This is a genomic window from Streptomyces sp. GQ60, from assembly GCF_059758875.1.
Genome location: NZ_JCAXEG010000031.1, coordinates 1 through 47,252 on the forward strand (window position 1 = coordinate 1; position 47,252 = coordinate 47,252).

At 73.9% G+C, this 47,252-nt stretch carries 38 protein-coding genes; 19 read left to right on the forward strand and 19 right to left on the reverse strand.

What is annotated here, in order from left to right:
• The first annotated feature begins 450 nt into the window (after positions 1 to 450).
• Complete coding sequence (locus tag AC6CKD_RS36205; protein WP_498333426.1) at positions 451 to 900, forward strand: PTS sugar transporter subunit IIA; 450 nt, start codon at positions 451 to 453, stop codon at positions 898 to 900.
• 74 nt (positions 901 to 974) lie between these two features.
• Complete coding sequence (gene ptsP / locus AC6CKD_RS36210) at positions 975 to 2,645, forward strand: phosphoenolpyruvate--protein phosphotransferase (protein WP_498333428.1); 1,671 nt, start codon at positions 975 to 977, stop codon at positions 2,643 to 2,645.
• Between the two features lie 103 nt (positions 2,646 to 2,748).
• Here the strand turns inward: ptsP and AC6CKD_RS36215 are convergent, their stop codons facing one another.
• Positions 2,749 to 3,663 (reverse strand): DUF8829 domain-containing protein, encoded by a 915-nt coding sequence (locus AC6CKD_RS36215; protein ID WP_498333430.1) that lies wholly within the window; start codon positions 3,661 to 3,663, stop codon positions 2,749 to 2,751.
• A 70-nt stretch (positions 3,664 to 3,733) separates the two neighbouring features.
• Positions 3,734 to 5,713, reverse strand: a complete 1,980-nt coding sequence (locus tag AC6CKD_RS36220; protein ID WP_498333432.1) for an acetoacetate--CoA ligase — start codon at positions 5,711 to 5,713, stop codon at positions 3,734 to 3,736.
• A gap of 248 nt (positions 5,714 to 5,961) precedes the next feature.
• Between AC6CKD_RS36220 and AC6CKD_RS36225 the strand changes: the two genes are divergently transcribed.
• Positions 5,962 to 8,442 (forward strand): glycoside hydrolase family 31 protein, encoded by a 2,481-nt coding sequence (locus tag AC6CKD_RS36225; protein ID WP_498333434.1) that lies wholly within the window; start codon positions 5,962 to 5,964, stop codon positions 8,440 to 8,442.
• Between the two features lie 34 nt (positions 8,443 to 8,476).
• On the opposite strand, the gene AC6CKD_RS36230 is transcribed toward AC6CKD_RS36225, so the two are convergent.
• A complete protein-coding gene (locus AC6CKD_RS36230) occupies positions 8,477 to 8,995 on the reverse strand; it encodes an NUDIX domain-containing protein (protein WP_498333436.1) in 519 nt (172 codons plus the stop codon).
• Between the two features lie 95 nt (positions 8,996 to 9,090).
• Here AC6CKD_RS36230 and AC6CKD_RS36235 point away from each other — a divergent pair, with 95 nt between their 5' ends.
• From AC6CKD_RS36235 to AC6CKD_RS36250, 4 genes are read left to right on the forward strand one after another with little or no spacing between them, the layout of a single operon-like run.
• Positions 9,091 to 9,990: a M15 family metallopeptidase gene (locus AC6CKD_RS36235; protein WP_498333486.1), complete on the forward strand. Its 900-nt coding sequence runs from the start codon at positions 9,091 to 9,093 to the stop codon at positions 9,988 to 9,990.
• Positions 9,991 to 10,003: 13 nt separating this feature from the next.
• Entirely contained in the window at positions 10,004 to 10,384 is a 381-nt protein-coding gene (locus tag AC6CKD_RS36240) for an Mpo1-like protein (protein WP_498333437.1), read from the forward strand.
• Positions 10,385 to 10,428: 44 nt separating this feature from the next.
• Positions 10,429 to 10,890: a Zn-ribbon domain-containing OB-fold protein gene (locus tag AC6CKD_RS36245; protein ID WP_498333439.1), complete on the forward strand. Its 462-nt coding sequence runs from the start codon at positions 10,429 to 10,431 to the stop codon at positions 10,888 to 10,890.
• Entirely contained in the window at positions 10,887 to 12,086 is a 1,200-nt protein-coding gene (locus AC6CKD_RS36250; protein ID WP_498333441.1) for a lipid-transfer protein, read from the forward strand. Before AC6CKD_RS36245 ends, AC6CKD_RS36250 begins: the two co-directional genes overlap by 4 nt.
• A 247-nt stretch (positions 12,087 to 12,333) precedes the next feature.
• Here the strand turns inward: AC6CKD_RS36250 and AC6CKD_RS36255 are convergent, their stop codons facing one another.
• The 4 genes from AC6CKD_RS36255 to AC6CKD_RS36270 are packed head-to-tail and all read right to left on the reverse strand — an operon-like array spanning position 12,334 to position 16,849.
• Positions 12,334 to 12,960 carry a GTP-binding protein gene (locus AC6CKD_RS36255; protein ID WP_498333443.1) on the reverse strand — a complete coding sequence of 209 codons (627 nt, stop codon included), beginning with the start codon at positions 12,958 to 12,960 and terminating at the stop codon, positions 12,334 to 12,336.
• Complete coding sequence (locus AC6CKD_RS36260) at positions 12,941 to 13,375, reverse strand: DUF742 domain-containing protein (RefSeq protein WP_498333444.1); 435 nt, start codon at positions 13,373 to 13,375, stop codon at positions 12,941 to 12,943. Before AC6CKD_RS36260 ends, AC6CKD_RS36255 begins: the two co-directional genes overlap by 20 nt.
• Before the next feature lie 10 nt (positions 13,376 to 13,385).
• Positions 13,386 to 13,823, reverse strand: coding sequence for a roadblock/LC7 domain-containing protein (locus AC6CKD_RS36265; protein ID WP_243341589.1), 438 nt, complete (start codon positions 13,821 to 13,823; stop codon positions 13,386 to 13,388).
• Entirely contained in the window at positions 13,820 to 16,849 is a 3,030-nt protein-coding gene (locus AC6CKD_RS36270) for a sensor histidine kinase (RefSeq protein ID WP_498333488.1), read from the reverse strand. The genes AC6CKD_RS36265 and AC6CKD_RS36270 overlap by 4 nt, the downstream gene beginning before the upstream one ends.
• 395 nt (positions 16,850 to 17,244) lie before the next feature.
• Between AC6CKD_RS36270 and AC6CKD_RS36275 the strand changes: the two genes are divergently transcribed.
• The gene (locus tag AC6CKD_RS36275; RefSeq protein WP_498333446.1) at positions 17,245 to 17,703 is read left to right on the forward strand and encodes a hypothetical protein; all 459 of its coding nucleotides are present in this window, start codon (positions 17,245 to 17,247) and stop codon (positions 17,701 to 17,703) included.
• 46 nt (positions 17,704 to 17,749) lie between these two features.
• On the opposite strand, the gene AC6CKD_RS36280 is transcribed toward AC6CKD_RS36275, so the two are convergent.
• From AC6CKD_RS36280 to AC6CKD_RS36290, 3 genes are all read right to left on the reverse strand, one after another.
• Positions 17,750 to 22,462 (reverse strand): hypothetical protein, encoded by a 4,713-nt coding sequence (locus AC6CKD_RS36280; protein ID WP_498333448.1) that lies wholly within the window; start codon positions 22,460 to 22,462, stop codon positions 17,750 to 17,752.
• Between the two features lie 92 nt (positions 22,463 to 22,554).
• Positions 22,555 to 23,505, reverse strand: a complete 951-nt coding sequence (locus AC6CKD_RS36285; protein WP_498333449.1) for a hypothetical protein — start codon at positions 23,503 to 23,505, stop codon at positions 22,555 to 22,557.
• Between the two features lie 580 nt (positions 23,506 to 24,085).
• Entirely contained in the window at positions 24,086 to 25,591 is a 1,506-nt protein-coding gene (locus AC6CKD_RS36290; protein WP_498333451.1) for a hypothetical protein, read from the reverse strand.
• A gap of 108 nt (positions 25,592 to 25,699) precedes the next feature.
• Between AC6CKD_RS36290 and AC6CKD_RS36295 the strand changes: the two genes are divergently transcribed.
• Genes AC6CKD_RS36295 through AC6CKD_RS36305 form a run of 3 tightly spaced genes read left to right on the forward strand, consistent with a single transcriptional unit; the run spans position 25,700 to position 27,983 of the window.
• On the forward strand, positions 25,700 to 26,500 hold the full coding sequence (locus tag AC6CKD_RS36295) for a LamB/YcsF family protein (RefSeq protein ID WP_498333453.1): 801 nt from the start codon (positions 25,700 to 25,702) through the stop codon (positions 26,498 to 26,500).
• Complete coding sequence (locus tag AC6CKD_RS36300) at positions 26,497 to 27,123, forward strand: 5-oxoprolinase subunit B family protein (protein ID WP_498333455.1); 627 nt, start codon at positions 26,497 to 26,499, stop codon at positions 27,121 to 27,123. Before AC6CKD_RS36295 ends, AC6CKD_RS36300 begins: the two co-directional genes overlap by 4 nt.
• Positions 27,120 to 27,983, forward strand: coding sequence for a 5-oxoprolinase subunit C family protein (locus tag AC6CKD_RS36305; RefSeq protein WP_498333457.1), 864 nt, complete (start codon positions 27,120 to 27,122; stop codon positions 27,981 to 27,983). The genes AC6CKD_RS36300 and AC6CKD_RS36305 overlap by 4 nt, the downstream gene beginning before the upstream one ends.
• 529 nt (positions 27,984 to 28,512) lie before the next feature.
• Here AC6CKD_RS36305 and AC6CKD_RS36310 read toward each other — a convergent pair.
• Together AC6CKD_RS36310 and AC6CKD_RS36315 are read right to left on the reverse strand one after the other, a co-directional pair.
• Positions 28,513 to 29,919 (reverse strand): HEAT repeat domain-containing protein, encoded by a 1,407-nt coding sequence (locus AC6CKD_RS36310; protein ID WP_498333458.1) that lies wholly within the window; start codon positions 29,917 to 29,919, stop codon positions 28,513 to 28,515.
• Between the two features lie 342 nt (positions 29,920 to 30,261).
• Positions 30,262 to 30,696, reverse strand: coding sequence for an ankyrin repeat domain-containing protein (locus AC6CKD_RS36315; protein WP_498333460.1), 435 nt, complete (start codon positions 30,694 to 30,696; stop codon positions 30,262 to 30,264).
• A gap of 280 nt (positions 30,697 to 30,976) precedes the next feature.
• Here AC6CKD_RS36315 and AC6CKD_RS36320 point away from each other — a divergent pair, with 280 nt between their 5' ends.
• Positions 30,977 to 31,171 (forward strand): hypothetical protein, encoded by a 195-nt coding sequence (locus AC6CKD_RS36320; protein WP_030031218.1) that lies wholly within the window; start codon positions 30,977 to 30,979, stop codon positions 31,169 to 31,171.
• Positions 31,172 to 31,221: 50 nt separating this feature from the next.
• Complete coding sequence (locus AC6CKD_RS36325; protein ID WP_498333462.1) at positions 31,222 to 32,859, forward strand: P-loop NTPase family protein; 1,638 nt, start codon at positions 31,222 to 31,224, stop codon at positions 32,857 to 32,859.
• 48 nt (positions 32,860 to 32,907) lie between these two features.
• On the opposite strand, the gene AC6CKD_RS36330 is transcribed toward AC6CKD_RS36325, so the two are convergent.
• Entirely contained in the window at positions 32,908 to 34,410 is a 1,503-nt protein-coding gene (locus AC6CKD_RS36330) for an SCO1417 family PLP biosynthesis transcription factor (protein ID WP_498333464.1), read from the reverse strand.
• 195 nt (positions 34,411 to 34,605) lie between these two features.
• On the opposite strand from AC6CKD_RS36330, the gene AC6CKD_RS36335 reads away from it, so the two are divergent.
• From AC6CKD_RS36335 to AC6CKD_RS36345, 3 genes are all read left to right on the forward strand, one after another.
• Positions 34,606 to 35,376, forward strand: coding sequence for a glycerophosphodiester phosphodiesterase family protein (locus tag AC6CKD_RS36335; protein ID WP_498333465.1), 771 nt, complete (start codon positions 34,606 to 34,608; stop codon positions 35,374 to 35,376).
• A gap of 66 nt (positions 35,377 to 35,442) precedes the next feature.
• Positions 35,443 to 36,825, forward strand: a complete 1,383-nt coding sequence (locus AC6CKD_RS36340) for an MFS transporter (RefSeq protein ID WP_498333467.1) — start codon at positions 35,443 to 35,445, stop codon at positions 36,823 to 36,825.
• A gap of 320 nt (positions 36,826 to 37,145) precedes the next feature.
• Complete coding sequence (locus AC6CKD_RS36345; protein WP_007262928.1) at positions 37,146 to 37,520, forward strand: RNA polymerase-binding protein RbpA; 375 nt, start codon at positions 37,146 to 37,148, stop codon at positions 37,518 to 37,520.
• 135 nt (positions 37,521 to 37,655) lie between these two features.
• Here the strand turns inward: AC6CKD_RS36345 and fxsA are convergent, their stop codons facing one another.
• From fxsA to AC6CKD_RS36365, 4 genes are all read right to left on the reverse strand, one after another.
• Complete coding sequence (fxsA, locus tag AC6CKD_RS36350; protein ID WP_498333470.1) at positions 37,656 to 38,249, reverse strand: FxsA family membrane protein; 594 nt, start codon at positions 38,247 to 38,249, stop codon at positions 37,656 to 37,658.
• A 126-nt stretch (positions 38,250 to 38,375) separates the two neighbouring features.
• A complete protein-coding gene (locus AC6CKD_RS36355) occupies positions 38,376 to 39,170 on the reverse strand; it encodes a polyprenol monophosphomannose synthase (protein ID WP_498333472.1) in 795 nt (264 codons plus the stop codon).
• A gap of 336 nt (positions 39,171 to 39,506) precedes the next feature.
• Positions 39,507 to 41,156, reverse strand: a complete 1,650-nt coding sequence (locus tag AC6CKD_RS36360; protein ID WP_498333474.1) for an amidohydrolase — start codon at positions 41,154 to 41,156, stop codon at positions 39,507 to 39,509.
• A 205-nt stretch (positions 41,157 to 41,361) separates the two neighbouring features.
• A complete protein-coding gene (locus AC6CKD_RS36365; protein ID WP_498333490.1) occupies positions 41,362 to 41,802 on the reverse strand; it encodes an Lrp/AsnC family transcriptional regulator in 441 nt (146 codons plus the stop codon).
• Between the two features lie 218 nt (positions 41,803 to 42,020).
• On the opposite strand from AC6CKD_RS36365, the gene AC6CKD_RS36370 reads away from it, so the two are divergent.
• Positions 42,021 to 42,467: a hypothetical protein gene (locus AC6CKD_RS36370; protein WP_498333476.1), complete on the forward strand. Its 447-nt coding sequence runs from the start codon at positions 42,021 to 42,023 to the stop codon at positions 42,465 to 42,467.
• Between the two features lie 27 nt (positions 42,468 to 42,494).
• On the opposite strand, the gene AC6CKD_RS36375 is transcribed toward AC6CKD_RS36370, so the two are convergent.
• Together AC6CKD_RS36375 and AC6CKD_RS36380 are read right to left on the reverse strand one after the other, a co-directional pair.
• Positions 42,495 to 43,598 carry a phosphotransferase family protein gene (locus AC6CKD_RS36375; RefSeq protein WP_498333478.1) on the reverse strand — a complete coding sequence of 368 codons (1,104 nt, stop codon included), beginning with the start codon at positions 43,596 to 43,598 and terminating at the stop codon, positions 42,495 to 42,497.
• Between the two features lie 167 nt (positions 43,599 to 43,765).
• Entirely contained in the window at positions 43,766 to 44,899 is a 1,134-nt protein-coding gene (locus AC6CKD_RS36380; protein WP_498333480.1) for an Rv3169 family protein, read from the reverse strand.
• Between the two features lie 947 nt (positions 44,900 to 45,846).
• Here AC6CKD_RS36380 and AC6CKD_RS36385 point away from each other — a divergent pair.
• Together AC6CKD_RS36385 and AC6CKD_RS36390 are read left to right on the forward strand one after the other, a co-directional pair.
• Positions 45,847 to 46,266: a DUF6153 family protein gene (locus AC6CKD_RS36385; protein ID WP_498333482.1), complete on the forward strand. Its 420-nt coding sequence runs from the start codon at positions 45,847 to 45,849 to the stop codon at positions 46,264 to 46,266.
• A 127-nt stretch (positions 46,267 to 46,393) separates the two neighbouring features.
• The gene (locus AC6CKD_RS36390; protein ID WP_498333484.1) at positions 46,394 to 47,041 is read left to right on the forward strand and encodes a DUF305 domain-containing protein; all 648 of its coding nucleotides are present in this window, start codon (positions 46,394 to 46,396) and stop codon (positions 47,039 to 47,041) included.
• Positions 47,042 to 47,252 lie beyond the last annotated feature (211 nt).

A 47,252-nucleotide genomic window follows, 5' to 3' on the forward strand; every position in this document is an offset into this window, starting at 1 on the left:
AGACTCTATCAGAGTCTGTCTCGCTTGTTTTCCGCCTTCCAGTTCTTCGCTTTCGCGTTTCCCTTTCCGGCGAGTCCGACTCTACCAGTCATTTTCTTTCCCTCTGACCACTCTCCGTTTTGCCGAATAGGCATGCGGAAACACGTCGAGATCAAGATCGGAACAGGAGAGAGGAGGAGTCCCGTCCATCGGCCGTTCGCGAAATGTTCACGCGGGGCTTCCTGGCGGGAGTCACGACAGTACAGGCCTGCCCGGCCCCAAGCAAATCGATTCAGGCGTATGGTCTAGTCCACCGGTCTAGTCCACTAGTCTCCGTGCCGAAGGACCAGTCCAGATCGGGACCAACACCGGGCGAACCCGAACATCTTGTGACTTATCCTTCTGGAGAGTACGCCGTTCGCGACAGGTAGTGACGGCGACACGAAGAAGCCCCACCCCTGGGAGGCCCCCATGACCAGCGTGACGTCCCCACTTGCCGGGACCGCCATCGGACTCGCGGCAGTGCCCGATCCGGTGTTCTCCGGCGCGATGGTGGGACCGGGCACCGCCATTGATCCTGTGCGCGAGCCTTCGGAGGCGGTGTCCCCCGTAGACGGTGTAGTCGTCTCCCTGCACCCGCACGCGTACGTCGTCGTCGACAGTGAAGGCCACGGTGTGCTCACGCACCTGGGGATCGACACCGTCCAGCTCAACGGCGAGGGCTTCGAGCTGCTCGTCAACAAGGGCGACACCGTGACCCGCGGCCAGACCGTCATCCGCTGGAACCCGGCTGCGGTCGAGGCCGCCGGCAAGTCCCCCATCTGCCCGGTCGTGGCGCTGGAAGCGACTGCCGAATCCCTCACCGACGTCGTCGAGGCCGGAGACATGAAGGCCGGAGACGTTCTCTTCGGCTGGCAGTGACGCATCCGCCTGCTCGGGCGAACCGGACATCCAACGCGGCGGGTGGACCCGCCGCTCAATCGGAGACAGGTGAAATGGAGACAACGCTGCGAGGCGTCGGCGTGAGCCACGGTGTGGCGATCGGCGAGGTTCGGCACATGGGCACGGCGGTTCTCGAACCGCCGGCGAGGCAGATCACCGCGGACGAGGCGGAGCGCGAGCAGGGGCGCGCCCGTCAGGCCGTGGACGCTGTTTCCGCCGACCTGATCGCCCGGGGCCAGCTGGCCGGTGGCGAGGCCCAGCACGTGCTCGAGGCCCAGGCGATGATCGCCACGGACCCCGAGCTCATGGCGGACGTCGACCGGCGCATCGCCGTCGGCAGCACCGCCGAGCGCGGTGTGTACGACGCGTTCGCCGCCTACCGTGACCTGCTCGCCGGTGCCGGTGAGTACATGGCCGGGCGCGTGGCCGACCTGGACGACGTGCGCAACCGCATCGTCGCGCGCCTGCTCGGCGTGCCGATGCCGGGTGTGCCCGACAGCGACGAGCCGTACGTGCTGATCGCGCGGGACCTGGCTCCCGCAGACACCGCTCTGCTCGACCCGGCGCTGGTCCTCGGTTTCGTGACCGAGGAAGGCGGCCCGACCAGCCACAGCGCGATCCTCGCGCGGGCGCTGGGCGTGCCGGCCATCGTGGCGCTGCCGGGTGCCGGTGAGATCGCCGAAGGTACGGTCATCGCCGTCGACGGCAGCACCGGCGACCTGTTCGTGGAGCCGAGCGCGGCGAAGCGGGCCGAGCTGGAGGCCGCGGCCGCCGAGCGGAAGGCCGCTCTCTCCGCTTCTTCCGGTCCGGGCGCCACGTCCGACGGGCACAAGGTGCCGCTTCTGGCCAACATCGGCGGTCCGGCGGACGTGCCGGCCGCCGTCGAGGCCGGGGCGGAGGGTGTGGGCCTGTTCCGCACCGAGTTCCTCTTCCTGGACGACAGCAAGCACGCGCCGACCGAGGAGAAGCAGGTCGAGTCGTACCGCAAGGTCCTCGAAGCCTTCCCCGAGGGTCGTGTCGTCGTGCGCGTTCTGGATGCCGGCGCCGACAAGCCGCTGGACTTCCTGACCCCGGCCGACGAGCCGAACCCGGCTCTGGGTGTCCGTGGTCTGCGTTCGCTGCTCGACCACCCGGACGTGCTCCGCACGCAGCTCACCGCGCTGGCCAAGGCCGCCACGGGACTGCCGGTCTACCTCGAGGTCATGGCTCCGATGGTGGCCGACCGCATCGACGCCAAGGCGTTCGCGGACGCCTGTCGCGAGGCCGGCCTGCAGGCGAAGTTCGGTGCGATGGTGGAGATCCCCTCCGCCGCGCTGCGGGCGCGCTCGATCCTCCAGGAGGTCGAGTTCCTCTCACTGGGCACCAATGACCTGGCCCAGTACGCCTTCGCCGCAGACCGTCAGGTCGGCGCCGTTTCGCGGCTGCAGGACCCGTGGCAGCCCGCGCTGCTCGACCTGATCGCCATGTCGGCCGAGGCCGCCAGGGCCGAGGGCAAGAGCTGCGGCGTCTGTGGCGAGGCTGCCTCCGACCCGCTGCTGGCCTGTGTGCTCACGGGTCTGGGAGTCACCTCTCTTTCGATGGGTGCCGCTTCCATTCCTTACGTGCGGGCGACGCTCGCCAAGTACACCCTCGCGCAGTGCGAGCGTGCGGCTGCCGCCGCGCGTGCCACGGACAGTGCCGAAGAGGCCCGTGTGGCCGCCCAGGCCGTGCTGTCGGGCGAGTAGGACGGGAAAACACCGCGTTTGCCGGTGTGTCGCGACGTTCGAGGGGCCTTCGCCGGTGGCGGGGGCCCCTCGGCCGTTGACGGGCGGGCTGCGCCCGCCCGTCTCAGTGGTGCGGGCCCGGTTCGTCCACCTCGTAGCCCGGGCAGTATTCGACGCCGGGCTCGGGGCCCACGGGCTCCCCGGTGTCGGCGTCGGTGCAGTAGGCGTTGAAGACGGCCGCCGCCGAGAGGGGTACCAGCCGGCCGCGGTCCAGGCGCCAGCCGTGGACGCGGTCCCGGTCCCCGTCGGTGGTGCTGCGCAGGACCAGTCCCCCGGGTCCGCCGAGGGCCAGGCCGGCGGCGAGGACGGTCACGAAGTCCAGGCCGTCGCGGCTGTCCACCCGGCGCCGGCCGCCGGGGCCGGTGTCGGCGTGGAGTACCGCGACGAGCTGTTCTTCCTGCGCCGGGACGCTGCACACCAGGTGGTGGTGGCCCGGGCCGGCCCGGTCCACCAGGCGTCGCAGCGCCTCGGCGGCGCGCTCGAAGGAGGCGGTGCCGATGTCTTCCCCGCAGTCGGCGCAGCGGCCCACTTCGGCCAGGAGCAAGCTCGCGTACTCCCAGGTGGCCTGCCGGACGGCAGCGTCCACGAGGAGCGGGACCAGTTCGTCGATGGGCTGGCCTGCGTACGGGAGGCTGCCGGTGGCGCCGCCCAGTTCGGCGGTGAAGCGGGTGCGGGCCCCGGGGGTGTCCGGATCGAGTCCCCGGTCCGCGCAGAACTCGGCGTACTCCTCGGGGTCGAAGAGGGCGACGGTCGTGTGGATCCCCCGGGCCGCGAGGGAGCGGAGCAGGCGCTCCACGTGGTCCAGGTAGTCGCGGTGGTCGTCGAAGGTGAAGCTGCGGTACCCGCGCATGGCCGCGAAGTCCCCGGCGTCGGCCAGGAGGCCGACGGTGCTGGGGACTTCGCGGCGCAGGGTGCGGCGCCTGCCGGCACGGGCCGGACGTCCCGTGGTGGCGGACCCGGTGTCGTTCGAGCGTGGCATGGTTCCCCCTGAGTGAAGCGATCGCTTGCTCACTCAGAGTAATCATCGCCACTGACAGTGGCCATTCGCGTCAGCCGCGGGTGCGGGCGAGCTCCTCGTAGAAGTGCAGGAGGTCGAGGTTGTCGACCGAGCCGGGGTTGACCGCCTTGGCCAGGGGAGCGCCCTGGAGCAGGCGTTTGACCGGGACCTCGATGCGCTTTCCGGTGAGGGTGTGGGGGATGCCCGGGACCTCGATGATCTCGTCGGGGACGTGCCGCGGCGAGAGCTCTTCGCGGATGGCCACCTTGATCCGGGAGCGGAGGGCGTCGTCGAGGACGGCGCCGGGCGCGAGGTGGACGAAGAGCGGCATCCAGTACCCGCCGTTCGGCTCCTCCAGGCCGATGACCAGGGATTCCTTGATCTCGGGAAGACGCTCGACGGCCTCGTAGATATCGGCCGAGCCCATCCTGACGCCCTGGCGGTTCAGGGTGGAGTCGGAGCGGCCGTGGATGACGACCGAGCCGTGGTCGGTGATCGTGATCCAGTCTCCGTGGCGCCAGACGCCGGGGAACATCTCGAAGTAGCTGTCGCGGTAGCGGCTGCCGTCGGGGTCGTTCCAGAAGCGGATGGGCATGGACGGCATGGGGTTGGTGACGACGAGCTCGCCGACCTCGCCGGTGACGGGCTTGCCGGAGGGGTCCCAGGCCTGGAGGTCCGTGCCCAGGCAGGCGGCCTGGAGTTCGCCGATGTGGACCGGGAGGGTGGGGACGGCGCCGGCGAAGCAGCTGCAGACGTCGGTGCCGCCGCTGACGGAGGCGATCCAGAGGTCCTCGGCCACCTCGTCGTGGAGCCAGCGGAAGCCGTCGGGCGGCAGCGGGGACCCGGTGGTGGCCACGCACTTCACCGCGGAGAGGTCGAAGTCGCGGGAGGGGTGGACTTCCGCCTTGCGGCACGCCATCACGTAGGCGGCGGAGGTCCCGTAGAGGGTGGCGCCGGTCCGCTCCGCGATGCGCCATTGGGCACCTGTGTCGGGGAAGCCCGGGCTGCCGTCGTAGAGCACGACGGTGGTTCCGGTGAGGAGGCCGGAGACGAGGAAGTTCCACATCATCCAGCCGGTGGAGGTGTACCAGAAGAAGCGGTCCTCGGGGCCCAGGTCGCAGTGGAGGCCGAGCTGCTTGAGGTGTTCCAGGAGGATGCCGCCCTGCGACTGGACGATGGCCTTGGGCAGGCCGGTGGTGCCGGAGGAGTAGAGGACCCAGAGCGGGTGGTCGAAGGGGACCGGCTCGAAGACCGGCTCCGTCCCGCCCGAGGTGAGGGCCGACCACTCGAGGGCGCCCGCGGGGGCCGGCGTACCGAGGAGCGGGATGTGCACGACGGCGCGCAGCGAGGGGAGCTCGGCGCGCAGTTCGGCGACGGTGTCGCGGCGGTCGTGCTCCTTGCCGCCGTAGCGGTAGCCGTCGACGGTGAAAAGGACCACCGGCTCCACCTGCTGGAAGCGGTCCAGGACGCTGCGGGCGCCGAAATCGGGGGCGCACGAGGTCCAGACGGCGCCGACGGCGGCGGTGGCGAGGAGTGCGGTGACGGCCTCGGGGATGTTGGGGAGGTAGCCGCTGACCCGGTCTCCGGGGCGCACGCCCAGGGCGCGCAGTTCGGCGGCGAGCGCGCCGACCTGGCGGCGGAGCTCGGCCCAGGTGACGGGGGTGGGCTCGTGGGTCTCGTCCACGTGGAGCAGGGCCGCGTCGGCCGCGCGGGCCGGGTCCTCGGCGGCGCGCAGGGCGTGCTCGGCGTAGTTGAGGGTGGCGCCCCGGAACCAGGCCGCGCCCGGCATGGACCGGTCGGCGAGGACGGCCTCGTACGGGGTGGTGAAGCGTACGTCGAACCACTCGGCGACGGCCTGCCAGAAGGTGTCCAGCTCGTCGACGGACCAGCTGTGCAGGGCCGGGTAGCCGCCGTCCGCGGGGGCGCCGTGGTGTTCGGCGGCCCAGGCCTGGAAGGCGGTGATCCGGGCCGCGGCGATCCGGTCGGGGCCCGGGGACCAGAGGGGCTCGGAGGGGGTGGCTGCTGCGGTCATGCGTCGGCTCCCGGTCACGTCTGCGGTTCGCGCTTCGTGGGCGTGTCGTGGTGTGCGGTGTGGTCTGGCGTCTGTGTTCGTACGGTGCCATCGCGCGCGGGGTGTGCGCACGGGGGCTCACAGGGACGATGCCATGTGATCGACATCCGCACCAGAGCCGTCATCGGCGGTCGGTCGTGATCCTTTTGCGGGTGAACGGCAGTTGAACGGCGCCTTCTGGGCCGGGCGCCGGTGGCAGGGTGGGCGCCATGGACGGTCGTGGGCTGGTGCGTGCGGTGATGGACCTCGGCGGCGAGCGGGGGCGGCGCGCCTGGCGCTCGGCCTGGCGCAACCGGCGCGTGGACGCGGTGGGGCTCGCACCCCGGGGTGCGGAGCGGGCGCGGGTGCCGGGTCTGCTGACCGGTACGGAGCCCCTGCCGGGCGGCGGGGTGCTCCGGTTCACCCGTTCGGAGCTGCTGGTCCGGGTCACCGTGGGCGGGGCGGTGTTCTGGGGCTGGGACGGGGCCGCGCCGACGCCCTCGTACGCGGTGGTGGGCAGCGGGCCGGAGCCCGATCCGCGCGCCGTGCTGGAGCCGGACACCGACGGCGGCTGGCGGGTGGTGTCCGAGCGCGTGACGCTGGCGGTGTCCCGGCACGGGGCGGTGGAGGTCCGGACACCCGGCGGGACGGTGCTGCGGCGGGATCTGCCGCCGCGCTGGTGGGAGCCGGTGCGGGGGCGCTCCGCTGGGGCTGAGGGAGATGCGGCCGGGCCGGGAGGCCGTGGTGCGGCCGGCGGGGGCGGTGGGGACGGGACGGCCGGTGGGGCGTACGGGGCCGCGAGTACGGGTCGCATCGGGGCAGCAGGCGGAGGCGGGGCTGCGCGGTGGCTGCTGCGGAGTGAGGTGGCGGCGGACGCGCGGGTGTTCGGGTTGGGCGGGCGTGCGGTGGGGCCGCGGTTGCGGGACGGGAGCTACCGGCTGTGGAACACCGATCCCGAGGGCGGGTTCGGGTCCGGGTCCGGTGCCGAAGCCCTGTACATCACGATGCCGGTGCAATTGGTGGTCGCGGACGCGGGCACCCACCTGGTCTTCCACGACAACTCCTGGGACGGCCGGGTGGTGTTGCGGGAGGGCGAGGAGGGAGCGGGCTCGGGAGCGGACCGGCCCGGCTCCTGCGAACTGCGCATGGAGGGCGGGGCCTTGCGGTGCTGGGTGCTGGTGGGGCCGCCCGGGCGGGTGCTGCAGGGCTGGTCGGGGCTGACGGGCGGGGCGGCCGTGCCGCCCGAGTGGGCGCTCGGGTACCAGCACGCGCGGTGGGGGTTCGGGAGCGCGGCGGAGGTGCGGCGGATCGTGGCGGGGTACGCCGAGCACGGGCTGCCCCTGTCGGCCGTCCATCTGGACATCGACCACCACGACGGCCACCGGGTCTTCACCGTGGACCGCGAGCGGTTCCCCGATCTGCCGGGGCTGGCGCGGGAGTTGGCGGACAGCGGCGTCCGGCTGGTCTCCATCGTCGACCCGGCGGTGAAGGCCGGCGATCCGGTGCACGTCTCGGGTCTCGCGGTCGGCGCGCACGGGGCCTTCGTACGGGACGCGGCGGGGCGGGAGGTCCGGGGCGAGGTGTGGCCGGGCGAGTGCGCCTACCCGGACTTCACCGATCCGGCGGTGCGGCGGTGGTGGGGCGGGCTGTACGAGGAGCGGCTCGCGCAGGGCTTCGCCGGGGTCTGGCACGACATGAACGAGCCGGTCTCCTTCGCCGCGTTCGGGGACCGGACGCTCCCCCGTTCGGCGCGGCACGCGCTGGACGGCGCCGGTGGGGACCACCGGGAGGCGCACAACGTGTACGCCCTCGGGATGGCGCGCGCGGGCTGGGAGGGCCTCGTACGGCTGCGGCCGGCCGAGCGGCCTTTCCTGTTCTCCCGGTCGGGGTGGGCGGGGATGCAGCGGTACGGGGGCACGTGGTCCGGCGACGTGGCGAGCAGCTGGGACGGTCTGCGGGCCTCGCTGGCGCTGGTCCTCGGCCTGGGGCTGTGCGGGGTGCCGTACTCAGGGCCGGACATCGGCGGCTTCTGGGGTTCGCCCTCGCCGGAGTTGTACCTGCGGTGGCTGCAACTGGGTTCGTACCTGCCGCTGTTCCGTACCCACTCGGCGATACGGGCGGGACGGCGGGAGCCGTGGGAGTTCGGGGAGGAGACCACCCGGGCCGCACGGGCCGTCCTTGCCGAACGGGAGCGGCTGCGCCCGTACTTCGTGACGCTGGCCCACCTGGCGCGGCGGACGGGGGCCCCGTACGTGCGGCCGGTGTGGTGGGGGGCGCCGGAGGACCGGGGGCTGCGGGACTGCGAGGACGCGTTCCTGCTGGGTGACGCCCTGCTGGTGGCTCCGGTGCTGGAGTGCGGGTCGGACCGGCGGGCGGTGCGGTTGCCGCGCGGGCGGTGGTACGACACGGCGACGGGCCGGGCGTACGAGGGACCGGCCCAGATCCTGCTGGACGCCCCGGCGGACCGGATCCCGGTGCTGGCGCGGGCCGGCTCGCTGCTGCCGGTGCGGGCGGCCGACGGGTCGGTGGGCCTGGAGGCGTGGGCCCCGGCGCGGGGCCGCACGGGTGGCGGGGTGGTCATCCGGGACCCGGGGCCGGGCTTCGAGCCGGCCAAGGTGGAACGGTACGTGGTGCGGTGGGACGGGGACGCGGTGGTGGTGGAGGACGAGGCCGGGGAGCGGGTGGACGGGGTGGTGCTGCGGGGGCTTTGAGGTGGAGGGGCGGGAGTGGCCGGGAGCGGCCGCCTCAAACCGGGTGCGCGTACCTGCCCTCGAACCACGCCCCGGCGGCCTTCGTGTGGAGCGGGAACGCCAGCCGCTCCGGGCCGCGCAGGACGTGCCAGCCGGTGGTTTCGTCCGTCGGGGCCGATGCCGGGAGGGAGTCGGCGGGGCGGACGGGCAGGAGGCCGAAAACGAGCAGGTGGCCGGCCGGGGAGCTGAGGGTGTCGGCGAGGGCGACCTCGGAGGCCGGGGCGTGGATCCCGGTCTCCTCGCGGAGTTCGCGGACGACCGACTCGCGCCAGTCCTCTCCGAAGTCCATGAAGCCGCCGGGCAGGGCGATGCCGCCGAGGGCGGGCTCGATGGTGCGGGTGATGACCACCAGACCAGTGCCGAGCTCGTCTTCGACGGGGAGCAGGGCGACGGCGACCGGGAGGGGGTTGCGGTAGGCGAGCGCGCCGCAGGCGGGGCAGGTACGGGGCCAGTCGGCCGTATCGAACAGGGCTCCACAGGCGGAGCAGTGCGAGTCCTTCAGGTGCGCCGGCATGCGGCGATGGTAAGCCAAGGGGTATGCGGATGGCGGTCGTTGCGGGGTGGATGGGTGCGCTGGGAGTACTGGCGGCAGTGGTCACGCCCTGGGCGGTGGCTGCGCCCGGGGCGGCGGGCAGTGCCGGAGCGGTGGCTGCGGCCGGGGCGGCGGCGGCGCCCGCGGCTGCGGCCGCGCCCGTAACGGGCGGGCCCAGGGCGGGATTCGGGGCCGGGGCGGGTCGGCCCAAGGCTGGACTCGGGCCCGGCGCGGGCGGGGCCAGGGCAGGATTCGGGGCCGGGGCGGGCCGACCCAGGGCAGGATTCGGGTCCGGGGCGGGCGGGGCCCGGGCTGCGGGCGGGTACTCGGTCGACGCTGCGGGGCGGGGGACGCGGGGCGGTGGGTTCGTCGTGGTGGGCGAGGTGGATGCGAGTATCGGGCAGGAGATGCGGTACGCCACGTCGCGGAACTTCACCGGGGCGGTCGTGGACGGTTACGACGAGCCCGTCTGTCTGCTCGCCCGGCCCGCCGCCGAGGCGCTGCGGCGGGCGCAGCGCGAGGTGCTGCGCAGGGGGTACTCGCTGCTGGTGTACGACTGTTACCGGCCGCAGCGGGCCGTCGACCGGTTCGTGCGCTGGGCCCGGGACGGCTCCGATCAGCGGACCAAGGCGGAGTTCTATCCGGAGGTGGCCAAGGACCGGCTGATCCCGGAGGGGTACATCGCCGAGAGGTCCGGGCACAGTCGCGGCAGCACCGTCGACGTGACCTTGACGGAGTTCGGCCGGGGGCCCCTCGCCATGGGGACGCCGTTCGACTACTTCGATCCGCTCGCGCACACGGATAGCCCTCGGGTGACGGGCGCGGCCCGTGAGAACCGGGATCTCCTCAGGCGGGTGCTCGGGCGGCAGGGGTTCGTGAACCTGCCCCAGGAGTGGTGGCATTTCACGTACGCACCGGAGGCGTTTCCCGACACGTACTTCGACTTTCCCGTCTCTGTCGCCTCCGTTCACCGCTGAGTACCGTGCCCGCATGACATTCAGTTCGTACGAGGAGTTCTGGCCCTACTACGTCGCCATGCATTCCCGCGCCGCCACCCGCTGGATCCACCTCACCGGCACCCTCACCGGTCTCGCCGTGACCGTGTACGGGCTGGCGCGCGGCCGGAAGCGCTATCTCGCCGCGCTCCCCGTGATCGGGTACGGGACGGCGTGGCCGGCGCACTTCCTGATCGAGCGGAACAACCCCGCCAGCTTCGGCAATCCCGGATGGTCGCTGCGCGGGGACGCGCAGATGATCCGGATGATGCTGGCCGGGCGGGACGCGGAGCTCGGCGAGATCGCGCGGAAGTGGCTCGCGGAGAACCCGTGCGAGGAGTGCGTTCCCGGGGGTGCGCTCCCGCTCGTTCCCTGACAGACTTCTGACGATCCGTCAGATACCTGTTTTCGGGAGGGGCCTTGGAACGCACACGTACGCCCGTGGTCAGCGGATGGTTCACCGGGGACGATGCGGACGGCGGGTTCCGCCTGCTCGGCACCCGGTGCTCCGCCTGCGCCGCCGTGTTCTTCCCGCGCGAGGACGCGTACTGCCGCAATCCGCGCTGCCCGGGTGGCGGCGAGCTCGCCGAGACACCGCTGTCCCCGCGCGGCCGGGTCTGGTCCTACACAGACGGGCGGTACCGGCCGCCCTCGCCGTACGTGTCCGACCCGGACGCGCCCTGGACCCCGTACACGCTGGTCGCCGTGGAGCTGGAGGCCGAGGGGATGGTCGTGCTCGGGCAGGCGGCGCCCGGGGTGGGCGTCGGGGATCTGGCGGTCGGGATGGAGGTCGAGGTGGTCGGCGGGGTGCTGAACGAGGACGCCGACGGCACCGTCTGGACCACGTGGAACGTCCGGCCCGTGGGGGTGGTGGCCGGATGAGCGCCTCCGCCGCCGACGTCGCCGTCCTCGGGGCCGGCATGCACCCGTGGGGCAAGTGGGGCCGCAGCTTCGTCGAGTACGGGCGGGCCGCCGCCCGGGCCGCGCTCGCCGACGCCGGGCTGGACTGGACCGACGTCCAGTCGATCGTCGGGGCCGACACCGTGCGGTCGGGCTACCCCGGCTACGTGGCCGGAGCCACCTTCGCGCAGGCGCTGGGCTGGCAGGGCGCACGCGTCACCAGCGTGTACGCGGCCTGCGCGTCCGGCGCCCAGGCGATCGGCGCGGCCCGGGCGCAGATCCTGGCGGGGCTGGCCGACGTGGTGCTGGTGGTCGGGGCGGACGCCGCCCCCAAGGGGTTCTTCGCGCCGGCGGGCGGGGACCGGCCCGACGACCCCGACTGGTTGCGCTTCCGGGTCCTGGGGGCCACGAACCCGGCGTACTTCGCGCTGTACGCCCGGCGCCGCATGGCCCTCTACGAGGACACCGGTGAGGACTTCGCGCAGGTCAAGGTGAAGAACGCGGCGGCCGGGCTGCTGAACCCGAACGCCCGCTACCGCAAGGCCGTGACGGCCGAGGAGGTGGCCGCCTCGGCGATCGTCGCCGATCCGCTGCGGCTGCTCGACATCTGCGCCACCTCCGACGGGGGCGCGGCGCTCGTGCTGAGCAGCATGGACTTCGCCCGCTCGCGGGGTGTCGCGGACCCGGTGCGGATCCGGGCCGTGTCCACGGTGACGCCCACGTACCCCCGTACCGTCCTGGACCTGCCGGACATCGCCACCGACTCGACCACCGCGGCCGTACCGGCGCCCGGTTCCTTCCGGGCCTCGATCGCGCGGGCCGCGTACGAGGAGGCGGGGCTCGGGCCGGACGACCTCTCGCTCGCCGAGGTCTACGACCTGTCCACCGCGCTGGAGCTGGAGTGGTACGAGGACATCGGTCTGTGCGGGGAGGGCGAGGGGGCCAAGCTCGTACGGGAGGGCGCGACGGCGCTCGGCGGGCGGATCCCCGTCAACACCAGTGGCGGACTGGCGTCGTTCGGGGAGGCGGTGCCGGCACAGGCCATCGCTCAGGTGTGCGAGCTGACGTGGCAGCTGCGAGGGACGGCCGGGGAGCGGCAGGTGCCGGGGGCGCGGGCCGGAATCACCGCGAACCAGGGGCTGTTCGGGCACGGTTCGGCGGTCGTCGCCGTGCGGTGAGCGGTCTCGGGGACCGCTTAGGCGGCCGGTGGGCCGCTGAACAGCGGCTGCTGTCCGCATGCTTGACGGCCCCCAATGGCGGGTTCACACTCTCTCCACGGTCCCGCGCCGCGACCGGGCCCCCGGATCCCCCCATGAGAGCTGCGGCCCGTACCCCAGTCGGCGGGGGTACGGGCCGCCTCCATGTCGCGGCCCGGGGCCGGGGGCGTGTCCTGCGGATCGGGCCCCGGCCATCAGGTCCCGGCCGTCAGGCCCCCGCCGTCAGGCTCCTGCGGCGGGCCCTGGCCAGGGTCATCGCGTGCTCCACGACCCCCACCAGGACGTCCTTCACCGACTCCCGGTCCCGTGCGTCGCAGAGCAGCACCGGCACCTCGGGGGCGAGGTCCAGGGCTTCCCGTACGGCCGCCACGGGGTGCTGGTCTGCTCCGTCGAAGCAGTTCACGGCGACCACGAAGGGGATCTCGCGCCGTTCGAAGTAGTCGATGGCGGCGAAGCAGTCGGACAGCCGCCGGGTGTCCGCGAGGACGACGGCGCCGAGCGAGCCCTGGGCGAGCTCGTCCCACAGGAACCAGAAGCGGTCCTGTCCGGGGGTGCCGAACAGGTACAGCACCAGGTCCTCGCGCAGGGTGATGCGCCCGAAGTCCATGGCGACCGTGGTGGTGCTCTTGCCCTCCACTCCCCCGGTGTCGTCGATGTCGCGGCCCGGCTCGGAGAGGCGTTCCTCCGTCCGGAGCGGTCTGATCTCGCTCACCGCACTGACCAGGGTGGTCTTGCCCACCCCGAAACCGCCCGCGACCAGGATCTTCAGGGTCAGCGGCTCGACCGGCGTCACGGCATGCATGGCGCCGGCGCGGCTAGAGCGCCCGAAGGCCATCGATCACCTCACGCAGAATGGATTCGTCGGGGAGTTCGGCCGGGGGGACCGGCCGGGTCACGTGCACCAGTTCGTCGTCGACGAGATCGCCGATGAGGACGCGTACGACCCCGACCGCGAGGTCGAGTTCGGCCGCGAGTTCCGCGACGGACTGGGGGCGCAGCCGGCACAGCCCGAGGATGTGGGCGTGTTCCGGGGACGGGGCGGTGTCCCCGGCCGGGTCGTCGGCCGAGGATTCCGCGACCACCAGCGCGATCAGGTCGAGGCGGTGTTGTCCGGCGTGGCTGGTCCGGCCGCGGGTCATCGCGTACGGACGCACCACCGGACCGGCGTCGTCGTCGAACCACTGGTCGGGTGCGGCGCCGGAAGCCGTGCCGGGGGTGGGGGCGGGGTGGTCCTGGCCTGGATCGCTCATGCCGTCCGACTCACCCTCCGGCTGGCAGCCCGGTGCGCGGGGCGGTCGCCAGGTGGTCACCGACCCGCTTGACCATCAGGGTCATCTCGTACGCGACCTGGCCGACGTCGGAGTCGGCGTCGGCGAGCACCGCCAGGCAGCTGCCGTCGCCGGCCGCCATGACGAAGAGGAACGCCTCGTCGAGCTCGACCACGGTCTGGCGGACCCTGCCGGAGTCGAAGTGGCGGCCCACGCCCTTGGCGAGGCTGTGGAATCCGGAGGCCACGGCGGCCAGGTGCTCGCTGTCCTCGCGGGTGAGGTCCTTGGAGCTGCCGGTGGGCAGGCCGTCGCCGGAGAGGACCACCGCCTTGCGGATGCTGGCGACCCGGTCGACGAGCTCGTCGAGGAGCCAGTTGAGCGGGCCGGAGCCGCGGCCCCTGGTGTCGTTGCCGGACTGCGGTGCGGTCATCGACCGTCCCCTTCGTTCTCGCATCCGGGACCGGTGGCGGCAGGGGTGCCGGCCTCGGTCGGGGACTGGTGTGGTGCGTTCTGCTGCGCTTGCCGTGCCTGCTGTACCTGGTGCGCCTGCTGCCGCGCGTGCTCGTCGCGGCCCGCGGTCCAGCCGCGCTGGAGCGAGGACATGCGGCGGCGTACGTCCTCCGCGTCGCGGTCGGCCGCCGGGCCGGCGGCGGCTCCGGCGGGTGCCGGGGCCGGGGTGTCCTTGAGCTGGGGCGCCAGGCTGGCCTGGCGGATCCGGCGGGGCAGGGTCGGTCCGGAGGGCGCCGCCGCGGGGTTCGCCGGGCCGTTGGGGGTCTGCCCCTCCTGCACGGGGTCCGGGACCGCCGAGACGGGGCGGGGCTCCACGCGGCGGCCGTGCTCGGCCACCAGGGTCGGGGTCGGCCGGCGGCGCGGGAGGGGGACGGCTCCGGGCGAGCGGGCACCGTCGGGGCGGGCGGAGTCCGCGCGCGCCGGCTCCAGGCGGACCGGGCCGGTGGGCGGCAGGGGCTCCCGCTCGCGGTGGTCGCGGTCCCGGCGGTCGCGGCTGCGGTCGCGGTCCCGGTCGTGGATGCGGTCGCGGTCGCGGTCGCGGAAGCCGTCCCGGCCCGCGTCGCGGTCGGTGAGCCGGGCGGCGCCGCGCTCGGCGGGGGCGTCGGTGGGCCGGTCGCCCTTCCAGAGGCCCGCCCGGTCGCCGGAGCCGTCCGCGGCGCGCTCGCCCATGCGGTCCGCGATGCGGTCGCCCTTGCGGGGACCGCCGCGGTCGGTGTGCCGGTCCGGGTGCGGGCGGGAGGCCGGGCGCAGGCCGAGCAGGGAGTTGCGTGAGATGCCGTTCGGCGGGGTCTCGTCGTCGAGGGTGGCCATGGCGGGCCTGCCCTTGGCTCCGGAGACCCCGGTGAGCCCGGTGGCGCCGGCGGAGCCCGCGATGCCGGTGGGCGTGCCCTCCGGGACCGGGCCGGGCTCGTCCAGCCCCAGCATGCCGATCGGGGCTTCCAGCTCGACGGGGCCGCGCAGTTCGGCGCCGGCCGGGAGGCGGCGGTCGGCGCCGCTGCCCTCGGCGACGGCCTTCGGACGGGCGGGGCCGACCGGGCCGCCGACCGCCTTGCCGCCGGCCAGCCGGATGCCGGCGCCGTTGGTCTCGGGAGCCTCCGTCAGCAGGGCCACCGGGAGGAAGACCACCGCGGTGGTGCCTCCGTAGGGGCTGATCTGGAGGCGGACCTTGACCTCGTGGCGGTGCGCGAGCCGGCTGACCACGAACAGGCCGAGCCGGTCGGTGTCGGAGAGTTCGAACTCGGAGGTCTCGGTGAGGCGGAGGTTCGCGTCGAACAGCGCCTCGGGGGTCATGCCGAGGCCGCGGTCGTGGATCTCCAGGGTGAAGCCGTTGGCCACGCGCTCGCCCAGGACCTGGACCGCCGTGTGCGGCGGCGAGAAGACGGTGGCGTTCTCCAGGAGTTCGGCGATGAGGTGGGTGACGTCGGCCACCGCCGGGCCGGCGATGCCCAGGCGCGGCAGCCGCCGCACCTCGATGCGCTCGTAGTCCTCCACCTCGGCCACGGCGGCCCGTACGACGTCCATCAGCTGGATGGGCTTGCGCCACTGGCGGGAGGGCGCGGCGCCGGAGAGGATCACCAGGCCCTCGGCGTGGCGGCGCATGCGGGTGGTCATGTGGTCGAGTCGGAAGAGGTCGGCGAGCTCCTCGGTGTCCTCGGTGCGCCGCTCCATGGTGTCGAGCAGGGTGAGCTGGCGGTGCAGCAGCACCTGGTTGCGGCGGGCCAGGTTGACGAACACTTCGGAAACGCCGCGACGGAGCTCCGCCTGCTTGACGGCGGCCTCGATGGCCGCGCGCTGGAGGGAGTTGAGGGCCTGGCCGACCTGGCCGACCTCGTCCTTCTCGTACTCCAGGCGGGGGGCCTCGGTCTCCACGTCCACGAGCTCGCCCGCGGCGAGGCGGCGCATCACTCCGGGGAGGCGGATGCCCGAGACCTCGTGGGCCTCCTTGCGGAGCCGGGAGAGGTCGCGGATCAGCTCGCGGCCGATGCGTACGGACAGGACGAGGGAGACGATGAGGGCGATGAACCCGAGCACCCCGGCGAGGGCGGCCTGGACCAGGACGTCCATGGCGACGGGCTCGACGCGCTTCTGGTAGCGGTCGCCCGCGCCGGTGCCCATGACGGCGAGGTCTTCGAGCACCTTGCCGGCGGCACCGTCCCACTGGGCGGCGGTCACGTTGCGCGGGCTGTGGGTCGGTCCCTGGACGAGGAATCGTTCCTCTGCCTCGCGCAGGGCGCGGCTCTCCGGGTTGTTCCAGTACTGCTCGAACTGCTCCCGGTCGGCGGCCGGGAGGATCGCGAGGTTGAACTCGTAGAGCAGCTTGCGGTTGGCCACGAAGTCGGAGACGTGCCGGATGTCCGCCTGGCTGACGTTACGGGCGGCGAGGGCCCCGGCGACGAGGGCGTCCTCGCGCGAGAGCGTCTCGCGTGCGCGGGTGACGCCGACGAGGGCGCGGCCCTGCTTGTCCATCTCCACGTCCTGGAGCGCGTGGAGGTTCATCAGGAAGTCGTAGCAGGGGTCCACGAGCCTGCTGTAGAGCTCCAGCGCCTGGTTGGTGTCGAGGGAGCCCCCGTCCACCGCGTCGCGCAGCGATCCGATGCTGCGGAAGGCTTCGAGGATGGAGCTCAGGTGCCGGGCGCTGGCCGGGGTGAGCTCGTCGACGACCTCCGGGTCCTTGGCGTCGGCGGAGATCTTCTCGACCGCCTCGTCCGTGGCCGTGCGGCGCTCGGCCAGCTCGGCGGTGGCGTTGGAGGCGCGCGGGTCGCCGATGACCACGAGGGTCTGGCGGCGCTCCTTCTGGATGACGCGGACGACGTCCTCGACGGGGTAGCCGACCTTGTCGATGACGTAGGCGACACCGAGCAGTTGGACGGCCTGACGGCCCGTGATCACTGTTGCGAAGCCCCAGAGGGCGGTCAGGGAGACGAGCGGCACAAGGAGCAACGCCACGATCTTCCGGCGGATGGACTTCCCGCGAAAGCGCATGGCCTCCCCAGCCTCCCCAGCTCAACCCCGTTACCGGGGGTTGGTGTTCCGTCATTTAAACGGCGTGAGCCTACTACTGCCACGGCGAACCTTCGAAGACCTGTCCGGACGTTTTCGGCCTGAGGCCTGGACGAAGATCACGAGTTGTCCGATAGTTCCCGTGAAGTGCGGCCCGATATGCGGCAGATGACACTTGGTGGGGCCTCGGTTCCCGTAGCGGAATGGATGGCTGGAATTATTCGTTCCGCGATACTTCGGGGCGCCGCGGGAGTCCGGCATCCGGGAATCTCTCGGCCTCCCCGTGCGTCTAGCTGTTCGGGGCGGGCATGAGCGGCCGTGTGGAGGGGAGGGAGCGGACCATGGCGAAGAGGTACGAGGACGACGGTGCGGAGCCCGGGACGGCGCGGGGGCAGGTCCTGTGGGTGGACCAGCCGACGGGGCGGCGGCGCATGCCGGACCCGGTGCGGAGGTCCGCGGTGCGGGCGGTGCTGATCGTCGCCGTGACGCTGACGGACGCGACGATCGCCTTCTTCCTTACGGTCACCGGCTCGTGGCTGGCGCTTCCGCTGTCGCTGTGCGCGATAGCGGGGACGGTCGTGGCCACGTGGGGCGTGCTCGACGTGCTGATCACCCGGCAGACGTGGAACCAGCGCTACGGGGTGCTCTCGGAGCCCAGCAGTACGGCGCGGGACCGGCGGCGCGAGCGCCGCAGGGCGCGCCGGGAGGCCCGCTCGGCGCCTCCGCTGCCGCCCCGCACACCCGTGCGCGGGGAGGCGACCGGCATCTGGCCGCCGCCGACGGGCACCGGGCGGGGCTGAAGCCGGCCCGTGCCGTGGTGGGCGAGCGGCCCGTCAAGAGGCGAGGTCAGCTCCGGCGGTACATGCGGGTCGCCGTGATCTCGCCGTGGATCGTCTCCCCGTCCGTGAACTGCTGGGGCAGGCCCGGACGCAGGTGTTCCTCGACGCTGATGTACTTGAGCCCCGCGCGCAGGTCGGCATCATTGCGCAGCCGGATGACCAGCGGGAACTCGGCCAGGGCCGTGGTGTCGAACAGGCCCGTGGTGTACAGGAGCTGGACGCCGAGCGCGTCCGAGACGGCCCGCTGGAGTTCCAGCAGGTACGTGGCGTTCGCGCGCCCGATCGGGTTGTCGAGGAAGAGCGTGCCCGCGTGCCGGTGCTTGTCGCGGCCCCGGTCGTTGCTGCGGAGCGCCGCCATCGTGCAGTACAGCGCGATGGCCGCGGTGAGCAGCTGGCCGCCGGAGAACACGTCGCCCATCTGGCCGACCGGGACCCGCTCGGCGCGCAGCACCGCGTCCGGCTTGAGGATCTCCACCGCGATGCCCTTGGGTTCCAGTGCCGCCTGGACCCCGTGCAGGAGCAGCGACATGCCGTCGCGGCGGCCCTCGCCGAAGGAGGCGGTGCTGTTCTTCTTCACGGCGGCGCGGGTCGCCGCGTCGATGACCTCGCCGAGCCGCTCGGTGAGGGTGGCCTGGTCGGGCTCCTCGAAGCGGATGCGCAGGAACTCCTGCCCCGACCACTCCCCCAGGCCCTCGGGGAGCTGGGAGAGCCGCTGGGCGGAGCGCAGGGTGGCCAGGGCCGACTCCACGAGGCCGCGCAGCCGGTCCACGATGCTGTCGCGGTTGCGCTCCAGCTGCGCCAGCTCGTCGGTGAGGACGCGCAGCCGGGGGGCGAAGGCCACGGCCCAGGCCGCGGCGTGCTCGGGCAGGGCGGAGGCGGGCAGTTCGCGGATCTGCTGGCGCGCGGGGGTCCGTACCTGCTCGTAGCGGTTGGCGTTGGCGTGCCGGACCAGGATGTCGCTCGCCTCGCGGACGGCGGCCTCGGCGGCCGACAGGTCGGCGGCGCAGGCCCGTAGCGAGCGTCGGGCCTCGGTGGCCGACTGGCGGGCCTCCTCCAGGCTGCCGGGGTGGGCCACCGGCTCCTGCTCGTCCTCCTGGTGGGTGTGGTCGCGCAGGAGGTCCCGGAGCATGGCCGCGGTCTCGTCGAAGCCGCCCGCGCCCTCCTCGGCGGTGCGGTGGGCGCGCAACAGGTCGGCGTGGGCCGCGCGGGCGGACTCCACGGCGGCGGTGTGGGCGGCGAGTTGGGCGCTGGCGGTGCGGAGCCTGGCCTGGGCTTCCTCGACGTTGTCGGGGATCAGCTCCTCGGGCAGCTCGGTGTGCGCCTCGCCCTCGGCGGGGGCGTGCCGTTCGGCCTCGCCGCGCAGCCGGCCGAGCTGCTCGCTCGCGGCGGAGGCGCGGGTCTCCAGCATCTGTACGAGGGCCTCGGCGCGGGCGGCCGCGGCCTGCCGCGAGGGGCCGTCGGCTCCGTCGGTGCCTTCGAGGAGCTGGGCCGCGCGGGTGCGGACCTTGTTGGTGAGACGGTCGAGTTCGGCGAGGGCCACGCTCTCGTCGCTCTCCGCCCGGGCCTGCTCGGAGCGCAGGTCGGCGCCGACGCCGACCTTCTCGTAGAGCTGGGAGGCGGCGCGGTAGGCCTCGCGCAGTGCCGGGAGCGGCGCCTTGGCCGTACCGTCCCCCTCCGGCAGCGGATCGGGTGCCCCGGCGATCTCGGCGCGCTCGGCGCGTAGGGCGCGGGCGGTGCGGCGCGCGTCGTCGGCGGCGCGCTGGGCGGCGCGGCGGTCCTCGTCGGCGGCGCGGGCCCGGTCGAGGCAGACCTCGGCGCGGGCCTCGGACTCGGCGGCGTCGTCGGCGAGTTCGCGCAGCTTGGTCTGCCAGCCGGCGCGCTCGCGCAGCCGGTAGGCGAGGCCCGCGAGGGCGTCCGCGACGCGGCGGGCGCGCTGGGCGGCGTCCTGGCGCTCGTCGCGGACCCGGGCGGCGTCGGCGGCGGCCTCGTCGGCCTCGGCGCGTACGGTACGGGCCTCCGCGAGTTCGGCGTCCGTCTCCTCGGCGAAGGCGCGGGCGGCGGCGGCCTGCTCCGCGAGCTCGGCGAGGCGGCCGGGCGGACAGCCGGTGCGCCAGGAGAGCAGCCGGGCGGCGAGCTCCCGGTCGCCGGACAGGCGGGCGGCGAGCTCGCGGATCTCGGTGTCGCGCGCGGTGGCGCGGGCGCGCAGCGCCTGGCGCTCCTCGTCGGCGGCGTGCTCGTCGTGCATGGCCGGGTTCGGCGGAACGATGAAAATGCCGGAGCTGCCGGACCCCGTGGCGTCGTCGGCCGGGGGAACCGGCGCCAGCAGGGCCGCGGCGGTGCCGACGGCGACGGTGGAGCGGGGCAGCAGGGCGGCGCCGGAGAGGACCTCGCGGGCCCGGGAGTGGGTGTCGGGGTCGGTGATGACCACGCCGTCGACGAGTTCGGGGCGGGCGGCGAGGACGGCCGCGTGGTCGGCCGGGTCCACGGACTGGGCGAGGTAGCGCCAGCCGGGGAGGGCCGGGATGCCGTGTTCGCCGAGGAACTCGACGGTGGCGAGGACGTCGGGGCCGGGCGGCAGCAGACCGCCGTCGCCGAGGGCGCCGAGGATGCGGGAGTCGTCGGCGGCGGCGGTGCGCAGGTCGAAGAGCTGGCGTTCGGCGGTCGCGACCCCGCGGGTCAGCAGGTCGCGCAGGTCGTCGGCGTTCCGGTCGAGGTCCTCGACGGTGAGCCAGCCGGCGGGGGCGGAGTTCCGGGGAGCGCCCGAGCCCGTGGCGGTGTCCTGGGGGTCGCCGGGGGCGCCCGTGGCGTTGCTCCCGGACCCGCCGGCCGGCGTTCCGCCCGCGGGGCGCGGGGACGGGGCCGCGGTGTCGGGGGCCGACGGGGCTCCCAGGAGGGCGGCCAGCCGCGGGGCCCCGGCGAGGGAGGCGGCCGCCCGGTGCTCGGCGTCGTGGGCCGCCTCGGCCGCGTCGGCGGCGTCCGCCGCGCGGGCGGCGGTCAGTTCCGCGCGGGATTCCACCCCGGCGGCCTCGCGGGCGGCCTCGGAGGCTGCGCGGGCGGCCTCGCGGGACTCGTCCCAGGCGGCGACGGCCGTCTTCTCCGCGTCGGCGGCGGCCAGGGCGGCGCGCGCCGGGTCGGCGTCGGGGGCGGAGTCGTCGAGCCAGCCGGCCCGGACGGCCTCGGCGGTCTCCTGCTGGACCTCGGCGAGGCGGGCGCGCAGGTGCTCGGCCTCGCTGCGGGCCCGCTGGGCGGCCGTGGCGGCGGCGGTGGCGGCGCGGTGGGAGGCCTCGCCGGTCTCCTGCAGGACGGCGGAGCGCTCCTCCTCCTCGTTGGCGGCGCGCTCGCCCTGCTCGGCGGCGGCGTGCAGGGCCCGTACGAGCTCCGTGGCGGCGGTGGCACGGGCGGCGAGCGCCGGGGCGGCGTCCCGCTCGGCCTCCAGGATCGCGGCGGCGACCCGGGCGGAGCGGTCGGCGGCGGAGCGGTGGCGCAGGACGTGTTCGGCGGCCTGCCAGGCGGCGTGCAGGGTGCGGGCTTCGAGGAGTTCGCGGCGCTGTGCGGCGGCGGCCTTGTCGGCGACGGTCAGGGCCAGCGAGGCGTGCCGGTAGGCGAGTTCGGCCGAGACGGCGGCGCTGCGGGCGCGCGCGGATTCGGCGGCGGTGACCTGGTGGGCGGCGCCGGTGACCCGCTGCGCGAGGTCGGCGGCGCGGCCGCGCTCCTCGCCGGCCCGGGCGGACAGCCGCCGGGCGAGGGTGCGCGTACGGCGTTCCGCTCCGGCGTGGACGTCGCGCAGCCGGGAACGGGTCCCGGCGGCTTCGACGATCTTGGTGAGGAGGTCCACGGAGCCCGCGGTGAACTCCCGTTCGGCCATCAGCTCGGCGCGGCGGCCGAGCTTGTTGCCGAAGCCGTGGACGAGGTCGGCGAGGCCGTCCGTGTCCCGGGTGTCGGTGACCGCGCGCAGCAGCAGGTCGGTGAAGTCGGAGTCCTTCTTGACCGCGAAGAGGCCGGCGGCCTCGCCCTCGTCGGCGTTCATCTCGCGCTGGTAGCGGAAGAGTTCGGGGTCGAGGCCGACCTCGGTGAGGTGCTCGTTCCAGCGGTCGTGGATCTCCTCGAAGTACACCTCCAGGTGCGGGTACGCCTTGCCGGCCTCGGTCAGCGCGTCGCGGAAGCCCTTCATGGTGCGGCGCCGCCCCTGGGCGCCGGAGGCGCCTTCCACCGGCGGGCGCACCGAAGTGGCCTCGGCCACCGGGAGGTTGTCCAGGCTGAGCCCGGGGCCGGGGCGGAAGGAGTACCAGGCCTCGGCGAACTTGCGCGGGTCGTTGGAGACTTGGCGGCCGCGCCACTCGCTGACCTTGCCGACGACCACGCACTCGCCGGTCTGGGTGTGCTGCCACTCCAGCGCCACGTGGCCGCAGTCGTCGGCCAGCAGGAACTTGCGCAGGACGCCGGAGCTGGCGCCGCCGAGGGTGTTGCGGTGGCCGGGCAGCATCACCGAGAAGATCAACTTGAGCAGAACGGACTTGCCGCCGCCGTTCTCCAGGAACAGCACGCCTGCGGGCGCCGGGCGGCGCGGCGGGCCGGTGGGCTCGTCCTCGAAGAACTCCGCCTGGGCGGGCGCCGGGTGGGGCACCGGCTCACCTACTCCGCGCAGGTCCAGCACGGTGTCGGCGTAGCGCGCGCCGGCGGGCCCGATGGAGTAGAGGCGGATCCGGGACAGCTCGTACATGGCGGCGGACTCTCGTGGTCTTTCGTAGGTCGTACGGGGACGGGTGGCGGGGCGGGTGGCGCCGGCGGCCGGGTGGCGGGGTGGCGGACGGCTCAGGCGTGGAAGGGCAGACCCGCGTCGGCGGCCAGCTCCAGGTCGTCGCCCTCGGGCGGCGGCAGCAGGCTGGCGGAGCCGTCGCTGACGGGGACCACCCCCAGGTCGAGGAGCTCGGCCATGGCCGCGCTGCCCGCCATGTCGCGGACCTGGAGCTGGTAGCGGGGGGTGGTGCGGTACGTGCCTCCGGCCTCGTCCCCGGTGCGCTGGAGGAAGCCGGAGTCGGTGAGGAAGGCGGCGGCCTTGCCGACGATGCCGGTGGTGGAACCGGCCAGCCGTCGGGCGTCCTTGGTGGCGCCGGTCGCGCTGCGGCGGGCGTAGACGCGCCAGGCGGCTTCCAGGCCGGGGGCGTCGGAGGCCGGGTCGGTGTTCTCGCCGAGTTCCTCGGCGCGCTCCTCCAGGCGGCGGCAGGTCTGCCGGACGAAGGCGTCGACGCCGTTGACGGTGATCCGGCCGATGTAGCCGTCGTCGGCGAGGTCCTCGGGGCGGGGGAAGGCGAGGGCCGCCACGGCGAGGTGGGCGAGGCCGTGCAGGAAGCGGTCCGCGGAGTCGGCGGTGGTGCGGCGGGCGTAGTCGCCCATGCGGACGGCGAAGACCGAGTCCTCGCCGGCGGCCACGGCCATGCCGGCGCGGGAGGACACCTCCAGGACGACGAGGCCGAGGCCGGTGGCGACGGCGTCGGCGAGCCGGGCGAAGGCGGGGTCCTCGCGGTAGCGGCGCAGCAGTTCGGCGTACTCGGCGTCGCGGGCGGGCAGCAGCTTGGGCTGGAGCCCGAACGCGACGAGCCGGGCCGCGTCCGCGGCGTCCGCCGGGGTGACGGGTCCCTGCGGGGGCTGGGCCGGGGCCTGCGCGTGTGCGTGCGCCTGTGCGTGCGCGTGAACCGGAGCCGGGGCCTCGTGCGCGTCGGGCTCGCTCCACGCGGGGTGCTGCTCGGCGTGGTGGTCGCTCACGGGTGGGTCTCCTCGGTGGTACGGGTACAGGTGCGGGTGTGCGGGGCACGGGCCGTGTGGGGGACGGCGGCTCGCGTCCGTGCGTGCGCGGGCGGCGGTACTGCGGCCGCTCCAGCGGCGGCAGCGGGTCCGGCGGCCGCAGCGGCGGCAGCAGCGGTTACGGGGCTGGCGGGGGCGGTTCTTCCCCCACCCCGCCCCTTCCCGAAAGCAGGGGCAAGCCCCCACACCCCCGGGTGGGACCGCGCCACCAGGGGCTCCGCCCCGGCGACGGACCCCCCGGGCGCGGCCGCGGGGCCGACGACACCGCCGACCCGACCGGACCCGGCCGTGAGGCGGGCAGCGGCGACCCCGCCGCGCGCGAGCGCGGGACCCGGTGCGACCCGGCGGCGCGTGAGCGCGGGACCAGATCCGGGCAGTTCGCCGCAGGCCCGGAAGGCCGCGGACCCGGGCTGCGCGCCGCCGCCGCGTGTGAGCGCGGGGCCGGGCACGGGGGGCTCGGCGCGGCAATGGGGCTGCGCAGCCGCGGGCGCGGGCCGGGTGGCTCGTGGCGAAGGGGGGCGACTGGCCGGTGCGGGCGGGGTCATGCCGCCTCCGTGCGGTCCGCCGTCATGGCTGCCGCGTCGAGCAGGGCGGTGCCGACGATGAGGTCCGCGCCGCCGAATTCCGGGTCGTCGAGCTCGGTGCCGTCGTCGACCGCGAAGAGGAGCCGCTCCTCGCCCTGGCGGTACGCCGTGCCCACCGCCGGGCTCGCCGCGTGGACGGCCAGCAGGGCGACCAGGTAGGGCAGGTCGGGGTCGGAGCGGCGGGCCTCCGCCAGGAGGCCGGACAGGCGGCGCGGGGCGTCGTGCGGGAGTTCGAGGAGTGCCATCGCGGCGGCGAGCTGCTCCTCGCTGAAGCGGCTGTCGTCCGGGGTGGCGATCAGGTCCGGCTCCGGCATTTCCAGACCGAGGTGCTCACGCTCCACCGGCGGGGTGAGCAGGATCTCCACCAGGTCCGCGACGCGGACCGAGACGGGGGTGCGCAGGCCCGCGCCCGACGCGAAGAAGGCGTCCGTGACCCGGATCGCCCGGGCGACCGGGAGCGGCAGCGTCGGGGCCACGAGCTGCCCGTACAGGTCGATCCCGGAGCGCGGCGCGGGGGCCGCGAAGGCCTGGCGGTCCTGTTCGGCGCGGAAGAGCGGTCCGGCGTCCAGCAGCCGGGACTGGAGCTGGGTGTGGCGGCGGATGCAGTCCTTGACGATGTCGACCAGCTCGGCGGCGCGCCGCTTGTTGTCCGGCTCCTCCGCCTCGTCGCGGGCCTTGCGGATGTTGGTCAGGATCGCGTTCTCGTGGCGGTAGCGGTCGGCCACGTGGTCCAGGGCCTCCGCGATCATGTCGGGGACGGTCACCAGCCAGTCCACCGCCCGCACGTTGCGCCGGGTCGCGTCCAGCGTGCGGCGCAGGGTCTCGGCGTACTGGACGGTGCGGTAGCGGGCCTGCTCGGCGGCGAGCTGGGCGTCGGCCAGCCGGCCCCGGCTGATCAGGACCTCCAGCTTGACCTCGGCGGCGATCTGCGCGCTGGTGACGTCCGTGTCGAGGGCGCCGACCAGGACGTTGACCGCCTCGTCCGTCGTGCGCAGGTACACCGCGCCGCCGTAGCCCGGGACTTCCTCGATGAGCTTGAAGTCGTAGTCGCGGCGGACGTACACCCCGTCCGGGCCGAACGTGCCGTAGATCGCGCGGAATCCGCGGTCGACGCTGCCGACGTTGATCAGGTTCTCCAGCACCCAGCGGGCCACCCGCTCGTGCTCGGCCGCGGGGCGCGTCGGCGCCTGGGCGGCGACGCGCGGCAGCAGGCGGGCCACTATCTGCTCGTGGTCGGCGCCGGTGTCGAAGTCCATGTTGAGCGTGACCAGGTCGATCGCGGCGAGCGCGACCTCCGCCATCGCGTAGACCCCGTACTCGCCGGCCAGATTGGCCTTGCGTACGTCGAGGTCGTGCAGCGGGGCTGTGCAGGCGAGCGCGCGCAGCCGCCGGGCCAGGCCCTCGTCGGCGGCCGGGCCCGGCGCCGGAGAGGGAAGGGTCTTCGCCGGGGCAGGGAGAGTCACGGGCAAAGACTAGGCGCTGACCCTGACAACATCCCAAACGGGATGGTTCGCCCGATCCTCCCCGGCCGACCGCCCGCGGGGGTCCGCGCCCTGTTCTACGCTCACCGCATGGCATCCATGATCACGCCGGACATCCCGGCGGCCGCCCCGGTGATCGATCTCAACGCAGACCTCGGCGAGGGTTTCGGGCGGTGGACGCTGACCGACGACGAGGCCCTGCTGTCCGTCGTCACGAGCGCCAACGTCGCCTGCGGTTTCCACGCCGGGGACCCGTCCATCATGCGCCGCGTCTGCGAGCTGGCCGTCGCGCGCGGGGTGCGGATCGGGGCGCAGGTCTCGTACCGGGACCTGGCGGGCTTCGGCCGCCGCGCGATGGACGTGCCGGCCGGTGAGCTGGCCGACGAGGTGGCCTACCAGATCGGGGCGCTGGAGGTCTTCGCGCGGGCGGCCGGGTCCCGGGTGTCGTACGTGAAACCGCACGGCGCGCTCTACAACCGCACCGTGCACGACTCCGGCCAGGCCTCCGCCGTCGTGGCCGGCGTGCTGCTGGCGGCCGGTCCCGCCGGGCTCCCGGTGCTCGGGCTGCCCGGTTCCCTGCTGCTCGCCGCCGCCGGGCGGGCCGGGCTGGCCGCCGTACCGGAGGCCTTCGCCGACCGTGCCTACACCCCCGCGGGAACCCTCGTACCGCGCGGTGAACCGGGCGCCGTGGTCCACGATCCGGACGCGGTGGTGGCCCGCGCGGTGGACATGGCCGCCGGGCACGCGGTGACGGCCGCGGACGGCTCCCGGATCCCGGTGGCCGCCCGCTCGCTGTGCGTGCACGGGGACACCCCGGGGGCGGCGGACCTGGCCCTGCGCGTCCGCGGGGCGCTCGGCGCCGCCGGGGTCCGGGTGGAGGCCTTCGCGTGAGGGCGCTCGTGGCCGGCGCCGAGGCGCTGCTGCTGGAGGTGGACTCCGCCGAGGAAGTGGCGGCCCTGCACGCGGAGCTGCTGCGGCGGCGGGACGCGGGCGAGCTGGGCGGCGTACGGGACATCGTGCCGGCGGCCCGGACCGTCCTGCTGGACGGGGTACGGGAGCCGCGCGCCCTCGCGGCCCGGATCGCCCGCTGGCGGGTCGCCCCGCTCGCGCAGGCCGACGGGCCGCCGCCGGTGACGGTCGCGGTGCGCTACGACGGCCCGGACCTCGCGGAGGTGGCCGCGCTGTGGGAGGTGTCCCCCGAAGAGGTGCCCGGCATCATCGGCGGAGTCACCTTCCGGGTGGCCTTCTGCGGGTTCGCCCCGGGCTTCGGCTACCTGACGGGCCTCCCCGCCCGCCGCCACCTGCCCCGGCGGGCGACGCCCCGTACGGCGGTACCGGCGGGCTCGCTGGCCCTCGCGGGCGAGTACGCCGGGGTCTACCCGCGCTCCTCCCCCGGCGGCTGGCAGCTGATCGGAACCACCGACGCGGTGCTGTGGGACCCGGCGCGCGAGCCCGCGGCGCTGTTCGCGCCGGGGGTACGGGTGCGGTTCGCCGAGGCGGGGGCCGCGTCATGAGGGGGCTGGAGGTCGTACGGGCGGGGGCGCTGACCACCGTCCAGGACCTGGGCCGGGCCGGGTACGCCCACCTCGGCGTCCCCCGCTCGGGGGCCCTCGACACGGGGGCGCACGCGCTGGCGAACCGGCTGGTGGGCAACCCGCCGCGGGCCGCCGCCCTGGAGACGACCGTGGACGGCGTGGGTCTGCGGGCGGTGGGCGGCCCGGTGACGGTGGCGGTGACCGGCGCGCCGTGTGCGGTACGGGCCTGCGGGCGCCCCGCGGCCTGGGGCGCCCCGGTCCTGCTGCGCGCCGGGGAGGAGCTGGAGGTGGGCCGCGCGGAGTCGGGGGTGCGCGGCTACGTCGCGGTGCGGGGAGGGTTCGCCGTCGAGCCGGTGCTCGGCAGTCGCTCGACCGATCTGCTGTCGGGCCTCGGGCCGCCGGTCCTGTCGGCGGGGGCGCTGCTGCCGGTGGGTGCGCCCGGTCCGGATCCGGTGGCCGGGGTGGACGCCCCGGCGGCGCCGGGCCCGCCGTCGGAACTGGTGCTTCCGCTGCGGCTGGGGCCGCGGACCGACTGGTTCGCGGCGGAGTCGGTGACGGGGCGGCTGCTGCGGGCGACGTACCGGGTGTCGGCCGCTTCGAACCGCATCGGGCTGCGTACGGAGGGGCCGCCGCTGGTCCGGGTGCGGGGTGGGGAGCTGCCGAGCGAGGGGATGGTGCTCGGTGCGGTCCAGGTCCCGCCGGACGGGCAGCCGGTGGTGTTCCTCGCCGATCATCCGGTGACCGGGGGGTATCCGGTGGTCGGGGTCGTGGCGGCGTCCGCGCTTGACGCGGTGGCGCAGGTGGGGCCGGGGGTGGCGGTGCGGTTCGTGCTGCGCTGACGGGGCGTGCCCTCCCGGGGCTTTCGCCCGGGCCCCGGATCCGGCTGTGGCGGACCCGGGCCCGAGGCACCGGCCGTGCCCGGGGTTGCGGCTGCGGCCGTCCGTGCCGCTGCGCGGGGCGGAGTTCCCCTACCCGCCCTTCCACCGTTCCCCGGGCTCCGCCCGGACCCGCGCCTCGAACGCCGGGGGGCTGGGAAGGGGTACCGGGCTGCGCCCGGACCCCCTGGGGCTCCGCCCCAGACCCCGGACCTCGAGCGCCGGGGGGGCTGGGAAGCCCCCTGGGCACCGCCGGACCCGGACCTCAAACGCCGGCCGGGCCGGGGAGGCCACCGGGCACCGCCCGGGCCCGAATCTCGAGCGCCGGCGGGGCTGGGAAGGCCGCCGGGCTCCGCCCGGGCCGGGCTCGAGCACCGGACGGGCCAGGAGGGCCACCGGGTCCGGCCGGGGCCGGGCTCGAGCGCCGGGCGGGCTGGTGAGGGCCCCGGTCCTCGAGCGCCCGTCGGCTGGGACGAAGGCCGGGGGGGCGGCTCTACACCGCCGACTCCGGGGTTATGCGGCTCCGGACCGCCGACTGGACGTCTTCCTCCTCGGCCGGGTCGGCTGCCAGGCGGCGCAGGCGCGGGGTTACTCGGGCGTCCGCCGTTTCGGCGTGGCGGGCGGCCACCTCGCGGGTGGTCTCCTCGCAGTCCCAGAGGCATTCGACGGCGAAGCCCGCCGCGAAGGAGGTGTCCGTCGCCGCCAGGGCACGCGCTGCGCGGCCCCGCAGGTGGGAGGAGGACGTCTCGCGGTAGATGTGGCGCAGTACCGGCGCCGCGCAGGCGATGCGCAGCCGGCCGGCTCCGTCGACCAGGGTGAACAGCGGCGTCGAGTCCGGGCCGGAGCCGCGGACGGTGGACCGCAGGGCTCCGAGGACCAAGGTGGCGTCCTCGGCTCCGCCCCGGGCGGCCAGGAGGGTCGCTGCGGCCGTTCCGAGGGCGTCGGGGCGCTGGACCCAGCGTCGGGCCCGCTCGATGGCGGCGGGGCCGCACATGCGCTCGTAGGCGGCCACGGCCGGCTCGTCGCCGGCGGCTTCGATGAGGTCCAGCACGGCCGGGTTCTCCGGCTCGGCGAGGACCAGGTGGTGCAGCGCGGTGGCGCGGGCGGCCTCTCCGGAGGCACCGGCGGCGGCCGCCAGGATCGCGGAGCGGTCCTCGGGGGTGGCCACGGCGGCGAGGCAGCGGGCGGCCGGGACGTGCAGGGGGGTGCCCCGGCGCAGTCCGTCGGCGGCCCAGTCGAAGACGGCTTGGACGCCCCAGCCGGGCTGGGGGCCGCGCGGGGTGAGCTGGCGCTGCCAGCGGTCGAAGGAGCCCTGCTGGCGGGCGGCGCGCAACCGCTCGGCGTACTCGTTGGGCTCCGCGGCCTCTTCCCACAGGCGCCAGGGCCTGGGCTCGTAGGCGTCGCGGACGGCGGCGGCGAGCCGCGCCTCGCCCTCGGCGGTGGCGGGGAAGCGGGCGAGGACGGGGGCGGCCAGGGAGCACAGCCCCTCGTCGTCGTCGCGCAGGGCGAGCTCGTCGAGGGCCCAGGCCCAGTTGGCACCCGTGGCGGCGTAGCGGCGCAGCAGCATGAGCGCGTCGTCGCGGCCGTACGAGGCCAGGTGGCCCAGGACGGACAGGGCGAGGCCCGTGCGGCGGTCGTCCTCGTCGACGAGGTCGTCGACGCTGAAGAGGTGGGCCTCGATCTCGCCCAGGGGGCCGTCGAGGTCCAGGTACAGGCGTGCGTAGTACAGGGAGCGGTTCTCGACCTGCCAGTCCTGGCGCGGATCGCCGGCCACGCAGTGGTTGAGCGCCGCGAGGGCCTCGGCCCTGGGCGCCGCGAGTGCGTGCAGCGTGCCGTCGCCGCGGCCCCGCTGGAGGAGGCCGAGCAGGGTGCCGCTCGGCGCTATGACTGGTTCGAACATGGGAATGGCCTCAAATCAAGCTGGGGACGCAACCGGGAATCGGAATTCACAGGGCCGCGTAACAGCATGTGAGGACGTCCGCCGTCTGGTTCCGCTCGATGTAGACCATTGCCTTCTCACTCTCGTCGGTGTTCTCGGCCAGGGCGGCGGTCCCCCGGCAGGAGTGGGGTCGGACACCCGTTGTGTCCTGCCCGCTCCTGCCCGTCCGTCCTGTCCGCGAATCGAATCCGACGCCATGATGACCCAGGCGGTTTGTGCGCCGCGACCACATTTAAGGCCGCCGTGACCAACCCGTGAGGTCTGGACCAGCCCAGAACCGGCCAGGGAGCGGCTAAAAGCGGACTACTTGGCTCCGAAAAGTTCCAGCAGGTCGGCCTTGGCGAACATGCGGGCCGTGTCCACGGCGGAGGGCGTTCCGGCGGTCGGATCGGCGCCGCCGGCGAGCAGCGCGCGGATGACGGCCTCCTCGCCCTTGAAGACCGCCCCGGCGAGCGGCGTCTGGCCGCGGTCGTTGGCGCGGTCGGCCTCGGCTCCGCGGGCCAGCAGGGCCGTGACGGCTTCGGCGTGGCCGTGGTAGGCGGCGAGCATGACGAGGGTGTCGCCGCGGTCGTTGGTGAGGTTCGCCGGGACGCCCGCGTCCACGTACGCGGCGAGGGTCTCGGTCTCACCCCGACGGGCGAGGTCGAAGATCTTGGTGGCCAGCTCGACGACGTCCTCGTCGGGAACGTCCGGGGCGTCCGGAGAGTCCTGGGAGCCGTTGTCGACGTGCTCACTCATCGGTCGTACCGCCTTTCACGGGCAGGGCTGCGCACGGCGCTGCGTCCGTACGGGTGAAGCGTCAGAGTAGCGCCCGGACCTGCACATGAGAGGCGGGGGCCGCGGCAATGATCACCTTGCGGCCCCCGTGCCCCCATCCCGCCAGGCGCGCCAGCCGGGATGGGCCGGTCAAGTGAAAAATTGCCGGATTCACCCATATGCACCTTTTATCGCATTGATACTTCCTGTGAGCCTGGAAGAACTGATGGTGACTGTCCCCACCCACCAGGAGAACTGACTCATGGTCCTGTCCATCTCAGGTGTCGTCCTGCTCGGCATCATCTGCTTCCTGTTCTTCAAGAAGGACGGCATGAAGCTGACGCACGCGTTCGTGTGCTCGCTCTTCGGCTTCTTCCTCGCCGGCTCCGCCATCGCTCCCAGCATCACGGCGAGCACGGCGAGCCTCGCGAGCCTTCTCGGCGGGATCAAGCTCTAGCGCCCGGCCCCGGCACCCACCCGAAGCATCCACAACTCCAGGAGACGCCCGTGGCCCGGCGCCCACTTCCCCGCATCCTCAGCAGCGGCACCGTGTCGCTGAACCGGGGCCGCGATCTCGCTCGCACGGCCGCCGACAGCGCCACGGACGTCCTCCATCCGCTCCTCACCATCGGACGGGGCTTGCGCGTCCTGGCCTCGGCCGGGCGGCGCAAATGGTGCGACACCCCCAAGGACAAGCGTGGTCCCGCGCTGTTCCTGGGGGCCGCCTGCGTCCTCGTGGTCGCGCTCGTCCCCTACGGCCCCCTCACCGCCCTGATCACCCTCATGGCGGCGGCGGCCTGGCAGGGACGCGACCGCACCCCGGCGAAGACCGGGCCCAGCGATGCCGAGACCGAGCGGCTCGGCTCCCTCTACGAAGCCCTCGTGCCGTACTTCTCCATCCCGGAGGACCCGAGCCCCCTCTTCGCCCACGGCGGGGAGTGGGACAAGGCCTTCAGCGGCTACGAGTTCGACGAGGCGGGCCGCGTCACCCGGCTCCACATCCGCTACCCGGCCTACTTCACCGATGGCGAGGCCGCGTCGCGGGCCCGGATCGAGGCACTGCTGCACGCCAAGTCCGGGCGCGGACGGGAGTATCTCTTCGACTGGGACGAGGAGGGCAACCAGCTCGATCTGCGTGTGCTGGCGGCGCTGCCGACAGGCATCGCCGCCCAGCCCTTCGTCACCTCACCCGGTGAGACCGTGCTCGGTTTCACCGACCCCGGCAGCGTGCAGCGCACCCTGCCCGTCCTGGACGGCGACGAGCTCCGGGACATGCCGCCGGTCATCTGGCGCACCGGCTCCCGCTCCGCCGAGCCCCATCTGCTTGCCGTGGGCCAGCCCGGCAGCGGCACCTCCACGCTGCTGCGCTCCGTCGCCCTGCAGGCCCTGCGGCACGGGGGCGACGTACTGATCGTGGAGGGCGGCGGCACCGGCGAGTACTCCTGCCTCTCCGGCCGCGCCGGCGTCCTCGCCGTGGAGTGCGGGCCGACCGGCGCGCTGGCCACCCTGGAATGGGCCGCCCGCGAGACCGAGCGGCGCCTGATCGCTACCCACCGGGCCCGCGAAGCCGGCCGGCCCGCGCCCGAGGACACCCGGCGCCCGCTGTGGATCCTGCTCGACCGGCCCAGCGTGCTGGCCCACTTGGCCGTCGCCGAGGGCGCCCCCGATCCGATCGCTCAGCTGCAGGTGCCGCTGCGGCACGGGCGCGCCGCGCACGTCACCGTGGTGGTGGCCGAGCAGTTCGACCACCTGGAGCTGCTGAACGACTCCGTCTGGCAGCACACGAGGGCCCGCGTGGTGCTCGGAGCGGCCACGATCCAGCAGATCGCCGACGTGCTGGGGCTGCCCCCGCACACCACGCCGACGACCGTTCTGCCGCCGGGGCGCGGGTACGCCCGGCTCGGCGCCGGTCCCGTGCACCGGCTCCAGGTGCCGGCCACGCCGGACCCGTACGACGACGCCACCCACCCGGGACACCGGCAGGCGGTACTGGACCTGCTGCCCGAGCGTCAGGCGCCGCCCAAGCCCGTCCCGGACCACGTCACGCTGGGCAAGCCGCTGCACATCGTCCAGCCGCCCGCCCAGGCACAGGGCCCGGCGATCGACGCCTCGGAGATCCCCGAAGTCCCGGCGGACGCCCCGTAGGGCGGGCCTTGAGCCGCGCATCGGCCTTGAGCCGTGGCCTTCCCGGTCCTACGCGACGAACGTGCGCGGCGGCTCCGCACCGCCGCCGCCCGCCCCGGTGGCGACCAGCCGGGCCGCGGCGGCCAGCCGGACCGCCGCTTCCTCGGCCACCGCTCCGCCGACGGTGAAGGGGAGCCGGACGTATCCCTCGAAGGCGCCGTCCACGCCGAACCGGGGCCCCGAGGGGACCCGTACGCCCACCCGCTCGCCCACTTCGGCCAGCCGCGAGCCGGAGAGTCCGCCGGCGCGGGCCCACAGGGTCAGACCGCCCAGCGGGACCTGGAACTCCCACTCCGGCAGCCGGCGGCGGACCGCCGCCACCAGGGCGTCCCGGTTCTCGCGAGCCTGATCGCGGCGGATCTCCACGGCCTGCGCCCAGCCTCCGGTGCGCATCAGCCAGTCCACCGCGAGCTGCTCCAGCACGGGCGTGCCCAGGTCGGCGTAGGCGCGGGCGGCCACCAGGCTGCGGATGACGTCGGGGGCCGCGCGGACCCACCCGATGCGCATGCCGGCCCAGAAGGCCTTGCTGGCGGAGCCGACGGTGATGACGGTGGAGCCGGCCGGGTCGAAGGAGCAGACGGGGCGGGGCATCTCCATCGCCGGGTCGAGCTGGAGCTCGACCATGGTCTCGTCGGCGACGAGGACGGTGCCTGCCGAGCGGGCCGCCTCGACCATGGCGCGGCGCTGCTCGTCGGAGGCCAGGGCGCCGGTCGGGTTGTGGAAGTCGGCGACCACGTAGGCCAGGCGGGGGGCGGAGTCGCGCAGCACCTGGCGCCAGACGTCCATGTCCCAGCCGGTCAGCCCCTCCCCCATGGCCACGGGCACGAGGCGGACGCCGGCGGCGCGCATCAGCTGCAGGATGTTGGCGTAGGACGGGGATTCGACCGCGATCCGCTCGCCGCGCCCCGCGAAGAGGCTGCAGATCGCGTCGATGGCGCCCATCGCGCCCGTGGTGACCATGATCTGCTCGGGCATGGTCGGGATGCCGCGCTCGGTGTAGCGGTCGGCGAGCATGCGGCGCAGTGCGGGCAGGCCGGCCGGGTAGTCCCCGTGGGTGTGGGCGTACGGCGGGAGTTCCTCCAGGGCGCCCTGGACGGCCTTGGTGAGCCAGGGCTCGGGGGCCGGGAGGGCGGCGCAGCCCAGGTCGATCATCGAGCCGAGGGACTCGGGGGGCAGGGGCTCCAGACCGCGGGCCGGCACGGGGTTGCCGGCGGGCACCGAGGTCCAGCTGCCCGCTCCCCGGCGGGATTCCAGGAACCCCTCGCCGCGCAGGGCTTCGTAGGCGGCGGCGACGGTGGTGCGGCTGACGGAGAGCACGACGGCCAGCTCCCGTTCGGCGGGGAGCCGGGCGGCCACGGGGATGCGGCCTTCGAGGACGAGCAGGCGGATGCCGTCGGCGAGCGTGCGGTACGCGGGCAGCTTGCGCCCGCCGGGCACGGCGGTCCGGCCCTGCTGGGAGGTGATGAGCCGGCCGAGCTGTGCGGCACCGACCGCCGAGGTCCACTGCGCCATGAGTTCCGGTCCACCTTCGCTAAATTGGCCTTTGCCACCCCCTGGAGGGTGGCATTGGATCGATCCTTACGGTCCAGGGTGCCACGGAGCGGTCCACGTCGGGGCCACGGGCTCCGGCGGAGGGCGTTGACGGCGTTCACCGGCCGGACACGGGGCCGCTCCCGGCCCGGCGGGAGCAGGGGGCATACTGCCGCGGTGACGCACGTACGCCTACCCCACCCCTATCTCGACCACCCGGGTCCGATCCCCTTCGCCCACCGCGGCGGGGCCGCGGACGGGCTGGAGAACACCGCCGCCGCCTTCCGGCGGGCCGCCGCCGCGGGCTACCGGTACTTCGAGACCGATGTGCACGCCAGCTCCGACGGGAAACTGGTCGCCTTCCACGACGCCACCCTGGAGCGGGTCACCGACGGACGGGGGCGCATCCGGGAGCTGCCCTGGAGCCGGATCCGCGAGGTCCGGGCCGGCGGGACCGAGCCCCTGGCGCTCTTCGAGGACCTGCTGGAGGAGTTCCCGGACGCCCGGTGGAACGTGGACGTCAAGGACGAGTCCGCCGTGCACCCGCTGGTCGGCCTGATCGCGCGGACCGGGGTCTGGGACCGGGTGTGCGTGGGCTCCTTCTCCGAGCGCCGGGTCGCCCGGGCCCAGAAGATCGCCGGCCCCCGGCTGGCGACCTCGTACGGGGTGTCGGGGGTGCTCGGGCTGCGGCTGCGGTCGTTCGCGATCCCGGCCGCGCTGCGCGCGGGGGCGGTGGCGGCGCAGGTGCCGGAGACCCGGGGGGGCATCCGCGTGGTGGACCGGAGGTTCGTGCGGACGGCCCATGAGCGGGGGCTCCAGGTGCACGTGTGGACCGTGAACGAACCGGAACGCATGGAGGCTCTCCTGGACCTGGGAGTCGATGGCATCATGACCGACCGGATCGACATCTTGCGCACGGTGCTGGACCGGCGCGGAGCCTGGGCCTGACACTGCCCGCGGCCCCGCGCCGACATGAGGGACCGGGGCGTTACGGGGACCAGCGAGGGGGCCGCCATGAGCGCGCAGACGACGGACGAAGCGGAACCGGGTTCCGAGGACGGCAGATCCGCGGCCGCGGCGGCGGCCGCGCGCAAGCGCGAGCAGCGCGGCTGGTACTTCTACGACTTCGCGGTGTCCGTGTACTCGGCGAGCGTGCTCACCGTGTTCCTCGGGCCGTACCTCACCTCGATCGCCAAGGCAGCGGCGGACGCCGAGGGCTTCGTGCATCCGCTGGGCGTCCCGGTGCGGGCCGGTTCCTTCTTCGCCTACACGGTGTCCGCCTCGGTGATCCTGGCCGTGCTGCTCATGCCGCTGGCGGGGGCGGTCGCCGACCGGACCGGGCGCAAGAAGCCGCTGCTGGCCGTGGCCGCGTACACGGGGGCCGCGGCGACGGCCGGCATGTTCTTCCTGGCCGGCGAGCGCTACCTGCTGGGCGGACTGCTCCTGATCATCGCGAACGCCTCGCTGTCGGTGTCGATGGTGCTGTACAACGCCTATCTGCCGCAGATCTCCACGCCGGACGAGCGGGACACGGTCTCGTCGCGCGGCTGGGCCTTCGGATACACCTCGGGCTCACTGATGCTCGTGATGAACCTGGCGCTCTACATGGGCCACGACTCCTTCGGCCTCACCGAGGGCATGGCGATCCGCATCTGCCTGGCCTCGGCCGGCCTGTGGTGGGGGGCCTTCGCCCTGATCCCGCTGCGCCGGCTACGGGACCGCGCCGTGGTCCGCGAGCCGGGCGCGGCCCCGGCCGTCAGCGGCTGGAAGCAGCTCATCGCCACCCTGAAGGACATGCGGCGCTATCCGCTGACCCTGTCGTTCCTGCTGGCGTACCTGATCTACAACGACGGCGTGCAGACGGTGATCTCCCAGGCCTCGATCTACGGGTCGGAGGAGCTGAAGCTGGAGCAGTCCACCCTCATCGGGGCGATCCTGCTCGTCCAGGTCCTCGCGGTGGCGGGCGCGCTGGGGATGGGCCGGCTGGCCGTCCGGTACGGCGCCAAGCGGACGATTCTCGGATCGCTGGCGGCCTGGGCGGTGACGCTGGGCATCGGGTACTTCCTGCCGGCCCGGACCCCGGTGTGGTTCTTCGCACTCGCCGCGATGATCGGGCTGGTGCTGGGCGGCAGCCAGGCGCTGTCGCGCTCGCTGTTCTCGCACCTGGTTCCGGCGGGCAAGGAGGCCGAGTACTTCTCGGCGTACGAGATGAGCGACCGGGGGCTGAGCTGGGTGGGGCCGCTGGTTTTCGGGCTCACGTACCAGGTCACGGGCAGCTACCGGGACGCGATCATCTCGTTGGTGGTCTTCTTCGCACTGGGTTTCGTGCTGCTCGCCCGAGTGCCGGTGCGGCGCGCGGTGGAGGCGGCGGGGAATCCTGTACCCGAGCGGATCTGACCGGGGATCCGGCGGAACCGACGGCTCCGACGGACCGTGGGCGCGCGAATTCGGAACGAATTTCGACGTTCAAGCTAAGGGCCGGTAGTGTACGCCTTTGGCCTGCCAGGCGGACCGTTACTGCGTGCTTATGAAGTGAAGACGTTGGGTGACATCTGCTGCCAGATGTGACAAAACGGGCACTGGTGGGTACAACAAGGGGCGGTACGACGGGCGACGCATGACCCGGAGCGGGAATCTATACCGCCGACCGGACGTTGACCGGATGACGACGACAGCGACACCTGTCCTGTGGGCGACAAGCCCGGGAGGCACGATTCATGAGTGAGCGAGCTCTCCGCGGTACGCGGCTCGTGGTTACCAGCTACGAGACGGACCGCGGCATCGATCTGGCCCCGCGCCAGGCGGTGGAGTACGCATGCCAGAACGGACATCGATTTGAGATGCCGTTCTCGGTTGAGGCAGAAATTCCGCCGGAGTGGGAGTGCAAGGCGTGTGGCGCCATGGCACTCCTTGTTGACGGGGATGGGCCCGAAGAGAAGAAGGGCAAGCCTGCGCGAACGCACTGGGACATGCTCATGGAGCGGCGCACCCGCGAGGAGCTGGAGGAAGTGCTGGCCGAGAGGCTGGCGGTCCTTCGTTCCGGCGCCATGAACATTGCCGTGCATCCGCGGGACAGCCGCAAGTCCGCCTGACAGCCGGACGCCACACAGCGGCGAGCAGCACCCGCAGCACCGTAAGAAAGTACGAAGCCGAGGGGCCCCACCACACACTGTGTGGTGGGGCCCCTCGGCTTTCTGCTGTGCTGCCCCCTTCAGGGGGTCTGGGTCTCAGGGGGTCAGCGGCGGCCGGTGGCCGGTGCCGGGCCGCTGGGGCCCGTCCTCGCGGACGACCTCGCCGTGGATGACCTCGCCCGGGACGACCTTGCCGTCCGGGTAGTGGATGCGGGCCTGCTGGAAGGCGTCGCCGAAGGAGCCGGCCGGCGCGGAGGCCATCTTCCGCTCCAGGGAGAGGGCGGCCCGGCGGCCGATCACGGCGCGGACGGGCGGGAGCAGGAGCAGCAGACCGGCCGCGTCGGAGAGCAGGCCGGGCATCATCAGGAGCAGGCCGGCCAGCATGGTCAGGCCGTTGCCCGTGCCGGGCTTGCCGGGCTGCGGCGGAGTCGGCTGACGGCCCTCCTGGGCCTGCTGGAAGGTGTCCGTCAGGTTCTTGAAGGCACGCCGCCCGGCCCGCTTGATGACCACCGCACCGAGCACCAGGCCGCCCGCGAGCAGCAGGGCGACGCCTCCGCCGCCGATCATTCCGGCGACCTGGCCGAGGAGCCAGATCTCCAGGATCAGCCAGGCGGCGATGGCCAGGGGAAGGTACGTACGGGCGGGCGAACGCCGCCGGGGGGCCGTAGAGGTCGGAACTCCGGTCGTCATACCCCCAGTGTGCCTGGGCCGGAGTAAAGACGTCCTCAGCCGGAGGTACCGGACATCCCCTAGGGGTGGCGGACCGCCCGGCGCGGACCGCCCGGCGCGGGCTGCCCGTTCCGGCCCCGCAGCGGGCTACTTGTCCCGGGCCTTGCCCGTCAGCTTGTCCGACACCTTGTCCGAGAGCTTGCCGGCGTGCTCCTTGAGGCCCCACTGGGTGACCCGCCAGAGGGCCTCCACCACGATGTCCTTGCTCATCTTGCTGTCGCCGAACTCGCGCTCGACGAAGGTGATGGGCACCTCGACCACGCGGAAGCCCTTCTGCACGGCCCGGCGCGCCAGGTCGACCTGGAAGCAGTAGCCGGCGGAGGCCACGTCGGCCAGGCCCAGCCCTTCGAGGGTCTCGCGGCGGAAGGCCCGGTAGCCGCCGGTCACGTCGCGGATCGGGACGCCCAGCATCAGCCGGGAGTACGTGGACCCGCCCCGGGAGAGGAACTCGCGGCTCTTGGGCCAGTTCACGACCCGGCCGCCCGGCACCCAGCGGGACCCCAGCACCAGGTCGGCCCCCGCCAGGGCGGTGAGCAGCCTGGGCAGTTCCTCGGGCTGGTGGGAGCCGTCGGCGTCCATCTCGATGATGACGCCGTAGCCGTTCTCCAGGCCCCACTTGAAGCCGGCCAGATAGGCGGCGCCGAGCCCTTCCTTGCCCTTGCGGTGCAGGACGTGGACCTGGTCGTCCGCCGCCGCCAGCTCGTCGGCGAGCTTTCCGGTGCCGTCCGGGCTGTTGTCGTCGGCGACCAGGACGTGGGCCCCGGGTACAGCCGCGCGGACGCGGCCGACGATCAGCCCGATGTTCTCCGCCTCGTTGTAGGTCGGAATGATCACCAAGGCCGTGCCGAGCGGTCCGTAGCTTCGCTGTCCGCCGTCGCTCACTGATTCCCCTTTTGCGTTCTCGTACATCCTGTACGTCGTGTCGCAGAGGATGATTTTAGAACAGCGATCGGGGCCCGCGATCCTTCGGGCCGGACCGGCTCCCGCTGGCTGCGGGCCGCCTGACCGTTGTCTACTGGACCGCAGGGCCCCGATCTGAGGCCACCCGCCCCCAACCTCCTGCGAAGCAGGGGGGACACCCTTCCGGCGAAACCTTCCCTCGCCCCCGAGGCGCGGGCGCGGTTGAGCGATCGGCTCCGTCCGGTTCGGACGTCCGGTGGTGGACCCGGCCGAACCTATCCGGGTCCGGCCGCCCTCACCGAACCACGGCCACCCGGATCACCCCTGTGGGCGTACGAATACCTCCCGGCCGCCGACCACGGTCGCCAGGCAGACCGGAAGCTCGCCGCCGGGGGTCAGGTCCGGCAGTCCGGGGGTGCCGGAGCGGGGGTCCGTGGACCAGCGGGCGACCCGGTCGTCGGGGGCCTGGACCACCAGTTCGGCCGTGTCCCACACCGCGTAGTCGGCCGGGGCGCCGGGGACGAGGATGCCCGCGTCGTCGCGGCCCAGCGCCCGCCAGCCGCCGCGGGTGTGGGCTGCGAAGGCGGCCCGTGCGGAGATGCGGTGGGCGGGCGTGTGGTGGAAGGCCGCCGCCCGGACGGTGCCCCAGGGGTCGAGCGGGGTGACCGGGGCGTCGGAGCCGAAGGCGAGCGGTACGCCGGCCTTGAGCATGGCCGCGTACGGGTTGAGGGTGCGGGCGCGCTCGGCGCCCAGCCGGTCGGCGTACATGCCCTCCTCGCCGCCCCACAGCGCGTCGAAGGCGGGCTGCACCGAGGCCGTGAGGACGAGCTCCGCGAAGGCGGCGATGGTGGCCGGAGTCATCATCTCGGCGTGCTCGACGCGGTGCCGGGCGGCGCGCACCCGGTCCAGGCCGACCTTGTCGGCGGCGGCCCGGACCCCCGCGACGACGGCGGTGATCGCGGCGTCGCCGATGGCGTGGAAGCCCGCCTGGAGGCCCGCTTCGGTGCAGGCGGCCACGTGTTCGGCGACGGCCCGCGCCTCGAGGTAGTCGGTGCCGGTGTGGTCCGCGTCGGCGTACGGGGCGTGCAGGCAGGCGGTGTGCGAGCCGAGGGCGCCGTCGACGAACAGGTCGCCCGCGGCGCCGACGGCGCCGAGTTCCTTGACGAGGGCGAGGTCCCGGTCGGCCCAGTAGCCGAAGACCCGGGGGCCGGGGTGGGTCCGCGCCAGCTCCAGGAGGGCGGTGAAGTCCTCCGGGGAGGAGATCTCCGGGCCGCCGCACTCGTGGACGGAGCCGATCCCGAGGGAGGCGGCCCGGTCGAGGGCGGCCCGCTGGGCCTCGGCGCGCTGGGCCGGGGTGAGGGCGCCCAGCGCGGCGCGGCGTACGGCGTGGTGGGCGTCGCGGGTCAGCGGCTCGTCGGCGGCCTCGCGCACCTCGGGGACCAGCCGGAGCAGGGCCGTGGTCACCACTGCGGAGTGCGCGTCGATGCGGCTGAGGTAGAGGGGACGGCCGCCGGTGGCCTCGTCGAGCTCCTGCCTGCGGGGCGCGCGGCGTTCGGGCCAGCGGGCGGCGTCCCAGCCGTGGCCGAGGAGCACCCGGTCGGCGGGGCGGTCGTCCGCGTACGCGCGCACGCGCTGGAGGGCTTCGGCGAGGGAGGCGGCCGTGGACAGGTCCAGGCCGGTCAGGGCGAGGCCGGCGGAGGTGGTGTGCACGTGGGCGTCGGTGAAGGCGGGGGTGACGAGGGCCCCGCCCAGGTCGACGACCTCGTCCACGCCCTGCGCGAAGGCGTCGGCCGCGCCCTCGGAGCCGACCCAGGCGATGTGGCCGCGCTCGACGACCATCGCGGTGGCGAACGGGTCGGCGGGGCTGTGGACCTCGCCGCCGCGCAGGAGGACCGTACGGGGGCCTCCGGCCGTGGGGGCGTGGGCTCCGGCGGCGGTGGCGGAGTCGGCGGTGGTGCGGTCTGTCATGCCGACAGTCTGGCGGGTGGGTTGTGCGTCGCGGAACACGGCCCCTCCGCAGGGGGCCCGGAGGCGGTTCCCCTCCCCCGTCCTTCGCCGTCCTTCGCCCGTTCGCCGGGGCTGCGCCCCTGACCCGCTGTCAGTTGCGGCGCCGTTGCCGTGGCTCCGCTCCGGACCCCGCGCCTCACACGTCGGCGGGGCCGGTCCAGCCGGTCTAGACGCGGGGCGGGCGGGCCTCGTACGGGGTGGAGAGGACCACCGTGGTGCGGGTGGAGACGTGGGCCAGGGCGCGCAGGCGGCTCAGGAGGTCTTCCAGTTCCAGCGGGGTGGCCACGCGGACCTTGAGGATGTAGTTCTCCTCGCCCGCGACGCTGTGGCAGGCCTCGATCTCGGGAACCCCGGCCAGCCGCTCCGCGATGTCGTCCGGCGCGCTCGGATCGAAGGGCTTGACCGAGATGAAGGCCGTGAGCGGAAGACCGACGGCTTCTGGGTCGACGACGGCCGCGTATCCGCGGATGACCCCGCGCTGTTCGAGGCGGCGTACTCGTTGGTGGACCGCCGACGTGGACAGTCCGGTGGCCTTGCCCAGGTCCGTGTAGCTCATCCGCCCGTCCCGCACGAGCAGATCCACGATCTGGCGGTCCAGCTCCTCCATTGCGCTCATAGCCGCACAACTTACGGCCCCGAACCGTTCAGGCCCAGCCGTGTCCACGGATTGAGGTGGCACCTGCGCCAGGCATGTGACCAAGGCCACAGGGGTATACGTGCGTAGGGCGGCCGGATGTGGTTACTCGTGCCGCGCGACGGGAAGTGCTTGGGGTGGCCGTGGCCGAAGAACCTGCCCGCCCGGCCCACCCAAGGGGGAGTACATCCATGCTGAACACCAAGCGCGCCGGCCGCACCGAACCGGAGCCCCTGGAAATCGTCGAGAGCGGTTACGCGGACGACGACGACTACCTCGAATACGCCGAAGGCTTCGAGATCCACCACGCGACCTGCCCCGATTGCGGCCAGTCGATCGCCCTGGTCGCGGACGAGGAGTTCCTGCCGGAGCACGCCCTCTGCCTGAGCCCGTGGAACCCCTTCGGGCTCACGGTGTGCGCGGGCACGGGGCGGCCCGCCTCCGACGCGCTGCCCACCCTCGCCTTCGGCGTCGACGAGGCCCCGGAGCTGGAGCCCGTCGTGCACCTGGCGCTGCCGCAGGGGCTGGACTGGCGCACGCAGCCGTTCTCGCACGTCGGCGGCCCCGGCTCGCGTCCCGTGCGGATGCCGGCGCCCGCGACGATGCCGCAGATGCGCCAGCACGCGCAGGCCGCCTGAGCCCGGCCCGAGCGGCTGCGAGGACGTCTACCAGTACGTTCCCTGCACCATGGCGGTGAGGCTGGCATGGTGCAGGATCAGGCTGTCGGGATCCACCGGGATCTCCACCTCGCCGAAGTGCGCCTGCCGGTAGGCGATGCGCAGCATCACGATCCCGTGCCGCAGGGCGGCGTAGAGCGTGTGGAACTCCATGTCCCGTGGTGTGTGCCCGGTGAGTTCGGCGTACCGGCGTTCGATGTCCTCGCGGCGCAGGAACCCCGGCAGGCCCGGCTGGCCGAAACCTACGGTCAGGTCCTGGAAGAAGCAGTGCAGGTAGACGGTCCAGCCGAGGTCGACCTCGCGCGGGGCGCAGGCCGCCATCTCCCAGTCGAGGACGGCCACGGGTTCAAAGCCGTCGGCCTCGTAGATGACGTTGCCGATGCGGGCGTCGCCCCAGTTGAGGACGGCCGGCCCGCCCTCGTCGGCGGGCCAGAGCTCTTCGAGGCGGGCGAACGCCCTTTCCAGCAGCGGTGATCGGCGCTTTCCCGCCACCACCCAGTCGTAGTAGGCGCGTTGGGACTCGACGTGACGGCGCAGCGGGCTGCCCTCGCCCTCCGGGAGGAGGAACCGCGCCTCCTCGGGCGGGAACTGGTCGTGCAGCCGGGCGAGCAGCGCGATGCTCGACTCCTGGAGCACGGCGCGTTCCGCGTCGGTCGCGGCGTGCAGCCAGTTGCCCTCGTAGGTGTAGGGCATCACGTCGGGCGGTACGCGCCCTTCGGCGCGGGCCATCACGAAGAACGGTGCCCCGAGTGGGCCGGGGTCCTCTTCCAGCCACTGCACCCGCGGGACCGGCAGGTCGGTGTGGGCGGCGACCAGGCTCATGACCCGGTGCTGGCGCGGCATGTCGTAGGTGGGGAACACGGTGTAGGCGGCCGGGTCGGCGGCGAGCCGCAGGGCGCAGGCGCGGATCGGGGCGTCGGGGTGCTCTATGTCGAAGAGCAGGGTCTCGCTGGACATGCCGTTGGAACCGGGGACGGAGATGTTGGTGACCTTCGCACCGGGAAGCTCGGTGTCGAGCCAGGCGGCGAGGCGCCGGCCCAGCTCCTCGGGTTCGCGGGTGGAGGTGCGGGGGCGCGGGGCCGGTCCTGCCATGGGAAACCCCTTCTCTGGCTTGGCTGTTGAGGTTGAGGTTGAGGTTGCGGTTGGCGTTGCGGTTGCGGTTGGCGTTGCGGTTGCGGTTGGCGTTGCGGTTGCGGTTGCGGTTGTGGTTGCGGTTGTGGTTGCGGTTGCGGTTGTGGTTGTGGTTGTGGCGGCCCTCGCTACGGGGCGACCGAGCTGTAGTCGGCGAAGCCGCTGGGGTCGTGGCGGCCGAAGCTGCCGTGTTCGAAGATTCCGTAGCCGGTGCGGCCCTCGAGGGTGAAGCGGGCCGCGTGGTCGGTGACTCCGAAGGCGGCCATGGGGTGGGCCGCCGGGTCGGAGAGGTCGTAGGTGCGTCGGTCGGTCCAGCCGCGGCCCTGCCAGGTGCCGTGCTGCCAGTCGGAGGCGGGCGGGTAGCCGGCCCCGACGGCGAGCGGGGAGGAGCCCAGGATCTCCACACCCAGTTCGAGGGGTTTGCGGCCGGCCGGATCGGTGAGGTGGACGACGGCGCTCTCGGGGTGGCGGCTGCCCGGGCGGTAGCGGATGTCGGTGTGCGGCCAGCCGAGCTGTACGTCGTGGCGGCCGCTGCCCTCGGGGAAGACCTGGACGGCTTCGCTGAGGGCCCGGTGACCGTCGGCGTCCTCCTGGGTGATGACCATCAGGAAGCGGTCCTCGAACCGGACGGGTATCCAGAGCCAGTGGAAGCCCTCGGGCCGGTGCTCCTCGGCGGCGCGGCCGCCCTCCTCACCGGGGATGGGGCGCACGCCCCAGCTCCGGTCGCGGGTCCCGGTCCAGTCGGCGTCGAGGGTGAACACCTCCCCCTTGGCGCGGATGGTCCCGGTGACGCTGCCCGCCTGGACGAAGCGGCGGCCTTCGAGGATGAGGCGGTCGCCGCGGCGCTGGGTGTGGTGCGGCTCCCACACGGCGGGGAACTCGGCGGTCCAGGTGATGTCGTACGAGAGCCCGTCGGGGTCCTCGGGGTCGGCGTCGCAGGAGAGGGTGAGCCGCCGGAGGGGTTCGTCGACGGTGATGCGGAGCGGTCCGACGGAGAGGTTCATGCGGTCGTCGGTGAGGGCGTCGGAGGCTCGGACCGCGAGGAGTTCGTCTCCGACGCGGAGGGTGGCGTAGGCGTCGATGACTCCGGCGTTGGGGTAGACCCCGAGGCCGAGGATCAGGACGGCGCGGCCCGCGTGGTCGAAGACGTGGAAGATGCAGCGGTCGTAGGCGTTGCGGTCGCCGGTGACGAGGTGCTTCATCGACAACGGGGCCTGATGGATGGGGTATTCGTCGAGGGGTACGGGCCGGTCGGCGGGCATGGCGAACCTCCGGATACGGGTGCGGGGGATGACACCTGGGCGGAAATGACGGTACGTCAGATTGCGGGGCGGGGGCCAGGGTTGTGGCACGAACTGTCAGGGAGACACGTCGTGCGGGGGCCCGGTTGGGGCCGGGCCGGGGGCGGGGTGGGGATCCCCTGGGCGGAGGGCCGGCTGCGGGTGCCCGAGGGCGACGGAACGGCCGCGCCGCCGCCGGCTGCGGCCCCGCCGGGGCTTCCTGCCGGATCAGCCACCCCTCCCGGGCTGCACCCTCCTCGACCATAGGCCCGGGGCGGGCTGCTCGGCGCGGCCGCAGGGGTGGAGGGCATGGTTCGGCCACCGAGACCGGGGTGGGCTGCTCGGCTCGGCCGCGGAGGGTGGGGCGGGGTACGCGACTCGACCGCCGGGACGGGCTGGGTACGCGGCGCAGCCACTCAGGACTGGCTGGGTACGCGGCTCAGCCACCGAAACCGGGGCGGGGCACGCGGCTCGACCACCGAGACCGGGCGGACTAAGCGGCTCGGCCGCAGAAGGTGGGGCGGGCTACGCGACTCAGGCACCGAGACCGGGCGGACTACGCAGTTCGACCGCCGAGGACGGGACGGACTGCGCGCCTCAGCCACCGAGGCCAGGGCCAGGTACGCGCCTCAGCCACCGAGACCGGGCGGGGTACGCGACTCGGGCACCGAGACCGGGGCGGGATACGCGTCATCGGGCACCGAGACCGGGGGCCGGACTGCTCGGCTCGGCCGCAGAGGGTGGGGCGGGGTACGCGACTCGGGCACCGAAGACGGGGTGGGGTGCGGGGCTTGGCTCGGCCTCCGAGGGGTGAGGCGTGGATTGGTCGGGGCGGGTGGGGTGGGCTGAGGGGGTTGATTTGTGGGGTGTTCAGGCGCATGCGCGCGCCTGGCCGGGGGGCTTCGGGGGGTGGACCGTACGATGAGCCCATGAACTCCGCCGCGCTGTCGCCTGGCCGTCGCCCTGCCGGGCGCGGTCTTGTGCTGCTGGTGCTCGCGGTACTGATCGGGGTTCTGGGGATGCACGGTCTGGGCCCCGGGGCGGTGCCCGCGAAGGCGTCGGCGGGTGCCGGGTCGCACGGGGCCGCGATGGCCACGGAGGCACCCGGCCACGAGATGGCGGGAGACTGTTCCCACGCCGCCGGCGGAACCGGGCACGCCCCGGCCGCCCATCACGCGGATGCGACCTGTGCGGCGACCGGTATCGGTGTTGCGTACACCCCGCCCGCCCTGACCTCCACCCTCGGCCTCGCGCCCGCGGTCGTCGCGCTGCCCTCGGGCGCGCCCGGGGCTCCGGAGACCGGACGGGCCCCGCCCGACCTGGCCGAACTACAACTCCTGCGGATTTAGAGCTGCCCGCACGGCACCCGCACGCCCCGGCACCCGCCGGGCGGCGTGGCGCCGCGCCCTGGCCAAGCCCTCACTTCCGCCTCCCGCATGCCCGCTACAGGGCTGCGCACCAAGGAGTCGCACCACCATGAACAAGCACTTCCTCCGCCGTACCGCCGTTGTTGCCGCCGCGGGCGCGGCCTCGCTCGTCCTCGCGGCCTGCGGGTCGAGCGACGACACCTCGGCAGGGCACGGCGGCCACCAGTCGCCGTCGGCCGCTCCGGCCGACCCGTCCAGCCCGACCCCGTCGACCCCGTCGACCTCGTCGGCCCCGCACAACGCGGGCGACGTCGCCTTCGCCAAGGGCATGATCCCGCACCACCGCCAAGCGGTGGAGATGGCGGATCTCGCCCTCACCCGCGCGCAGTCCTCCGAGGTGAAGGAACTCGCCTCGGAGATCAAGAAGGCCCAGGACCCGGAGATCAAGACCCTCTCCGGCTGGCTGGCCTCCTGGGGTGAGCCGGTGCCGGCCGAGGGCGCCACGGACCACTCCGCGCACGGGGCGGGCGGCATGATGACCCCCGGGGAGATGGCAGACCTCGCGAAGGCGTCGGGCACGGCCTTCGACACGGCCTTCATGCAGCTGATGATCAAGCACCACGAGGGTGCCGTGGCGATGGCCGAGACGGAGAAGGCCCGGGGGGCCTACCCGGAGGCCAAGGCGATGGCCGACGCCATCATCACCTCGCAGACCGCCGAGATCGCCAGGATGAACGGCCTGCTCGGCAAGAACTGATTCCCGACGGAGGGGCGTGGCGACCGTACCGGCCGCCGCGCTCCTCCGTTCTCCTCTGCCCACATCCCTCGTGGGATACCCCAAGGGGGTATACAGGTGCTGCGTGGGACCCCAGGAGGGGGGTCACACTGAAAGGGAATTGTGATAGTCGACCTGCGGCCCGGGTTGGGTTGCTGCCAGGCTGATGTCGGCGTCCGGCATGACCCGAAAC

Excerpts from the sequence above, each read along its gene's own strand:
- AC6CKD_RS36310 (WP_498333458.1), bottom strand. The coding sequence starts at position 29,919 with ATGTTCGAACCAGTCATAGCGCCGAGCGGCACCCTGCTCGGCCTCCTC.
- AC6CKD_RS36250 (WP_498333441.1), top strand. The coding sequence starts at position 10,887 with ATGAGCGCCTCCGCCGCCGACGTCGCCGTCCTCGGGGCCGGCATGCAC.
- ptsP (WP_498333428.1), top strand. The coding sequence starts at position 975 with ATGGAGACAACGCTGCGAGGCGTCGGCGTGAGCCACGGTGTGGCGATC.
- AC6CKD_RS36230 (WP_498333436.1), bottom strand. The coding sequence starts at position 8,995 with ATGCCGGCGCACCTGAAGGACTCGCACTGCTCCGCCTGTGGAGCCCTG.
- AC6CKD_RS36240 (WP_498333437.1), top strand. The coding sequence starts at position 10,004 with ATGACATTCAGTTCGTACGAGGAGTTCTGGCCCTACTACGTCGCCATG.
- AC6CKD_RS36365 (WP_498333490.1), bottom strand. The coding sequence starts at position 41,802 with ATGGAGGAGCTGGACCGCCAGATCGTGGATCTGCTCGTGCGGGACGGG.
- AC6CKD_RS36255 (WP_498333443.1), bottom strand. The coding sequence starts at position 12,960 with ATGGCCTTCGGGCGCTCTAGCCGCGCCGGCGCCATGCATGCCGTGACG.
- AC6CKD_RS36275 (WP_498333446.1), top strand. The coding sequence starts at position 17,245 with ATGGCGAAGAGGTACGAGGACGACGGTGCGGAGCCCGGGACGGCGCGG.
- AC6CKD_RS36380 (WP_498333480.1), bottom strand. The coding sequence starts at position 44,899 with ATGCCCGCCGACCGGCCCGTACCCCTCGACGAATACCCCATCCATCAG.
- AC6CKD_RS36375 (WP_498333478.1), bottom strand. The coding sequence starts at position 43,598 with ATGGCAGGACCGGCCCCGCGCCCCCGCACCTCCACCCGCGAACCCGAG.
- AC6CKD_RS36370 (WP_498333476.1), top strand. The coding sequence starts at position 42,021 with ATGCTGAACACCAAGCGCGCCGGCCGCACCGAACCGGAGCCCCTGGAA.
- AC6CKD_RS36215 (WP_498333430.1), bottom strand. The coding sequence starts at position 3,663 with ATGCCACGCTCGAACGACACCGGGTCCGCCACCACGGGACGTCCGGCC.
- AC6CKD_RS36305 (WP_498333457.1), top strand. The coding sequence starts at position 27,120 with ATGAGGGGGCTGGAGGTCGTACGGGCGGGGGCGCTGACCACCGTCCAG.
- AC6CKD_RS36315 (WP_498333460.1), bottom strand. The coding sequence starts at position 30,696 with ATGAGTGAGCACGTCGACAACGGCTCCCAGGACTCTCCGGACGCCCCG.
- AC6CKD_RS36220 (WP_498333432.1), bottom strand. The coding sequence starts at position 5,713 with ATGACCGCAGCAGCCACCCCCTCCGAGCCCCTCTGGTCCCCGGGCCCC.
- AC6CKD_RS36330 (WP_498333464.1), bottom strand. The coding sequence starts at position 34,410 with ATGGCGCAGTGGACCTCGGCGGTCGGTGCCGCACAGCTCGGCCGGCTC.
- AC6CKD_RS36260 (WP_498333444.1), bottom strand. The coding sequence starts at position 13,375 with ATGAGCGATCCAGGCCAGGACCACCCCGCCCCCACCCCCGGCACGGCT.
- AC6CKD_RS36360 (WP_498333474.1), bottom strand. The coding sequence starts at position 41,156 with ATGACAGACCGCACCACCGCCGACTCCGCCACCGCCGCCGGAGCCCAC.
- AC6CKD_RS36385 (WP_498333482.1), top strand. The coding sequence starts at position 45,847 with ATGAACTCCGCCGCGCTGTCGCCTGGCCGTCGCCCTGCCGGGCGCGGT.
- AC6CKD_RS36205 (WP_498333426.1), top strand. The coding sequence starts at position 451 with ATGACCAGCGTGACGTCCCCACTTGCCGGGACCGCCATCGGACTCGCG.
- AC6CKD_RS36390 (WP_498333484.1), top strand. The coding sequence starts at position 46,394 with ATGAACAAGCACTTCCTCCGCCGTACCGCCGTTGTTGCCGCCGCGGGC.
- AC6CKD_RS36345 (WP_007262928.1), top strand. The coding sequence starts at position 37,146 with ATGAGTGAGCGAGCTCTCCGCGGTACGCGGCTCGTGGTTACCAGCTAC.
- AC6CKD_RS36265 (WP_243341589.1), bottom strand. The coding sequence starts at position 13,823 with ATGACCGCACCGCAGTCCGGCAACGACACCAGGGGCCGCGGCTCCGGC.
- AC6CKD_RS36280 (WP_498333448.1), bottom strand. The coding sequence starts at position 22,462 with ATGTACGAGCTGTCCCGGATCCGCCTCTACTCCATCGGGCCCGCCGGC.
- AC6CKD_RS36225 (WP_498333434.1), top strand. The coding sequence starts at position 5,962 with ATGGACGGTCGTGGGCTGGTGCGTGCGGTGATGGACCTCGGCGGCGAG.
- fxsA (WP_498333470.1), bottom strand. The coding sequence starts at position 38,249 with ATGACGACCGGAGTTCCGACCTCTACGGCCCCCCGGCGGCGTTCGCCC.
- AC6CKD_RS36340 (WP_498333467.1), top strand. The coding sequence starts at position 35,443 with ATGAGCGCGCAGACGACGGACGAAGCGGAACCGGGTTCCGAGGACGGC.
- AC6CKD_RS36295 (WP_498333453.1), top strand. The coding sequence starts at position 25,700 with ATGGCATCCATGATCACGCCGGACATCCCGGCGGCCGCCCCGGTGATC.
- AC6CKD_RS36320 (WP_030031218.1), top strand. The coding sequence starts at position 30,977 with ATGGTCCTGTCCATCTCAGGTGTCGTCCTGCTCGGCATCATCTGCTTC.